Origin of the sequence: Demetria terragena DSM 11295 (genome assembly GCF_000376825.1) — a bacterium.
GTDB lineage: Bacteria > Actinomycetota > Actinomycetes > Actinomycetales > Dermatophilaceae > Demetria > Demetria terragena.
Window position 1 is genome coordinate 973853 of record NZ_AQXW01000004.1, and the last position, 57671, is coordinate 1031523.

Genomic DNA, 57671 nt, shown 5'->3' on the forward strand with positions numbered 1-57671 from the left:
CGGCCACCTCAACCTCGCTTTGACCGACGCCGACGGTCTCGACGATGACGACGTCACAGCCTGCCGCGTCTAGGACACGTAGGGCCTGTGGTGTCGACCAGGACAAGCCTCCGAGGTGCCCGCGGCTGGCCATCGATCGCATGTAGACCTCGCGGTCAAGGCTGTGCTCGACCAGCCGGATGCGGTCGCCGAGAAGTGCGCCGCCACTGAAGGGTGAGGTCGGGTCAACGGCCAGCACCCCCACACGTTTGCCCTCAGCGCGGAGGGCGCCGACCAGCATCGAGGTGGTCGTCGACTTGCCCACGCCGGGCGAACCGGTCAGTCCAATGATTCGTGCGTGTCCCGAGTGGGGGGCGAGCGCCGCCATGACCTCCCGCAACGAGGGGTCGGCGTTCTCCACCAGTGTGATGAGGCGCGCCACGGCACGCGCCGACCCTTCGCGGGCGTGAGCGACCAACGTGGGGACGTCGGCGCTGCGGCGGCTACGCACTCAGCTGGCCGAGGACAGCGAGCCGTCGCTCGAAAGCTCGGTGCGCTGCGGGACTCGAACGATCAGCGCGTCGCCCTGCCCGCCGCCACCACAGAGAGCAGCAGCGCCGACTCCGCCGCCGCGCCGCGCGAGTTCCAACGCCAGGTGCAAGTAGATTCGGGCGCCAGACATGCCAATCGGGTGGCCCACGGCGATGGCGCCGCCGTTGACGTTGACCTTGTCAGGGTCAAGACCCAACTGCTTCGTGGAAGCCAGACCGACGGCCGCGAATGCTTCGTTGATTTCCACCAGGTCGAGGTCGGTCGGTGCGATGCCTTCCTTTTCGCACGCCTTCGCAATCGCATTCGCCGGCTGCGCCTGCAGCGTCGAGTCAGGTCCCGCGACCACGCTGTGCGCGCCGATTTCGGCCAGCCACGTCACCCCGAGTTCTTGCGCCTTCGCTTTGCTCATGACGACCACCGCGGCGGCACCATCAGAAATCTGAGAGGCCGAACCAGCGGTAATGGTGCCGTCCTTGCTGAACGCGGGACGCAGCTTTGCGAGGGAGTCAGCGGTGGTGTCGGCGCGTACGCCCTCGTCGTCGCGGAACTCGACGGGGTCGCCCTTGCGCTGCGGGATCGAGACGGTGACAACCTCGTCGTCGAACAGGCCGTCCTTCCATGCCCTGGCCGCGAGCTGATGACTGCGGGCGGCAAACGCGTCCTGCTCTTCGCGGGTGAACTCCTGGCTGCCGCAGTTTGCCGACTCGGTGAGGTTGCCCATCGCCTGGTCGGTGAACGCGTCCCACAAGCCGTCGTAGGCCATGTGGTCGCGCATCTGGACGTCGCCATACTTGAAGCCCTCGCGGCTCTTCTCCAGCAGGTGCGGTGCCTGGCTCATCGACTCCTGGCCACCGGCCACAACGACGTCGTACTCTCCTGCGCGGATCGTCTGCGCGGCGAGCGCGATCGCGTCGACGCCTGACAGGCAGACCTTGTTGATCGTCAGGGCCGGAACATTCATCGGTATGCCACCCTTTTGGGCCGCTTGGCGCGCGGGGATTTGCCCGGCACCGGCGGTGAGGACCTGCCCCATGATCACGTAGTCGACCTGCTCGCCGGAGATTCCGGCCTTGTCCAGTGCGCCCTCGATGGCAAAGCCACCCAGGTCGGCTCCGGAGAATCCCTTCAGCGAGCCGAGCAGCCGACCCATGGGGGTTCGGGCTCCAGCAACAAGGACGGGGGTGCGGTCTGCGGACTCAGCCATGGCGTACGGCCTCCAACGGCAACGGTGGGTAGGACTGTCTCCATATTAGGCGGGTAACGCCGGTCGAGCTTGGCAGGTAACGCCGGTCGACCCTGGCAGGTAACGCCGGTCGAGCTTGGCACGTTGCGCCGGTCGAGCTTGTCGAGACCTCCGCCCATCACCGGTAGGACCCCCGCGGCGGACGTCGCTCCCGCGCTTTCCAACATGGCGTATGCCAGTGCCGCCGATCGGTGACATCGCCCAATCCATCATCGGGCCAGACCACCTCGTGCGGGACGGCGCTGGTGAGGTCGCCTTGGCACCCGGGGCAGACGTAGGTCCGCCCAGCGTTGTTCCCGCGGACCGAGCGCACTTGATAGGTGCGTCCGGCGTAGGACTCGGTGCGCACGCCGCCGCCCATGATCTTGGAGACGTCCCCGCGGGGCTCGTCTCGGCGACTACGGTTGCGGCGCGGCATGACTCAGCCGCGGAACGGCCGCCCGGCCGCAGCGTGCTCGACCAGCAAGGGGGACGGGTGCAGGGCGGGTTCGCCGGTCTCGGCTGCCATCGCCCGCAGCCCCTCCAGCACCCGATCGGCGCCTAGGTCATCGATGATCTGCAGTGGGCCGCGCGGATATCCGCAGCCTGCGGTCATGGCCGTGTCGATGTCTTCTGCGCTGGCGTAGCCAGAATCGAGCATCTTCACCGCGTCATTGAGGTGCGGCAACAACAACGCGTCGCGTACGCGCCCCGCACGGTCGCGCCCGACCACCGGTGTCACCTCGGCGGCGAGCAAACTGGCGCGGGCACGATCGATCGTGGCCTGATCAGCTGCGGCGGTGCGTACGACCTCCGCCAGACGTCCGTTGTCCCCGCCCTGGTGCAACTCGACGGTGACACCGTCGCCGCTCAGGGCCGTCGCGAGCGCCTCGACCGAGTCCGCAGTCACGACGTCGCCTGCGGGCGAGCCGTCGTCGGCCTGCTCGCCGTAGTCGTAGAAACCCTGCCCCGTCTTACGACCCAGACGCCCGGCGGCAACCATCTGCTCCAGCAGCGCGGGCGGAGCCGCGGACGGGTCGTGGGTCGCGTTGTAGAGCACGCCGCAGACCTCCTTGGCGACGTCGAGCCCGATGAGGTCGCAGAGCGTCAGCGGTCCCATCGGCAGCCCGATCCCCACTCGGCCTGCAGCGTCGAGGTCTTCGCGGGTGACGTGACCCGTTTCGTAGGTCCGGATGGCGCGAGCGAGGTAGGTGATGAGCAAGGCGTTGGCGACGAATCCCGCGCGGTCCCCCACGACGACCGGCTTCTTGCCCATCTGGGTCGCCAGATCGCGCACGCTGGTCACCACGTCGTCGTCGGTCAGGATCGTGGTGATGACCTCGACCAGCTTGAGCACCGGCGCCGGGTTGAAGAAGTGCATTCCGACTACCCGGTGCGGGTGCTTGGTGCCGGCCGCGATCTCGGTCAACGACAGGCTCGAGGTGTTGGACGCCAGGATCGCCTGATCCGACACGATGCCGTCGAGCGTCCCGAAGATCTCGCGTTTGATGTCAAGCCGCTCGGGCACTGCTTCGACCACCAGATCGGCTGCGGCGAGGTCACGCAGTTCGGCGGTGAACGTCACGCGCCCCAGTAGTTCAGCCTGATCGGCCTCGGTCATCCGCCCGCGCTGGACCTGCTTGCCCGTCGACTTCTCCAAGAAACCGCGCCCTCGCTCGGCCAGTTCGGTGGTCCCGTCGACTGCGACAACCGCCAAGCCCGCCTTGGCGAAAACTTCGACGATGCCAGCGCCCATGGTGCCAAGACCGATGACGCCGACCTGCTCGATGGTGCGTGTGTTCTCCGTCATGCCACGAGCGTACCTAAGCGGTCGCTTAGTCGCCCTCCCCTCCCGCCCTAACTGCGTTAGGTGCCCTTGACCGGGAAAATTTCGCGTCAGGGGCACCTAACTCGGTTACGGCGCGGGGCGGTACGTTGACGGCGTGCGTGTCGTCATTGCCCGGTGCTCGGTTGACTACGACGGTCGACTCACCGCCCACCTGCCCCTCGCGACTCGGCTGCTCATGGTCAAGGCCGATGGATCGGTTCTAGTCCACAGCGATGGTGGGTCATACAAACCACTCAACTGGATGGCACCACCCTGCGCGATGGCCGAGGTCGAGCCGACCGAGGAGGAAGCCGCCGAGGGGGTACGCACCGCCTGGCAGGTCCAGCACGCCAAGTCCGAGGACCGCCTCCGCGTCCTCATCCACGAAGTGCTCCACGACAGTAGCCACGATCTGGGGGTCGACCCCGGCCTGGTGAAGGACGGTGTCGAGGCCCAACTGCAGGCCCTCCTCGCGGAGCACATTCAGACGCTTGGCGACGGCTGGACCTTGGTGCGGCGCGAATACATGACCGCGATCGGCCCGGTCGACATCGTCTGCAAGGACGCCACCGGAAGCACGGTCGCTGTGGAAATTAAACGCCGTGGCGACATCGACGGCGTTGAGCAACTGACGCGCTATCTCGAGTTGCTGAATCGCGACTCGCACCTGGCGCCGGTCGCGGGCATCTTCGCCGCGCAGCAGATCAAGCCGCAGGCTCGAGTCCTGGCCGAAGACCGCGGCATCCGCTGCGTGACACTCGACTACGACGAGCTCAAGGGCAGGGACGACCGCGAGACCCGCCTGTTCTGAGTGTCGCCCGCGGTGCGACCACCTGGCGCATGAAGTCGGCTTCCCGCAGGCGCAGTCCCAACACCGGAATCCGCAGCACCATGTCGCCAGTCATTGTGACGGCGTTGGCACGAAGAGCATCCTCGACCACAGCCAGCCCAGCGAAGTGCTGAGCGCCGTCGATCTCCACGGTCAGACCGGGCCAGCGGATGTCGCGATAGATCCGACCGCGAGGGCCTTGAAGGACGGCTTGGTGCTCTGGCTCCGGGAGTCCGTACGTCCGACACAGGCGGGCGAAGTCGAGCTCACCGAGGGCGTGCGCACCGTCGCAGACGTCCTCCACGATCGTCGTAATAAATCGGTGATCGGGCGCCCACCGCACCTCGTTCCAGGCCATCAGCAACCGGGAGGCATCCACGAGTCGTTGTTGGACGACCATGGCCAGCAAGGTCGCTGCTTGTGGGCGCGAGCGGGCACGCAACGCCGCTCGCACCGTGGCCGGAACCACAGGGCTGCGCGGTATGCCAACCGGCTGCGGCTGCTCCAGGCCACGCACGCGGCATATCCGAATCCCCGGATGACCTTTCGCGCTCATCCCGTGCGGCACGGCGAGTTCGACGGCGTCGCACTGCCAGCCGGTCAGACCCGATGCCACCAAGGCGGTCGCCCCGTCGAGCCGTGCGTGCTTGCCCACCTCGAAGATCGCCGACCAACGCATGGCAGCCGGCAGGTCTGTGACTGAGACGGCAACCGTGTGGCGCCCCCACGTCTCCCACCGACCAGCGGCGGCTTCGGCCCGCACAGCGTGCCGGTCGATCCCTCGGCCGCGCAGTTGGGCCCGGCTGACCACACCTGCCTGCTGGTCGAGCAGGTCGGAGATGCAATCGGCTCGCTGCTGATACATCCGCACGCCCCGAGCGTGCATGCTCGTCACCCCACAGTCAGCCTCCGACCCGGTGGATGTGGACAACCGGGACCCTGTGCTCACGCATGTGGATGACGTGCAGGTGGTGGTGCAATCGCGCTCCATGGACCGCGTCTGCACCACCACCTGCGATCACGGCACAATCAGCGCATGCCTACTGCAGTCGCCGCACCCAACGCCCTTGCTGCTCAGGCTGGCGTCGACGTCGTGGCCCGTGGCGGCACTGCCGTCGACGCGGCGCTCGCGGCGATGTCGGTCACCTTCGTCAGCGAGCCGGGCATCGTCAGCGCCATGGGCGGCGCTTTCATCACTATCTGGCCGGCTGAGGGCGATCCCATCGTCATCGATGGCAACGCCGAGATGCCCGGTCGCGGTCTGGCACCGGAACGATTCGGTCAGGGCATCGAACAGGTCTGGTTGAACTATGCCGGTGGCATGAACATCCAGGCGGGCGCCGGATCCGTCGCAACGCCAGGCGCATTCGCGGCAATGGAGACGGCACATTCCCTGTACGGCCGCGCGGCTTGGGCAGACGTTCTGACGTCGGCGATCGACGTCGCCGAGCACGGCTGGCAGATCGGCTCGGCTGCGGGTTCCTACCTGCAGCTCGTGGGCGATGGTTTGTTCACCTTCGATGACGAGTCACGCCGCAACCTGACCCGCGATGGTGTCCCGCTCGGACCGGGCGACTCGTTGTCGAGCGCCGAGCTCGCGGACGCGCTGCGCCAGATTGCCGACGAAGGCAGTGCGGCGCTCTACCGAGGAGACCTCGGGCACCGCATCGCCGACCACATCCAACAGCTCGGGGGCCTGCTCACCCGAACCGACCTGGCGGCGTACGCACCGCTCGTCCGCCCGGCCACCCTCACCCGTATCGGAGACTGGCAGGTCGCCACCAACCCGCCCCCGTCCATCGGCGGCCCAGTGCTCGCCACCATGCTTGGCCTCCTCGACGGCACTGACGCCTCGCCGCAAACTCTCGCAGAGGTCCAGCGCCGAGTGTTGACCTATCGACGCGATCAACTCGATCAAGCGACTGACCTCGAGGGCGCTGGCGCCGAGTTGTTGCAGTCACTCGACGCCCTACGCCTGAACCGAATCCCGCAGAGCCCCAACACCGCTCACGTGTCGGCAGTCGATTCCGAGGGGACAGCCTGCGCGATGACGGCCTCAGCTGGCTACTCCTCGGGCGTGATGGTGCCCGGGACGGGACTCCTGCTCAACAACTCTCTGGGCGAGCCCGAACTCAACCGTCACGGCTTGCACGCTTTGCCCCCGGGGAGCCGTCTGGCTTCGAACATGGCACCCGCTGCCGCCCGCCACGACGACGGCGCCCGATTGGCGATCGGCAGCCCTGGGGCGGACCGCATCACGACCGCGCTGCAGCAAACGTTGGCTCACCTGTTCGTCCGCGGGATCGGCCTCCAGGAAGCCATTGACCATCCGCGCCTGCACCTGCGGGTTCTCGATGACGACGACGTCGTCGTTGAGTACGAACCCCACGCTGATATCGAGTCGGCCATCGAAACGCTGGGGTGGCCAAGCAACAGCCACGAGCCGGTCGCGATGTATTTCGGCGGGGTCGGAGCCGCCATGGTGGGCGCTGAAGGCGATCTCACCGCGGCCGGCGACCCACGCCGAGCCGCCGCAACGGCCGTCGGGTAAACCCGTCGACCTTGGGCAGTGCCGTTAGACCAACGCAAGTTCGTCGTGCGGCTGCGGCAACGTTTCGATGACACGATGCAGGCGCGTTCGCCGCAGGAGCCGGTGCAATCGAGGCGATGCATCGGCGATGATGACCCGCCGTCCGCTACGCCCCGCCCGCCGATGGGCCTCGATAATCAGCCCTAGGCCGGTTGAGTCGACCACTTCGGCGTCGGCGAGATGGAGGACGACGTCACCGGAACCCGCGTCAATGGTCAGGTTGAGAAGGTCGCGCATGTCGGCGGCCGCGGCCACCCCCAACGATCCCGTCACGGTGATGATGTCACCCCGCGTGGATGCCTCGACTGTCGCAGTCGCTGCCCTATTCAACACGATCAAACCCCCGAGGTTGGTGTTGTGTATGACCATTACGCCACACCCCACCCGTCACACGCAGGAGGTTGGCATCACGATCGGGTGACGTCTGAGACGATGCGCCACATGGTCAACCTCACCCGCATCTACACCCGCACCGGCGATCAGGGCACCACCGCCCTGGGCGACTTCAGCCGTACCAGCAAGAACGACCCGCGCCTCATCGCCTACGCCGACACCGATGAAGCGAACAGCGCCATCGGGATTGCCCTGGCGTGTGGCGAACTGGAGGACGACGTACGCACGCTGCTCATCAGGGTGCAGAACGACCTGTTTGATGTCGGTGCCGACCTGTGCACGCCACTGGTGGCCGATCCGGAATACCCTCCGCTGCGCGTTCAGGCGCCGTGGATCGACGCCTTGGAGGAGGCGTGTGATCGCTACAACGAGGACCTGGAGAAGATGCGTTCGTTCATCCTCCCGGGTGGTACGCCCGCCTCGGCCCATCTGCACCTCGCGCGCACCATCACCCGCCGCGCTGAGCGGTCAGCCTGGGCGGCACTGCAGGAGTATGGCCAGGCGGAAGCGCCAGCGGGAAGCGAACGCGGGACGGGCGGGGTGAACCCGCTGACGGCGACATACCTCAACCGCCTTTCCGACCTGCTGTTCATCCTTGCCCGCGTGGCCAACATCGCTCAAGGTGGCGACGTCGCCTGGGTGCCTGGCGGCGAACGCGCTTAGCGGTTCAAGCGATGGGGTTGGCGTTGAGCCCGGGCGGCGCCGACTCCGACCACGACCGCACTGCGGTGTAGGCGGAGCGACCGACGACGATGTCCGTTGATTGCGCGCCCTGCTCAAACGCCACCAGCACCGGGTCACCCATCCCTGTCGGGCGGTGGGGTGGTTCGGTCGGGGCACCGAGCACGAGTTGACCTCGTTGCCACTCGTGGGTGGGGCGTAACCGCACGCCAAATAAGGGAAACCAGGAGATGGTCGTGACGCCTACGCTGGCCATCCCGGCGTGCCAGGATCCGTCCCGGTTGACGCTCATCAACACCATTGGGCCGCTGCGAGCGATATGCCGTCGCCGCATCACCAAGATGCCGAGCGCGAGGGCCACACACAGCAAGAGGCCGCCCAGAATCTCTCCTGTGACGACCAGCTCACCCACCGTCAGAAAACCGCGTCAGGCGTTTGAGTCGGAGATGGTCTCCGACACGATGCGCACGACATCGTGGTCGACGGACAGGAACCCACCGTCGACGTGAACGGTGCGCTCCGCACCATCGACGGGCTGGACGCGCACGTCACTGTCGGCGAGCACCGACAGCATCGGCTCGTGGCCGGGGAGCACCCCGAGTTCGCCATCGAGCGTACGTGCCGACACGCTGCTGGCCGGGCCTTCCCAGACCACACGGTCTGCGGCAACGACCTCGACGGTCAACTGGCTCACGGGATCCTCCGGAAACTACGTGGATGGTTCGCTCATCGTACCGGCTGGCGCGCGTGGGTCGGGCACCGCCTTAGTCCACCGGTTGATCATGCACATGAGGTGGTAGACCCCGATTGCCGCAACCGTCCCTAGCGCGATGCCGGAGAAGGTGAGATCGCCTGCAGTCCAAGTGAAATCGGCGATGCCGATGATCAGTGCGATCGCTCCAGTCATGAGGTTGATCGGGTTGCCGAGGTCGACCTTATTTTCGATCCAGATGCGGGCGCCAAGCAGCCCGATCATGCCGTACAACACGGTCGCCGCTCCCCCGAGCACACCCGGCGGTACGGTCGCGATCGCGGCACCGAACTTCGGTGAGAAAGACAACAACAGCGCCACCAGGGCCGCCACCCAGTACGCCGCCGTCGAGTAGACCTTGGTGGCAGCCATCACGCCGATGTTCTCGGCGTAGGTCGTGGTGCCGGATCCGCCACCCGCGCCAGCGAGAGTGGTCGCCAGGCCGTCGGCGATGAGTGCCCGGCCCGACACCGGGTCCAAGTCCTCTCCCGTCATTTGGGCGACCGACTTCACGTGGCCGATGTTTTCTGCCACGAGGACGAGGATGACCGGCACGAACAGCCCGAGGGTGCTCAGGTGGAAGCTCGGCGCAGTGAACTCCGGAAAACCGATCCACCCAACCCGCTCTAGGGCAGCGAAGTCGACCTCACCGCGAACGCAGGCGAGGGCGTACCCCACGACAACGCCCACCAGAATTCCCAGGCGCCCAAGGAGACCTTTGGCCAGTACGGTCACCAGCACGATCACGGCGAGCGTCACAATCGCTGTGACGGGCGCCTTAACCACGTTGTCCTTGGCGCTCGGTGCCAGGTTGAGCCCGATGAGCGCAACAATCGCGCCGGTCACCATCGGAGGCATTAACGTCCGCAACCACCCTGCTCCGGCGACATGCACGACCGCGCCGACCAGCGTGAGGGCGACACCACTCAGGAGCACTCCGCCGAGCGCTCCCGCCATCCCGTGGTCTGCCTTAGCCGCCGCAATCGGGGCGATGAACGCAAACGAACTTCCGAGATACGAAGGAACCCGACCGGCGGTGATAACCAGGAACAGCATCGTGCCGACAGCAGAGAAGAACAGCGTCGTCGCAGGCGGGAACCCGGTCAGCAGCGGCACCAGGAAGGTGGCGCCGAACATCGCCACCACGTGCTGGGCACCGATACCGACCGTCCGGGGCCACGACAACCGCTCCCCCGGCCGGACGACATCGCTCGGCCTGAGCGTGCCGTCGGCGCCGTGCAAGGTCCACGACAATCCCCATCGGGAAAGAAGCGTTGGTTGGGATTCAGATTTCGCCACTCGAGAAGTATGGCGGTGTTCCTGACCGCGTCGAGACCAGGGATTCCGATCGCAGTTACCGCTGAGCCGCTGGACCGATCCAGCCGCCGTGGGCCTCAGCGAGCGCACGCGCCACCGGCCTGCCATTAGACGCCAGCACCTCGGAGGGAACTCGGGGCAGGTTCTCCTCCCAGTCCAGCAACGGTGACCCACGCAGTTGCAGCATGCGTGCCGGACGGCCCATGAGGAGCAGATGCAGGTGCGCGCCCCCGTCGCCATACTTCGCAAGCTGCGCCCGTCCGACACTGGGTAACCCCTCGATTGCCCCGGCCATCGTGCCGACCAGTGAACCCAGTTCGGCTGCCACGGCTGGCGGCATAGTCCCGAGGTCGCAGTGCACGAGTGGACTGAGCCAGGCCATGATCGGCAGGCCGGACCCCTCGAAACCCAAATCGACTTTCCAACGCTCGTTCCACCACATCAGACTGTCCGAGTCGGGGTCGACCGGATTTGCACACCAACACGCGGCCGCGTCCTCACCACGACGGGCGGGCTCGGTGGCGGCGGGCGGCTGAAGCGGTTTCAAGCGCAGGCTGTCGACCTCGTACGGAAAGATGTCCCAGCCTGGCATCTCCTCGACGGCGACCGGCAGCCTTCCGTCCGCGCCGACGTGTGCAGCGATGCGTTCGTAGTAGTCCTCGATGCTCTCTGGCTCCATGGCACCAAGGCTTTCATGCCTGTCATTCAGGCGTGACGTCATCCACGGGCCGACGTATGCCACCGGCACGGCCGGCGGCCCGCGCGTTGCCTATCCCCCTCGGGTGGGCTGGGGCATACTGACCCGAACCGCCGGGCCGTCGGCGGACTCTGCACTTCACTCGAGAGGCCTCATATGCTTCGCCGTTTCGCCGCCGACCACGTCAAGCCGCACCTGTCCGACGATGCCTGGCAGAAGTTGCGCCGGCTGGGTGGGGCGCCGTCATCACCGCCCGAATCATCACGGCCCGAGTCGTCACCGTCCTCGCTCACTGAGCTCGCGGTCAAGCACAAGACAGACAAGTGGAGTACTCGCCACCGCTACACCGGTCACTATGAACGGCACCTTGGTTACCTGCGCAATGAACAGTTCACGTTGCTGGAGATCGGCATCGGGGGCTACGCACGGGACGGTCAGGGCGGAGCGTCGTTGCGCATGTGGAAGGAGTTCTTCCCGAACGCCAGGATCATCGGCTTAGACATCGAGGACAAGTCGTTCGCCCGCGAAGACCGCATTGAGACAGTCGTGGGCAGTCAGGACGATCAGGAGGTCCTTCGGAGAATCGCGGCCAGCGCCCCCGATCTGCAGGTGGTCATTGACGACGGCTCACACGTGAACGACCACATCTTGGCAACCTTCAACATCTTGTTCCCGCTGCTACCCGCAGGCGGCCACTACATGATCGAAGACACGCAGACGTCGTACTGGCCCCGCTACGGCGGGACGCTCGACCCGGACGCCGGCGGCACGTCCAACGGTCTGGCCAGACGCTTGGTCCACGACATCAACTACGAAGAACACACCGAAGACGGCTACGTGCCGACCTACGTGCAGAAGAACGTCACCGGCTTGCACGTGTACCACAACCTCATCTTTATCGATAAGGGAATCAACGCCGAGGGTCGCGTCAAGATGCGCCGCGATTAAGTGCCGCCAGGTCCGGCGTGCGGGAACTGGACGCCTCGCAGGACCCGAGACACGCAAAGGGCGCTTCCCCCACTCGGGGGAAGCGCCCTTTTTCGTGCAGTAGGTCTCGACAAGCTCGACCGGCGTTAGGTCAAGCTCGACCGGCGTTGGGTCTCGACAAGCTCGACCGGCGTTAGGTCAAGCTCGACCGGCGTTGGGCTCGACCGGCGTTAGGTCAGCTGTCCTGAGCGAGTTCCTTGGCGCGCTTCTCGACATCGTCGAGGCCACCGCACATGAAGAACGCCTGCTCGGGGTAGCTGTCGTAGTCACCGTCGGCGATCTTGGTGAACGCCTCGATGGTGTCGGCCAGCGAAACCGTCGAGCCCTCGATGCCGGTGAACTGCTTGGCAACGTAGGTGTTCTGCGACAGGAAGCGCTCGATACGACGGGCCCGGTTCACGAGGATCTTGTCCTCTTCGGAGAGCTCGTCGATACCGAGGATCGCGATGATGTCCTGCAGCTCCTTGTTGCGCTGCAGGATTCCCTTGATCCGGACGGCCGTGTCGTAGTGCTCGTTGGTGATGTAGCGACGGTCCAGGATGCGCGAGGTCGAGGTCAGCGGGTCGACAGCGGGGTAAATACCCTTCGAGGCGATGTCACGGCTGAGCTCAGTGGTCGCATCCAGGTGGGCGAAGGTCGTCGCCGGAGCCGGGTCGGTGTAGTCGTCCGCGGGGACGTAGATCGCCTGCATCGAGGTGATCGAGTGACCACGCGTGGAGGTGATCCGCTCCTGCAGAACGCCCATCTCGTCGGCCAGCGTCGGCTGGTAACCCACGGCCGAGGGCATACGACCCAGCAGGGTCGACACCTCCGATCCGGCCTGGGTGAACCGGAAGATGTTGTCGACGAACAGCAGCACGTCCTGGTTCTGCACATCGCGGAAGTACTCCGCCATGGTCAGCGCCGACAGGGCGACACGAAGACGGGTACCTGGCGGCTCGTCCATCTGGCCGAAGACGAGTGCAGTCTGTCCGAGGACGCCCGCCTCTTCCATTTCGACCATGAGGTCGTTGCCCTCACGAGTGCGCTCGCCCACACCGGCGAAGACCGACACACCACCGTGGTCGCGCGCCACACGGGCGATCATTTCCTGGATCAGCACGGTCTTGCCGACACCGGCACCACCGAACAGACCGATCTTTCCACCCTGGACGTACGGGGTCAGCAGGTCGATGACCTTGATGCCGGTCTCGAACATCTGGGTCTTGGACTCCAGCGCGTCGAACGCCGGCGCCTTGCGGTGGATGCCCCAACGCTCGGTGACTTCGAGGGTCTGCCCCTCTTCCAGGTTCAGGCACTCACCGGTGGCGTTGAAGACCTTGCCCAAGGTGACATCGCCAACGGGCACCGAGATCGGGCCGCCGGTGTCCTTCACCTGAGCGCCGCGCACCAGACCATCGGTCGGCTGCAGCGAAATCGCGCGAACCATGTTGTCGCCAATGTGCTGGGCGACCTCAAGGTTGATGTGGCTGGTCTCGTCGCCAAGGGTGACTTCGGTGTTCAGCAGCGCGTAGATCTCGGGCATCGAGTCGACACCGAACTCCACGTCGACGACCGGGCCAATCACCCGCGCGACGCGACCGACGCCGCCCTCCGCACGCTCCTCCTGCTGGGGAGCCTCAGTGGTCACAGTCATAATTCTTGCTTCCTAACTTCTTCTCAGGCCTCGGAGAGCGCGCTGGCGCCGCCGACGATCTCGGAGATCTCCTGGGTGATCTCCGCCTGGCGAGCCTGGTTGGCGAGACGGGTATAAGTCTTGATGAGCTCTTCGGCGTTGTCAGTCGCCGACTTCATGGCGCGCTGACGGGCAGCGAGCTCGGAGGCCGCAGCTTGCAACAGCGCGTTGTAGATGCGGGCGGTGATGTATTTCGGCAACAACGCGTCCAAGACCTCGGACGCATTGGGCTCGAAGTCGTACAGCGGCAGCGCGCCCGAAGACATCGCCGCCTTCGACGACTCATCGGTCGCGTCGGCTGAGTCCACGACCTCAAGCGGCAACAACCGCAGATCCCGTGGCTCCTGGGTGACCATCGACTTGAACTGGGTGTAGACGATGTGGACCTCGTCCACGCCGCCCTCCTCAGAACCCTTGCCGAACTCCTCCACGAGGCGCTCGCCGATGTCCTTGGCCGAGGCGAAGTCCGGCTTGTCAGTGAAGCCCGTCCACTCCGCGGCGTAGTCCCGGCGACGGAACTTGTAGTAACTCACGCCCTTGCGACCGACGATGAACGGGACAACTTCCTTGCCCTCGTTCGTCAGCCGTTGGATCAACTCACCGCTCTGCTTGATCGCGTTGACCGAGTACGAACCCGCCAGGCCACGGTCGCTCGTACAAATGAGCACCGCTGCCTTCTTGGGGTTCTCTCGCTCGGTCAGGAGCAAGTGATCGGTCGTGGAGTTCCCGGCAACCGCCGAGCACGCACGACTGATCGCGACGGCGTACGGGGTCGAACTCGTGACCGCCGCGCGGGCCTTGACGACCCGCGACGCGGCAATGAGCTCCATCGCCCGGGTGATCTTCTTGGTCGCCTGGACCGAGCGGATCCGCTGGCGGTATACCCGCTGCTGCCCTGCCATGTAAGGCCTCTCTTCGCCTCGTCTCGACCGTTACTTGTTGCGAACGATCTGAGCCTGGTCCATCTGGTCCTGGGTGATCTCGTCGTGCTGCTCCGAGCCCTCACCGCCGTGGTCCTCGGTGGACTGGAACTGCTTCTGGAACTTCTCCATGGCAGCTTTCAGTGCGTCCTGACCGTCGTCCTCGAGCTTGTTGGTCTCGCGGATCGAGGACAGCAACCCAGACTCGTTGCGGCGCAGGAACTCGATCCATTCGCGCTCGAAGCGGTTGACGTCTGCCACCGGAACGGTGTCGAACTTGCCGGTCGTACCGGCCCAGATCGAGGCAACCTGCTCTTCCACCGGGAAGGGCGCGTTCTGCGACTGCTTGAACATCGTCATCAGACGCTCACCGCGGGCGAGCTGCTGACGCGATGCCGCATCCAGGTCAGAAGCGAACATCGCGAAGGCCTGCATCTCGCGGTACTGCGCCAGGTCAACCTTGATCGAACCGGTGACCTTCTTCATCGCCTTGGTCATGGCCGCACCACCCACACGCGACACGGATACACCGACGTCGACGGCGGGACGCTGGTCAGCGTTGAACAGGTCCGACTGCAAGAAGATCTGGCCGTCAGTGATCGAGATGACGTTGGTCGGGATGTATGCCGACACGTCACCAGCCTTGGTCTCAATGATTGGCAAACCAGTCATCGAGCCAGCGCCGAGCTCGTCGCTCAACTTGGCGCAACGCTCAAGCAGGCGGCTGTGCAGGTAGAAGACGTCACCGGGGTATGCCTCACGGCCCGGCGGACGACGCAACAACAGCGACATGGCGCGGTACGCCTCGGCCTGCTTGGACAGGTCGTCGAACACGATGAGGACGTGCTTGCCGTCGTACATCCAGTGCTGACCGATGGCCGAACCGGTGAACGGGGCGAGGTACTTGAAGCCGGCCGGGTCACCCGCGGGGGCGTTGACGATGGTGGTGTATTCCATCGCGCCCGCCTCTTCCAGGGTCGCGCGGACCTCGGAGACGGTGGAGTTCTTCTGACCGATGGCCACGTAGATGCAGCGAACCTGCTTCTCCGGGTCTCCGGTCTCCCAGTTCTGCTTCTGGTTGATGATCGTGTCGGTCGCGATCGTGGTCTTACCGGTCTTACGGTCACCAATGATCAGCTGACGCTGGCCACGGCCGATGGGGGTCATCGAGTCGATGGCCTTGATTCCGGTCATGAGCGGCTCGTGCACCGACTTACGCGATACCACGTTGGGTGCCTGCAACTCGAGCGCGCGGCGGCCTTCGGAGGCGATGTCGCCTAGTCCGTCGATGGGCTGACCCAGCGGGTCGACCACCCGGCCGAGGAAGGCGTCGCCGACCTGTACGGAGAGAACCTCACCGGTGCGCTTGACTTCCTGACCCTCTTCGATACCACCGAAGTCACCCAGGATGACGACACCAATGTCGTGCACGTCCAGGTTCAGGGCGAGGCCGAGCGTGCCGTCCTGGAACTGCAGCAACTCGTTGGTCATGGCGGACGGCAGACCCTCAACGTGGGCGATGCCGTCGCTGGCGTCAATCACGACGCCGACCTCTTCGCGCGAGGCCGCATCGGGTTCGTACGACTGGACATAGCTGTCCAGCGCGTCCCGGATCTCCTCCGGACGGATCGAGAGCTCCGTCATTGTCTTCTCCTTTATGCCGGGTTCGTCCGTGTGGTGAGAACCCGAGGGCTTCGGTATCTGCTTCGTCGGTCGAGCGTGGTGTTGCGTTAGCCGGCCATCGCGCGTCGGGCCTCTTCAAGGCGTCCCGACACGCTGCCATCGATGATGTCGTCACCGATCTGAACTCGCAGTCCGCCAACCAACTCTGGGTCGACCAGGACGTTGAGCTGGACCTGCTTGCCGTAGTTCTTCGAGAGCACCTGAGTGAGTCGCTGAGCGTCGTCGTCCGCGAGCGCGCGAGCACTGGTCACGATCGCGACCAACTGCTCACGGCGGCGAGCGGCGACGTCGGCATAGCGCTGCACTGCCTGGTCAAAACGCTGACCACGCGGGTTGTGTGCTGCCAATGCGGCGAGCCGCTGGGCTTCCGGTGTGGCCTTGCCCTCGAGGAGCTTGGACACCAGTGCTGACTTGTCCTCGCCCGAGCGACGACGGTCGGCCAGTGCGTCCCGCAGCGTGGGAGAGTCCCGCACCGCTTGACCAAGGATGAACAAGTCGTGCTCGACCTGTTCGATCCGGCCTTCGCTCTCCGCGTGGGCCAGCACGGCTTCGGCGCCCAACAGGTCAATGGCATCTGCCATGTCCCGCTCGGCACTCCACCGTTGCCCCGTCGCCTTACGGACAATTTCTCGGGCAGTGTCGGAGACCTTGCCCTCGAAGAGCCGATCGACCAGTCCCTGACGGGAAACGGCCGGACGAGATGGGTCGGACAACGACCGTCGCAGCGCAGCGCTGCCGTCGAGCGTGCGCCCGACAAAGAACAGCTCTTCGGCCAGGTCAGCAGTGCTGCCCTGGGCCAGTGCCTGCTCCAACGCGTTGCGCGAGGTGAGCAGAGCGCCGCGAGACGAGCCGTCCATTAGGACTCCTCAGCCTTGGCGCCGGCCTTGACGGTCTTGGCATCGCCAGCCTCAAGGTCAGCAAGGAAGCGCTCGACGATGCCGCGCTGACGCGTCTCGTCTTCCAGCGACTCCCCAACAATGCGACCCGCGAGGTCGGTCGACATCCGGCCGACGTCACCGCGAAGCGACACCGCTGCCGCCTGCCGCTCAGCCTCAATGGACTTGTGCGCCGACTCGGTGATCCGGCCTGCCTCGACGCCCGCCTGAGTACGCGCTTCGGCGACGATGTCCGCGCCCTGGGCGCGTGCGTCTTCGCGAATCTTGCCCGCCTCGGCATGCGCCTCGGAGAGCTGCTTTTCGTACTTGGCCTTGGCCGCTTCGGCTTCCTTCTGGGCAGCCTCAGCCTCTTCCATGCCGCCTTCGATGGCGGCCGTACGCTCGGCGTACATCTCCTCCATGCGGGGCACGACCTTCTTGGCATAGAGCCAATAAAGGATCGCGAAGGCGACGAGCCCGACGATGATCTCCGCGGGGTGCGGGAGCAGCGGCAGATCCTTGGGCCAACCGACGCTGTCGGCGGCCGCAAGCTTTGGAGTGCTCACGACGCTTCCTCTCTGCTAGTCAAGCGAGCTAATGGACCTGTGTTTCAGGTCTATTAACTCGGCGCCTCGCCCATGAAGACGAACGCAAAGACCAGACCCAAAATGGCGAGGGCCTCGGTGAGGGCCATGCCGGTGAAGGCGATGGTCTGCAGGGTGCCGCGAGCCTCAGGCTGACGAGCAACGCCGTTGATGTAGGCGGCGAAGATCAGGCCCACACCGATACCGGGTCCGATGGCGGCAAGGCCGTAGCCGAGGTAAGCAATGCTTCCGTACATCTCGATGACTCACTTTCGTGTTTCTGTGGTCCCCGCCTGGCGTGTCACCGGGCGGAAGTCTGAAGGTTTGCGGTGCGTATGAAGTTGTGAAAGTGCGGGCGCTCAGTGGTGCTCGGACACTGCGTCCGAGATGTAGAGGGCCGTGAGCAGCGTGAAGATGAAGGCCTGGAGGAACTCCACCAGGAGTTCGAAGAAGGTCATCAGGATGGCCATGCCGAAGGACATGACTCCGGAGAACTTCAGGAAGATGCCGTCGCCGTGCAGGAGCAGGTACTGACCACCCAGGATGAAGACCAACAGCATCAGGTGGCCGGCCATCATGTTGCCGAAGAGTCGCAGCGCGAGTGTCAGCGGGCGGATGAAGAAGTAGGTCAGGAACTCCAGCACGAACATGATCGGCTTGAGCCAGCCGGGCAGGCCGGGCGGAATAAGCGAGCCGAGGTATTTGCCGAAACCACCCTTAGTGCGGATCCCCACCACGTGGTAGGTGACGTAGACAATCGCGGTCAGCACGATCGGGAAGGCGATGGTGCTCATGGTCGGGAACTGCACGAACGGCAGAATCCCGAAGAGGTTATTGAGCAGGATCAGCGTGAAGACGGTGAACAGCAACGGCAAGAAGGGCCGCAGGTGCTTGTCGCCGATGACGTCGCGCCCGATCGAGTTGCGCACGAAACCGTAGATCTGCTCGGCATAGAACTGGCGCTTACCGGGCACCACGGTCAACTTGCCTGCGACGGTCACAAAGAACCAGCCGAGAACCGCGACCGAGATCAGCATCATGGCCGCCGGGCGGGTAAAGGCCCAGTCGCTGCCACCGCCGATCAGTGACCAGAAGAAGACCTCAGTGCCGGGGGCCTCAAAGCTCTCTCCGTCACCGGCCGCCGAAAGCGCCGCCAGGCTGGACGTCATGCTCAGGCTCACTGCCTCTCCTCCATCGAAACGGTGTGCTCGCTGACGTCCGCCACACCGTGGCAGTTCAGCAGATCAGTCGCCAGACGCTGGCGTAGAACGTGAATGCTCGAACGTGCGGCACGAGCCAGGTCGTACGCTACCCGACCTTGCGCTACGCACGAAAAACGGGATCCCCCAGGATGAGGAGTCGTCATGACGCACCCTCTGCTGCATCAGGCGCAGGCTCGTCATAGATCGGAACGCGCGCCTGTCGCCACGCCACGACCTGCGCGACCTGCCACACGACGATGCTCACCAGCATGGCCACCCCAGCTGACCAAGAATCGAGAGCCTCGATCTGGCGGGCGACCACCAGGACACCGAACAACACGATGATCTGTCCGAAGTACGTCGCCATGCCGACAGCCATGAACAACATGGGGTCAGCGCTGCGGACGAACTTGGACATCATCAGCATGCCGGACACGAAGAAGGCGACCGCGATTCCAGCGCCGACAAGGCCCGACCAAAACGCGGTGAGGTCACGCACGATCCAGAGGATCACGGCGGTGGCAACACCGGCGATCGCCGTCGGGACAGCGGCACGCCGAAGCACGAGCCGGAAGGGGTTATGCCCTGATCCGATCGGTGCGGCCATCGTGAAAGTCACCTGCCTGAAGGGCGGTCGGGAGATGCGAGTCGACGAGCAGCCAGGCGCCCGTCGATCTGCTTGTGAAAACTATCACAAGCAGATCGACGGTGGCGAATTCAGCCGCTCCTCGGCTTTCGGTTCTAACTTCGGTCAGACCATCCGTGAGCATGTGCTCACGGATGGTCTGACCGAACTTCGACATACCGACCTAATCGTGCCGCGGATGCGTTGATCAGGGCGTGTGCTGGGCCATCCACTTCGGCACACCCCAGGTGAGCACCAACGAGCCGCCGAGCAGTGCCGCCAGAATGGTCGCGGCCACCGGCAGCGGGAACCACGAGAACGCCAGCACGCCCACTGCGATCGAAAACGACCAGGCGTAGAGGATGAGCACCGCCCGGCGGTGGGTATGCCCGATCAGCATCATCTTGTGATGCAGGTGAAGTCGGTCGGGGCGGCTGAAGTTCAGGCCTCGTCGCCGGAAGGCCATGACGATGTCGATGACTGGCAGCATCAAGATCGCGACTGGCAGCGCGATGGGCAGCCACCACGACACCGTCGGAGAAACATCGACCTTGGCCGGGTCGTAGTCGCCCGTAAAACTGATCGTCGCTGCGGACAGCAACAGGCCGAGCAACAGCGCTCCGGAGTCGCCCATGAAGAGCCTGGCCGGATGGAAGTTGTGCGGCAGGAAACCCAAGCAACACCCCACCACCACAGCGCTCAGGAGCGCCGCCACCGAGAACACATTGGGCGGATCAAACCGGGGCTGCTGGTAGGCCCAGATGAAGAACGTCAGCCCCGCGATCGCCACCACTCCCGCGGCGAGGCCGTCCAGGCCGTCGATGAAATTCACGGCGTTTGTCGTCGCGACCACGATGAGAATCGTGAGCGCCACCAGCAGCGGTTGCGGCAGGATCGTCACGCCGCCCACGGGGAGGCTGACCAACTGAACGCCCGAGAGCGCCATGATGCCGCCTGCGAGGACCTGCCCCGCACCCTTGGTTAGCGCATCGACCTCACGAAAGTCATCGACGGCACCAAGCCCGGCCATGATGGCCGCACCCGCGAGGACGCCAGCCAACTTGAGCCCCTGTCCCTCACCTTCTTGGAAGAGCTGCGAGAGGTACGGCAGTTGGGAGGCCACCGCGAAGCCCGCGATCAGGCCCGCCAGCATCGCCAGCCCACCCAACCGCGGGATCACCGTGGAATGCACGTCCCGCCCCCGCACGGGGGTGTAGGCGCCGTAGCGACTAGCCACCCACCGGGCAAGAGGCGTCATCACGAACGTCACCACCGCGACGACGAGACCGACGAGGACGTACTCACGCACGGGCGATTAGCCAGCCGTGGGTTCGGGGTACGCCGGGAAGCGGGTCACCAAGTCGGTGACCTCGGCGCGCACGTCTTGAGCGACTGAATGCTCTGCGGTGCCGTCGCCCTGGGTGATGGCCCGGTGGATGAGGTCAGCGATGACCTTCATCTCCTCCGTGCCCATCCCCTGGGTGGTCACACACGGTGCTCCGACCCGGATGCCCGAGGCCACGTTGGGCTTCTGCGGGTCGAACGGGATGGCGTTCTTGTTCAACACGATCCCCGCGGCATCGGCACGCTTTTCGGCATCGGCTCCGGTGACCTGGACGCCCTGCAGGTCGTGCAGTGACAGGTGCGTGTCAGTGCCGCCAGTAGTGGGGCGAATGCCCTTCTCTCCCAACGAAGTCGCCAGCTGCTGTGCGTTCGCGATGACTTGCTTCGCGTAGGCCTGATAGTCGGCCGACGCGCATTCCTTGAAGTTGACGGCCTTGGCCGCGATGGTGTGCATCTGCGGGCCGCCCTGCATCATCGGGAAGACTGCTTTGTCGAGTGCTTTGGCGTGCTCCTCCTTGCACACCAGCGCGCCTGACCGTGGGCCGCGCAGCACCTTGTGGGTGGTGAACGTCACGACGTCGGCGTGCGGCACGGGCGAGGGAATGGCCTGACCGGCGACCAGGCCGATGAAGTGAGCCGCGTCGACCCACAGGATCGCACCGACCTCGTCCGCGACGCGACGGAAAAACTCGAAATCGATCAGGCGGGGAATGGCCGAGCCACCAGCGCAGATGATCTTCGGCTTGTGCTCCTTGGCCAGACGCTCAACCTCGTCGTAGTCGATGTCCTCGGTGTTCTTGTCCACGCCGTAATGCACCGCGTTGAACCACTTGCCGGAGAAGGACACCTTCGTGCCGTGCGTCAGGTGGCCACCCATCGGCAGCGCCATCGCGAGGATGGTGTCTCCCGGCTGCATGAATGCGCCGTAGACCGCCTGGTTTGCGCTCGCCCCGCTGTGCGGCTGGACGTTGGCGTGGTCGGCACCAAGCAGCGACTTACACCGCTCGATCGCCAGGTTCTCGGCAACGTCAACGACCTCGCACCCGCCGTAGTAGCGGCGACCCGGGTATCCCTCGGCGTATTTGTTGGTCAGCGTGGAGCCGAGCGCGGCGATGACGGCCGGGCTCGACATGTTCTCGCTGGCAATGAGTTGCAGGCCGCTCCGAAGGCGGTCGACCTCGCCCAACAGGACGTCAGCAACTTCTGGGTCGAAGGACTGGAGGGCGGCGTAGTCGGCGCCGAAGTAAGGCTGGCTCATGCGTGTCACCGTTCGTTCGAAGGGGTGGGGTCGGTGTCGTCTAGGTCGGGATCGTCGTCAGTGGTCTCGACACGGCTCGCGCTAGCGCGCTCGCCTGCTCGACCGGCGTTGTTGTCGTCGTCGGGGGCGATGAGCTCGACTCCTTCGCCGAGAGCGGCGCGCAGTCTCTCGACGGAGATGGCCCCGACCCGCAGGACGACCGGGTCTGGCTTGGTGCAGTCGATGATGGTGGAGGGGGTGCCGCCGGGTCGTTCACCCGCGTCGAGGTAGGCATCGACGAAACCGCCGAGCATGAACCCCGCCTCGGTCACCGTGGAGGCCGGATCCTGTCCGGTGCGATTGGCACTGCTGACCGCGAGCGGCCCAGTTTCGGCCAGCAGACTGAGCGTGACGTCGTCGTCGGGCATACGCAGCCCGACCGTGCCGTTGGTGTCACCCAGGTCCCAGGACAGAGACTGCTGTGCTCGTACCACGATGGTCAGCCCACCAGGCCAGAACTCTTTGATGAGGCGCCGAACATAGGAAGGCGTCGCCATCGCCAGGCCATCGACGGTGCGCGGATTCGGTACGAGCACCGGCGGCGGCATATCGCGACCGCGACCCTTTGCCTCGAAAATGCGTTCCACCCCGGCGACGCTGAATGCGTCAGCCGCGAGACCGTACACCGTGTCGGTCGGGATCACGACGAGTCTGCCGTCGGCGAGGGTCTCCTGCGCCGCAGCGAGACCGTCCTTCCGTTGCTGTTCGTCAGAACAGTCGAAGACCTGCGTCAATCAATGCTCCTTAGTCTGCGCGACCGCCAGGGTCGAGGGCGTGCAGCTTCGAAGTCAGAGCCTAGTCGGGCGTAGGTGACATGCTGCAGCCATGCTCCATGATTTCGCCGATCGGACGTTTGAGCCGGATGAGTTTCGCGCTGTGGTCCGAGAAGCACAGCAACCACTCACTTTCACTCGGTGCGATCTTCGCGAACTACGCCTGCGCGACCTTGACCTGTCCGAGGCGACGTTCACCGACTGCGCCATGGACCAGATCGATCTGCAAGGCGCCCGGCTCGGCGACACCGCGTTCATGGCGTGCCGCCTCATGGGCGCACAGCTCCGCAACGTCGGCGGGCTCGGGTTTCGTCTCGAACGATGCAATCTGTTTGCCGCCGACCTGACCGGCGCCCCGCTCGCTCGAGCCAACCTCACCGGTTGTCGGTTGACCGAGGCCACGCTGCGCGGGGCCGACCTGCGCTGGGCCATTTTTGATGGGTGCGACCTCACCGGAGCTGACATTGCACTCGCCAAACTCGAGGGAGCCGACTTGCGCGCTGCTGCGCTCGGCCCGTGCGACCTCGACCGGTTGGGCGCGTTGCGCGGTGCCATCATCTCCCCCGCCCAGGCGAGCTCGATCATCGAAGAACTCGCGCGCGTCACCGTCGCGCCGATCAGTTAGTCGGGCCCGCCATGGCGTGATCGCACTCAGGAGGCGTTGCACAATGGATCAATGACGGTCCATGCAGGTCCTGAAGCACTGCGTTGGCTGCGCGAGGTCAGCGGCCTCACGCAGCGCCGCCTGGCGGAACTCTCCGGGGTCAGCGAGCGGACGATCCGAGGTCTCGAGCGCGGCCAGGTCGCCACTCCGCATCAGGCATCCCTGCACGCTCTCGTCGACGCCGCCGAACTGGATTCACTCCAGACCGCGACCTTCTTGCGGGCATGGGCCCCCGACCGGGTTCGCTCGCTGACCGAGCTCAGTCGCAAGCTCTCCTCGGTCGAGGATGTCGTGGCCGAGATCATTCTTCAGAACGACGTCGAAGAGCACCTCATCACGTGTTGGACGCGATACGTCGTCAGAAACGAGATGGTGCGTAGCTATACGACTCGGGTGGTCTTGGAGGCGAATTCCGACCGGGTCGATACCTACGTCATTCCGTTTGCCTATCAGGTGCACGAGGAGCCACCGCGAATCGCCATCACCACCACCGGTGCCAGCGTTCAACAGCGCCATCACTTCGCGGACATCGGCGTCATCGTCTACGAGCTCCACCTCAACCGAACCCTGATGCGGGGCGAATCTGGCGCGTTCGAGTTCACGGTCACCCTCGAGAACTACCCGCCCCCGGAGTTCTCCGATCCCACCGAATGGTTCATGAGGCTCACCCATCGTGTGACCCCTCTGGTGGTCCTCGAGGTCCAGTTCGAGTCGCCGCCAGACGAGCTGTGGGTCGTGGATCTCGATGAGAACGGCGCTCGCCGGAAGGTCCGCACCATCGAGGTGGATCGCCACGGCCGAGCCCATTACGTGGTGCGAGACGTCCGCGCGGGAGCTAATGGCTTCGAGTGGACATTCCCCCTCCCGTCGGCGTCCTGACAGGTACCGCGGGCACACTAGGTTCCATGCTTATGCTTCTGCCCGTGCAGCACATGCCGGGCCACAGCGACTCCGGGCAGCGTGGTGCCAGATGCCGTCCGTAGGCAGCGGCGGGCCCGCGGCCATCAGGTGGCTGCGGGAGGTCAGCGGACTCACCCAGCGTGGCCTGGCGGAAGCCTCCGGTGTCAGTGAGCGCACCATTCGAGGGCTGGAGCGGGGGCACGTCCAACGACCGCACTACTCGTCTCTTCGGTCCCTCGCCAAGGCCGCCGGACTAGAGCACGACCAGCGTGAAGCGTTCTTGCGGGCGTGGTCCCCCGACCGTGGTCGATCACTGTCCGAACTCAACCCCGAACGACCGGACCTCATCGCGGCTGAGACCACCATCCGTACGGAGATTGAGGAGCGGGTGCTCGCGACGTGGAACACGTTTTACGTCGGCGCTGACCGGCAACGGAGCGGGGCCAGATCAAGCGTGACGATCGAGGCACGCCGCGACGGTATCGATACCTACTGCATCCCCCTCCTCTCCGACGAACTAGGCGTCCTTCCGCAGGTCTACGTCTCCGAGACCATTGGCTGTGAACCGCTCGACATCCATGAGTTTCCTGCCAACGGACTTGTGGTGATCGAGTTGGGGCTCGACCGGCCCAAGCAACTCGGCGAGATCTACGCGCTGGAGTTCGCCCTTGAGGCGCCTGCCGGATCCGACATCATGGGGACTTCCGCCAGCGCGAGCGACCGCTGCCAGGCAGGTCGTATTGCCCAACGTGTCATCGATGTTCTCGTCGTCGGCGTAACTTTCGAGCACCCACCAGCTCGCGTCTGGGAGATCGAGAAGATAGGCAGCGCGCCCGAACGAGTGGTAGGCGACTCCCCCCTCGACCGCGATCATCACGCCCAAGTTGTGCGGCGCCACGCCCTGCCCGGCCACTACGGGTTTAGGTGGGAGTGGGAGTAGACCATATTTTGGACGATCGACCGAAAACCGGCAGTTCTTCCGGCAACATCGGCGGAAACAGTGTTCTCGAATTGACTCACGCTGCCGGATGCGACGGAATGGATAACGCCGCCCCGCAGCGCGCTAGACCGGTCATCAAACTGCCCCCATGGATGACTGAGACGGCGCCTGCGGGCGCGGTAACTCAGGGATTGTGCGGGTTGTCCACAACCGGCTTCCTCCGGGCCCGGACAGCCCGCGGCTTGCCCGCGAGGTCGGGAACATCGACGATGTCGACCCACCCTGAGCGGCCCAGGCGCTCCGGCAGGATGTCGCCTTGCACGTCGGCGTGTTCCATCACCAGCACCCCACCTGGGCGCACCAGCGCATAGGCGCGTGCGGCCACCTCAAGGGGAAACCGCAGGCCGTCGTCGCTGCCGCCAAAGAGCGCGACCTCTGGGTCGTGGTCGCGTACCTCCGGGTCAACCGGCACCATGCCTACCGGGATGTAGGGCGGATTGCTGACCACCACATCGACTGTTCCGTCGAGTTCGGGAAAAGACTCCTGCGCGCGTCCCAGGCGCAGGTCAATGTCGACGCCCAGCGAGGCGGCGTTGCGCTCGGCCCAGGCGTGAGCGTGCTGGTCAAGCTCTACCGCGTGGACGACGGCATCGGGACGCTCCTGCTTAATGGCGAGCGCCAGCGCTCCAGAACCGGTGCACAGGTCGACAACTCGCCCGCCCTCCGACAACTCCGCGAGCACCAGATCGACCAGCAGTTCCGTTTCAGGGCGCGGGATGAAAACCCCTGGCCCCACAGCGAGTTCGAGATTCCTGAAGGGTGCAGAACCGGTGAGGTGCTGCAGCGGTATGCGCTCGCACCGCGCCTGAATGAGTCCTTCCAGACGGGCGAGCACATCGTTCGCAGGGAGCTCTCCGAGGATGTCCGCGCGACGCACCTCCGCAACGGTCCGGCCTCCAGCGAGGGCCATGAGACTGACCGCGTCCGACTCCGGCGACGGCACGCCCGCGGCCCGCAACCTGGCTGCGACCTCTCGGATCCGCCAGGACCCTGATGGGGTCACTGGTCGGCCACGTCGAACTCCGCCAGCCGTGCGTTTTCATCAGCAGCGACGGCCGAATCGATGACCTCCGCCAGGCCGCCGTCCAAGACGGTGTCGAGATGGTGGGCCTTGAATCCGGTCCGGTGGTCAGCGATCCGGTTCTCGGGGAAGTTGTAGGTACGAATGCGCTCACTGCGATCCATCGTGCGAATCTGGGACTTGCGGACGGCCGAGGCCTCCGCCTCCCGCTCGTCGAGCTGCAACTGCCGAAGTCGCGCGCGCAAGACGCGCATCGCCGATTCCTTGTTCTGCAGCTGCGACTTCTCGTTCTGGCAGGAGACCACCAGACCACTTGGCAGGTGGGTGATGCGCACGGCGGAGTCGGTGGTGTTGACCGACTGGCCCCCGGGGCCGGACGAGCGGTAAACATCGATCTTGAGGTCATTCGGGCCGATCTCTACCTCGTCGTCCTCCTCCACCTGAGGAGTGACCAAGACACCGGCGGCTGAGGTGTGGATGCGTCCCTGCGACTCGGTGACTGGAACCCGTTGAACTCGATGGACGCCGCCTTCATATTTCAGTCGCGCCCAGGGTTGGGTCCCCGGCTCCATCACGCCTTTAGCCTGAATGCTCAGGCGCACATCGGTGTATCCGCCCAGGTCAGACTCCGTCGCATCCACAATCTCCGCGCGCCACCCGGAGCGCTCGGCATAGCGCAGGTACATCCGGACCAAGTCGCTGGCGAAGAGCGCCGCCTCGGCGCCACCGGCACCCGCCTTGACCTCCAGGATCACGTCCCGGTCATCGTCTTCATCACGCGGCAGCAGGAGCGTACGCAATCGCTCGGCCGCGCTACTGGCCTCGGCCTCGAGTGCCGGGACCTCCTCGGCAAAAGCCGCGTCCTCGGTCGCCAGTTCACGTGCCGCATCCAGGTCGTCGTTGGCCGCCGTCCAGGCGTGATAGGCGCTCACCGTGGGTCCAAGCGCGGCATAGCGCTTGTTGAGTTTGCGGAACACCGCGGGATCGCTGTGGACCTCGGGGTCGGCAAGTTGGCGCTCGAGCTCGGCGTACTCGGCAACGACGCTTGCTGCGGACTCCAACATAGGGGACCTCTCGGGGACGGTGGCGGCTCTGGAAACGACGAACGCCGGCCCCGTCCCCCATGGGACGAGACCGGCGCGTTCGCGAAGCTACTTGGCGGCCTTCTTGCCGTAGCGCTCCTGGAAGCGAGCAACTCGACCACCGGTGTCGAGGATCTTCTGCTTGCCGGTGTAGAAGGGGTGGCACTGCGAGCAGACTTCGGCGTGAATCTTGCCGCTCTCGGCAGTGCTACGCGTGGTGAACGAGGCGCCACAGGTACAGCTGACCTGGGTCTCGTGGTACGTGGGGTGAAGGTCTTTCTTCACGGCAGTCTCCTTGATGTTTGATGTCTCCGGGTCGCCCTGGGCGTGAACCGGATGACCAGCGCGCCATTTTGCCAGATCAGGCACGTAGTCACCTAAACGAGAACGATTCGCCGTTCATTCCCTGACCCACGCAGCACCTGTTCGTGGGACGGATGCCATCAAATGCGCCACTTGCAACAATTGTCGCGGCGGTCGGTGGCATGGTGACTTATTAACACCGCACCTCAGGAGGAGCCCCATGCCCCGCAATCCCATGCCGACCTCACGATTGTCCCGTCGACACTTCCTGGTGGCCGCTGGCGCCGTCTCCGCCACGGCGGTCATGGCTGAGCCCGCAACGGCCCTCATCCGCGTCGATCAACACCCCACCTTTGCTGAGGCCGCAAAGGAGTACGGCGTGCCCGTGGCGCTCCTCGCCGGGGTGTCCTACGCCCAGACCCGGTGGCAGGACCACGATGGCCGCCCGAGCGCCTCGCTGGGCTATGGCCCGATGCACCTAGTCGACGGCAAGGCAGCCCGCGAAGCCGGACTGCGTGCGGACAAGCCCGGTCACGGATCTCTCGACACCTTGGGCGATGCCGCCCGTGCGACCGGCCTATCCGCCACGTCCCTCCGCGAGGACCCCGAGGCCAACATTCGTGGCGCCGCCGCTCTGCTAGCCGCCCGACAGAAGGCCGCGGGGCACCCCGTGGGCCAAGACACCGATCCCGCCGAGTGGTACGAGTCCGTGGCGGCAGTCAGTGGCTTGACCTCAACCGATTCGATGATGCGCTTCGCCGACTCGGTCCTGGCGAACGTCCGCAGCGGGACCTCCGCCACGCTCGCCGACGGGTCACGCCTCGCCACGGCCCGACGTCGTGTCGGGTCGCCTGGCCGTCAGCGTGAGCGGCTGGAGCGTCACTCCCGCCGCAAGCCCAAGGGCAAACCCAAGCGCGGTCCGATCGATGCCCCGAAGGGGTTGAACGTCGAGTGGATTCCGGCGCCCTACGACGAGTTCGCCGGCGAGGACGGAACTCTCGAATATGGCAACCACGACCTCGCCAAACGGCCGCGGTCGCCCAAGATTCGGTACATCGTCATCCACGACACAGAAGGCGAGTACCCGGGCGTCCTCAAACTAATCCAGGAGACCACGCGCCCCGCGTCCTGGCAGTATTCGTTGCGCTCCTCCGACGGCCACATCGCCCAGCACCTGCGACCCCAGGACGTCGGCTGGCACGCGGGCAACTGGTACATCAACGCCACCTCCATCGGCTTGGAACACGAAGGCTTCGCCGCGCAAGGTGCCCCGTGGTACTCGGAGCCGATGTATCGCACCTCCGCCAGGCTCGTGAAGTACCTCTGTAAGAAGTACGACATTCCCATGGACCGGGCCCACATCATCGGACACGACCAGGTCCCCGGAACCACCACTGCGACGATTGCTGGGATGCACTGGGACCCGGGCCCGTTCTGGGACTGGGAGCACTACTTCGATCTGCTCGGTGCCCCCTTGGAGCGTGGCACCTCCAACCGCCGCGCCGAGGTCGGGTCAGTCGTACGCATCCTGCCTGGGTTCGCTGGCAACAAGCAGCCGATCACCGGCTGCGACGGCCCGGGTGACACCTGCGGCAGGAAAGTCCGCGACACCAACTTCGTGACCCTGCGGGTCGAGCCGCGCCACAAGGCTGACCTGGTGAACGACATCGGCCTGCACCAGAAGGGCGAGCCCGCCTCGACCGAGGTGTCCGATATCAGTGCTCGTGCCACCGCCGGTCTGGAGTTCGTCGTCGCCGAGGTACGCGACGACTGGACCGCGATCTGGTATCTCGGCGTCAAGGCGTGGTTCTACAACCCGCGCCTGGAGCCGAGGGCTCGCGTCGTGCGCGAACGTCGCAAGGTCATCCGCCCAGCCAGCTCAACTGCCAAGACCTACGGGCGCTGCTACCCGGAGGCCAAGGCGTACGACAACCCGGACGACGTCCAGGAAGTCAGCCCACTGTTGTACGAGATTTCAGCCGGTCAGGCATACGTCGTCACCGATGACAACCCGGAGACTGCGTACTACAAGGCCAAGACCTTTGACGCCGACACCCCCGGGGACCACGTCAACATCGAGGGACGCGATCAGTATTACCAGATCAGCTTCGGACACCGAGTGAGTTTTGTCCGCGCCGCTGAGGTGCGCAACCACATCCACCGCTAAGCCCGTTCCAAGCACACGAAAGGCCCCGCCGTTGGCGGGGCCTTTCGTATCGATCAGATCGTGCGGTTAGTCGTCGTCATCGTCGAGTTTGATCGACGAGGTCTGCTGAACCTGCATGAGGAACTCAGGGTTGCTCTTGGTCTTCTTGAGTCGGTCGAGCAGCAACTCGATGCCCTGCTGGTTGTCCAGCGCGGCGAGCACCCGACGGAGCTTCCACATGATCTTCAGCTCGTCCTGGCCGAGCAAGATCTCCTCGCGGCGGGTGCTGGATGCGTTGACATCCACCGCCGGGAAGATACGGCGCTCGGCAAGCTGACGCGACAGGCGCAGCTCCCAGTTTCCGGTGCCCTTGAACTCCTCGAAGATGACCTCGTCCATCTTGGAGCCAGACTCGATGAGTGCGGTGGCCAGGATGGTGAGGGAGCCACCGTTTTCGATGTTGCGGGCCGCGCCGAAGAACTTCTTCGGCGGGTAGAGCGCTGCCGAGTCGACACCACCGGACATGATGCGACCGCTGGCGGGTGCCGCGAGGTTGTACGCGCGCCCCAGACGGGTGATGCCATCGAGCAGGACCACGACATCCAGACCCATCTCCACGAGTCGCTTGGCCCGCTCAATCGCAAGCTCGGCGACCTGCGTGTGGTCGGTTGCCGGACGGTCAAAGGTCGAGGCGATGACCTCACCCTTGACCGAGCGCTGGAAGTCGGTGACCTCTTCAGGACGCTCGTCCACAAGCACCACCATGAGGTGGCACTCCGGGTTGTTGGTCGTGATCGCGTTGGCAATCGACTGCATGATGAGCGTCTTACCGGCCTTGGCCGGCGCCACGATCAGACCACGCTGGCCCTTACCAATCGGCGCGATGAGGTCGATGACCCGGTTGGTGATGTGCTTGGGGTCGCCATCTTCGAGGCGCAAGCGCTCCTGCGGGTAGAGCGGCGTGAGCTTGCCGAACTCCGCCCGCTCGGTCGCCTCTTCTGGCGACTTGCCGTTGACGGTATCGACCTGAACCAGCGCGTTGAACTTCTGGCGAGCCGGAAGCTGCTCGCCCTCGCGCAGCGCACGCACCTTGCCGGTGACGGCGTCACCCTTGCGCATCCCGCTCTTCTTGACCAGGTTCATCGGCACGTAGACATCGGTCGCGCCGGTCAGGAAGCCCGAGGTACGCACGAAGCCGTAGTTGTCAAGAATGTCCAAGATGCCGGCCACGGGCACGAGCACGTCGTCCTCGCGGATCTGCGTGTCGACCTCGCCGAAGTCATTGCCACGACCGCGGCCACGCTTGCGATCGCGTCCGCGCTGGCGGCGGCGTCCGCGGCCCCCGCCATCCTGATCCTGGTCCTGGTTGCGGTCCTGACGATTGTTGTCCTGACCCCGGTTGTTGTTCCGGTTGTCGCCCCGGTTGTCATTCCGATTCTCGTTGCGACGGTTGTCGTTCTGCCGGTTGTTGTCCCGGTTATCGCTCTGCCGGTTGTCCCGGGTGTCGCTCTGGCGGTTGTTGTCCCGGTTGTCGTTCTGCCGGTTGTCGCGATCACTCTGGCGATTGCCGTCGCCTTGATCCTGCTGCCGCTTCTCGCCGCCACGGCGGTTCTCGCGCTGCTTTGGCTGCTCGTCACGGTCCGCGTTCTGCTGCGGCGCGTTGTCTTGGGCCTTGTCCTGGGCCTTGTCTTGCGGCTCCGTTGCCGGCTTTTCCTCCCGGGTGCGCTCAGGCACCGAGGTGGTCGCCGTGGCTCCGGGCGCAGGTGCGGCATCCGCGACGGGTGCTGTCTGCGGCGCCGAGGCCGCGCGGCGAGCACTGCCGGACTTCTTCACGGGGGCGCTGGACCCGCCTCGGCCACCGTTGATCGCGGCGATGACATCGCTCTTGCGCATCTTGGAGGTGCCGGTAATGCCCATGGATGCAGCGACGCGCTTCAACTCATCCAGCTTCATGGTGCTGAGGTTGGGGCGTCCCTGCGACTCACCTGATGTGGGCGCGGTGAGTTCAGTGGTGTCTGTCACGAAGGTTCCTTCCCCCTCGTCTGGCGCCCGGTCACCGGGCGCTAATTGGGGTGTTACTTGGCGGAGTGATTCCCCGCGTCAAGGACTCACGGGCGACGACTTCGCCCAGTCGCGAACGACGCGCACTCGTGAGGTGTGGTGCATCCCCGCTGAACGGGTGGCTGCGGCATCTGGACGTTCCCCGATACTTCTGCCGTGATGCGTTGATCAATCTACACGCTCAGGCTCAACGCCGCGAATGCGCCCTCACACCCGTGTCGGGGATGGGGCGCGAGATCGGATTCCAGACCTCGTCCGCATAACTCAGCACGGTGTCCTGATCGCCACTGGTCGTGAGCACCAGAACCGTAGGCCCCGCACCGGAGATCACGGCAGCGTGCCCCGCCGAGCGCAGCCGATCGACGAGATGCATGGATGCCGGGTACGCAGCGCGGCGCTGTTCCTGATGCAGCCACTCCCGCGTCGCGGGCAGGAGATAACTCGGGTCTTGGGTCAGGGCATGGGTCAACAGCCCCGCGCGCCCGGAGTTTCGGCCCGCGTCACCGTGCCCCACGTTCGTCGGCAGCGCGGCCCGCGCCTCATCGGTGGCCAATTGTCGATCTGGCACGAAGGCGATGGCCCGCAGGTCCGCGTGAGGCGTGAGTTGTGCTGTGCGCCAACCGTTTCCGTCGTCATTGGCCCACGAGACCGTAATCCCTCCGTAGACGCTGGCCGACGAGTTGTCCGGGTGCCCTTCCAAGTCACCTGCGACATCTCCGATGAGCTGCCGGCCCGTCGCGGAGTTCGGGTCGATGCCGACCAGTGCCGCTGCGGCGGTGACCCCGGCGACGATGGCGGCAGCCGACGAACCCAGCCCGCGCGAATGCGGAATCGCATTGCGACAGCGCAGCACTACACCCGACGGGGTGGCGTACCCCAGGCCGTGCCACATCACCGACATCGACCGGAAGACCAGGTGCGTACGGTCGCGAGGGACCGCGGCAGCGCCCTCACCCTCGCACTCGATCAGCAGTTGGTCGCCACCGATCTCGACCTCGACCGAGTCCCACAGGTCGATCGCCATGCCGATCGAGTCGAAGCCAGGGCCAAGATTGGCCGAGCTCGCTGGAACCTCAAGGCGTACCTGGCCAGATGGCACCGGACTTTCGGCGCGGGTATCCGAAGTCATGGGCCGGCCTTGAGTGCACGCTCGCCGATGAACTCGCGCAATGCCGCGGCTGACGCGGGAATCGAGGTGACCCGCTGCTCGGCGCTCATCATGGTGTGCAGCGCAGGCGACAACTCCAACTCGACACCGATCGCCTCATGGATTGTCTGCGAAAACTTCTCGGGCTTGGCCGTCTCCAGCACGAGCATCGGCACGTCCCCGGTGGCATACCGGCGCGCGACCGCCACCCCGTCGGCGGTGTGTGGATCGATCAACTGGCCCGTGGCGTCGTAGACCGATCGAATCGTCTCGAGTCGGTCGCGGTGGGTGCTCGTCCCGCTGACGAACCCGAACTCCGCCGCGAACCGATCTGTTTCGTCCGACAGGTCGATGGCTCCGGTCGATGCCAACTCCGACCAGCACGCTTGGACTCGCTGCGGATCGCGGCCTTGGAGGTCATAGACGAAGCGCTCGAAGTTCGACGCACGGGAAATGTCCATCGACGGACTGGAGGTAGACGGCGTCTGATCGGCAGCACGTGGGCGATAGATCCCAGTGCGGAAAAACTCATCCAGCACGTTGTTCTCGTTGGCCGCCAACACCAACTGCCGGATAGGTAGACCCATCTGCCTGGCGTAATGGCCGGACAGGATGTTGCCGAAGTTGCCCGAGGGCACGGCGAAGGACACCTCATGCGTCTGCTGGTCATCCGTAGCGCGCAACCAGGCCCAGACGTAGTAGACGATCTGCGCAGTGACGCGCGCGAGGTTAATGGAGTTCACGGCTCCAAGGTGGTGCGTACTGCGGAAGGCAGGATCTCCCGAAAGTTCCTTGACGAGGTCCTGACAGTCGTCGAAGACACCTTCGACCGCGAGGTTGTGGATGTTGTCATCCTGCAGCGAATACATCTGTGCCCGTTGGAAATCACTCATCCTTCCCTGCGGGGACAGCATGAAGACGGCGATACGGTCCATCCCGCGCAAGGCGTGCTCTGCGGCAGATCCGGTGTCGCCAGACGTTGCCCCGAGAACGTTCAGCACTCCACCCGTTCGCTCGAGCGCATACTCCAACGCGTGGCCGAGGAACTGCATGGCCATGTCCTTGAACGCCAGCGTCGGGCCTTCTGACAAGCCGACGAGCGTGAGCTGGTCATCGATGGCTCGCAAGGGCACTTCGGAGGCGAATACCGCTGGGGTGTAAGCCGCCTGGCACAGGCGCATCAGATCAGGTCGCGGGATGTCGGTCGCGAACAGGCCGATGACGTTGCCCGCGAGCTCGGCATAACTCAACGAGCGCCATTGCTGCAGGTGCTCGGCGCTGATAGTCGGCAGATCGGCCGGCACCGCGAGTCCGCCGTCGGAGGCCAACCCCTCCAGCAAGGTTTCAGTGAAGGTGCGTGCGGCGCCACCGCCGCGCGTAGAGATGTACTGCATTTACTCGATACCTTCCATGCGCAGCACCGAGGCCACCGTGCCCACCGAGTTGAGGTCACGCAATCTGGCCACCGCGTCGTTCACCTGTTGCTCGGTTGCCTCGTGCGTTGAGATCGTGAGCGGAGCCAGACCGTCATCACTGCGTCGGATGCCTTGCAACATCGATTCGATAGAGATTCCAGACTCGCCGAATACCGTTGCCACAAAAGCGAGTACACCTGGTTCGTCCTTCACGCCTAGGCGAATCGCGTAGCGGGTTCGGATGTCGCTCAGCGGAAGTATTGGCAGCGCCGCGTAGGCCGACTCCCCCGCACCGCGACCACCCAGTACGCGATGGCGGGCGGCCTGTACGAGGTCACCAAGCACGGCTGACGCGGTGGGATCGCCCCCGGCTCCTTGGCCATAAAACATGAGGTCACCGGCGAGTTCGGTCTCGACAAAGACCGCGTTGAACGCCTCTCGCACCGTGGCCAGCGGATGCGAGCGCGGAATGATGGTCGGGTGGACTCGCGCGCTCACCGCCGGGTTGCCGTCGGAGCCGACCACCCGCTCGCAGATCGCAAGCAACTTGAGCTCGCAACCCATCTTGCGGACGGCGCGGATGTCGTCGCTGGTGATCTGGGAAATGCCTTCGCACGTCACATCATCGGTGCCGACCCGGGAATGGAACGCGAGCGAAGCCAGGATGGCTGCCTTGGCCTGCGCGTCGTGGCCCTCGACATCGGCGGTCGGGTCAGCCTCGGCATACCCGAGTTCTTGCGCCTCGGCCAGAACGTCCTGCAGGTCGGCGCCAGTGCGGCTCATTTTGTCGAGAATGAAGTTCGTCGTGCCGTTGACGATGCCCATGACTCGTCGGACATGGTCGCCGGCAAGCGACTCTCGCATGGGCCGGATCAGCGGGATAGCCGCCGCCACGGCGGCTTCGTACTGGAGGTCGACACCTGCGGCCGAGGCTGCCTCGTAGAGGCTGGGGCCATCGGCACCGAGCAGTTGCTTGTTGGCCGTCACGACGCTCGCACCGTGGCCGATGGCCCGCAGGATCAGCGCGCGAGCTGGCTCCAGCCCGCCCATGAGTTCGACGACCAGGTCGGCGTCGGCCACCAGACCTTCGGCGTCAGTGGTGAGCAGTTCGGTGGGAATGCCGGGACGCGCCTTGTCCACGTCGCGCACCGCGATCCCGACGAGCTCAATCGGACGACCGATGCGCTGAGCAAAGTCCTCTGGCCCATCCAGCAGCCTCCGTGCCACGCTCGACCCGACGGTTCCGCATCCGAGCAGCGCAATGCGCAACGCTCCCTGACTGTCCGTGCGACTCACGAATCTCCTTCCAGCGCAAGAATGTCCGCGATCGTCTCCCGACGAATCAGAGTGCGGACCTCACCGTTGCGTACCGCGACCACCGGCGGTCGCGGGATGTAGTTGTAGGTACTTGACAGGCTCCGGCAGTACGCACCGGTCGCCGGCACGGCGAGCAGATCCCCGGCCGTCACGTCGCCGGGAAGGTCCACGTTGCGCACCACGATGTCGCCGCTCTCACAGTGTTTTCCGACCACCCGCGTCGCCACTGCCTCCGCTGCGCTCGTTCTGGAGGCGAGGGAACAGGTGTAGTCGGCGTCGTACAACACCGGGCGCGGGTTGTCGCTCATACCGCCATCGACGCTCACATAAGTGCGTACGAAGTCATCGCTGACCTGAACTGGTTTGACGGCGCCCACCGCATAGACCGTCACGCCCGCAGGCCCGACAATCGCCCGACCTGGTTCGACCGAGATGTGCGGCACCGGAGTTCCGGCCTCCTGGCACGCACGCTGCACGATCTCGGCCAGTTGCCGGGCCATGTCATCGAACGCCAGCGGGGTGTCGGAATCGACGTAGGCGATGCCAAAGCCACCGCCCAGGTCAAGCTCGGGAAGAGTGATGGCGTGCGCCTGTGCGACGTCGAGTTGGAGCCGAATGAGACGGACCGCTGCCTCTGCAAAGCCTTTGGTATCGAAGATCTGACTCCCGATGTGGGAGTGGAATCCCAATAATTGCAACGCATCTCGCTGATCGAGCACCCGAGCGGCTGCGTCCTTCACCTGGCCTCTGCCGATGCTGAAGCCAAATTTCTGGTCTTCGTGAGCCGTGGCGATGAACTCGTGCGTGTGCGCTTCGACTCCGGTCTTAACTCGCAGCATGACCGGCACCACCACACCATGCCGACGCCCGGCCTGCGCGACGCGCTCAATCTCCTCGAACGAGTCGACCACAATGCGGCCGACACCGTAGGCGACGGCCGCGTCGATCTCTGCCTCGGACTTGTTGTTGCCGTGCAGACCAAGCAGCGCACCAGGGAAACCGGCACGCTGGGCTACTGCCAGTTCGCCGCCCGAGCACACGTCCAGGCGTAGACCTTCTTCGTGAATCCACCTAGCCATCGCCGTGCAGAGGAACGCTTTCCCGGCGTAATACACATCTGCTTGCGCGCCGATCTGCGCGAAGGCGTCCGTGAAGGCCGCCCGAAATTCACGAGCTCGAGTGCGGACTTCCTCCTCGTCGATGACGTAGACGGGGGTCCCGACCTCGGCCGCGAGTGCGCGGACGTCCAGGCCGCCGATGCTGATCGCACCGTCCGGTGTGCGCTCAGCCGAGCGCGGCCATACGTGCCTCGCCAAGGTGTCAGCGCGAGTGGTGCTCACGAGTCGCTCCTTCAGATTCGGGCAGGGGCGCGGACGTCGGCTACCGCGAGTCCGGCCCTCAGAACGATACGGGCCGCGCGCGCGAGGCGTTCGCCCGTCCACGGCACGAGAGTCGCATCGAGACCACCCTGCCCACGCTCCCACCAGTCGAGCACCGCGCCCGCCAGCGCCTCGACGTGCAGCGCGAGCGGTCGGGTACGACCGGTGCGCCGGGTGTCCGCGACGACGAGCGGCCACTCGGCCGTAAGTGCGGCGACCACGCCACCGGGGTCGCTCCCACCTCCGAACGTCTCGAGCCGGGAGACTGCCAGCAGCACCGGAAAAATCGGGTTCCTCAGGGTCAGGGTCGCGAGATCGCTTGCCGCACAGTCGATCTGATGACTGTCGGACATCCGCAACACCGCCCAGCGCGCAGCGTCGACACCGACCTCCTCGGCTAGCGCGGCGTACGACACCTCTCGTCGCCCGTCACGCGTGAGCACCAGCGCCCTCCCCCGCCCTTCGATCGGACCGATAGTGCGCTCAAGCGCACCATCGGTCCGATCGAAGGGCACTTGCGCCGCACGCTCCACCGCCTCACGCACGTTCGCGTCAGTCAACGTCACCACCACCCGATCACCATCCGCTGCGGCGCCGCTGACCTCCGCCGCAGCCACAGACGCCGCCATCTGGCTTCCGGCCACCGGGACTAGCCACCGCCACGGCGCAGCATGCAGGTCAGGACGCGGGCGTACGTCCCGGCCAACGCGCGCACCGATCTGTGCAGCCATCTCCTCGGGGGTCACCCCGCGAGTGTAAGAAAGTTCGTGACGGCGGACGTCCCGGCTGGGGCCGCTGAGTCCGCGGGTCTCAGCCGATTCGGACTCGGGGTCGGGCGCTGGTAATCTCAACGCTCGCGCCCCCTTAGCTCAGGGGATAGAGCACCGCCCTCCGGAGGCGGGAGCGCAGGTTCGAATCCTGCAGGGGGCACCTTTGGGTTAACGATGCCCGTCAGCCGTGTCTTACGCGGCTGACGGGCATCGTTGCGTCGAAGGACGTGAGGTAACCCGACTCCCGGTGCGCCACCCCCGCCGGCCACAAACACCCCGTGACAGAATCATCGGACTATTGCTTCCCTGAGCCGAGAGACCCCTTTATGCCCGCCCCGCCCACCTGGAACCCGCGTCCCACGACGGGTGGAGCGAGCCTGCACGATGAAGTAGTCGAACAACTCGGCCGCGCGATCGTGACCGGCGATCTCCCAGCCGGGACCTCCCTGACGATCGATGAACTGACTCATGATCTCGGCACCTCGCGCGGGGTCATTCGCGAGTCGTTGCGGGTGCTTCAGTCGAAGGGCTTGGTGAGCGCCCGACCGCGTCTCGGGATCTCGGTCCAGGAAACCGACACGTGGCGCTTCCTCGATGCCGACGTGATCCGCTGGCGCGCCGATGGCCCCGAGCAACTCGGGACCATCAGGGACCTGGTTGAGTTCCGGCTGGGCGTTGAACCGGTTGCCGCCTACCGTGCAGCCGAGCTCCAGGACCCCGAAGCGATCCAAGGACTGCTCGACAGCGCGGCGCTCATGCGCCGAGCTGTGCAGGACCGTCGCAAGGATCACTTCGTGCAGGCCGACATCGCCTTTCACGGATGGGTGCTGCGCGGATCCGGCAACCGAATCTTCGCCGATCTGCGCACGACGCTGGCCGCGTGCTTGGACGTCCGTAGCGAGCTACTGACGTTTCCTTCCGACATCTCAGCCGACGCGATCAGCCTGCACGAGCAACTGGCCGAACTCGTCAATAGCAGCGAACCCCAACAGGCCAAGGACACGGCGAATCGCATCGTTGAGGCGTCGTACCGAGAGGTCCGAGCCGCGGCTGAGCGCCGATGAGGAAGGGCGTCGCAGCTGTGGCGCCCTTCCTCATCTGGTACGAGTCGAATCAGAAGCGCTGAATCTGCTCGGCGATGGTGATCACCGACAGCACTCCGAAGAATGCGGTGCAGAAGATGAGCACCGAGGACCGGAACCCACCGGCACGGATCGCCTTCGGAAGAGCAGTCCGGTTCATGAAGAGCAGCAGCATGCTGTAGAGGAACATGCACAAGCCGGCAACGCACGCTGAGATGACCAGGAGCAGTAGCGGCTGGCTCAGCCCGAGGCTCAGGATGGCCACTCCGGAGAGCACCAGTCCCCACACCGCCACGAAGTAGATCTTGCTCTCACTGATCCGCGAGCGCTGCAGATAGGAGTGCTTGACCGTGTCGGCGGTAATACGGCTGGCGTAGTCAACCACGCCAGCCGATGCCGCGAAGAGTGAGAAGGCGCCGACGGCCCAGAAGAGCGTGCCGAACCATCCGCCCACTGCGCCCTTCAGTGCCTCACCTTCGGTAAAGAGGAAGTCGATCGAGTTCGCCACCTGCGACTCGTCCTGGACGGTCGAATGTGCCAGCAGTGACGTGAGAGTGATCGTGACGACCGTGACGAGTGCGAAGGCGATCGCCTGTTCCCAGTTCGCAAAGCGCCACCATCGGCGCCACTTGGTGAGATTCTCCTGCGTCGGGTCGAAAACATAGGCCGACGTGTCCCCCATGACCTTCTCCTCGCCCGTGATCGGACTGACAAGACGTGGGACGTACGCCCCCATTCCGAAACCCTTGTCACGGATCCAGTTGCTCTGGCACAGGTTCTGAGCGCCGCCGGCGCCGGCGAACGCAATGGCGCCCATGAGGACGGCGAACTCCAAATCGGAGGGGAATCGGCCGACGTTGGTCACGGCATCGGGGAGCGCTTGCCACGAACTCGCCTTGATGACCAGAACGGACGCCAGCGCGAAGAACACGCCGATCACCGCAACCTTGAGGAAGATCAGACCTTCCATCATCGAGTAGACCACTGGAGCGAGGGTCAACATGAGCCCGATGGCGAGGAGCATCACGACCGCGATGACGGTGACGTTTCCGCCGAACAGGTAGGAGAACATCGTCGCCGCGGACGTCGCCCACCCGGGCCAAAGGTTCTGCAGATAGGCCAACAGAACGAAGACCAAGCCCCAGTGCTTCCAGTAGCGGTTGAACCCACTGATTGCGGTCTCACCCGTCGCGAGGGAGTAGCGCTCGATCTCGGTGTTGAGGAACCACTGGATAATCACACCCAGCGCGGCACCCCACAGGAAGATCAGGCCGACCTGGGAGGTGATGTAGGGCCACAGGATGAACTCGCCAGAAGCGAGCCCGATCCCCGAGCCCACAACGCCCGGGCCGATCAGACGCCACATCCGCCGAGGCGGCTCCGGTAGATCTCGGACCTCTGGGGGTGGCAGGTTGCGCGTACGCAGCCGGAAGCCTGTCGAGCCGGGATCGGCGGCATTCTGGGTCATGATTCTTCCTTCGATCGGTCTTGGGGTCTAGTTGCGTCGGTAGGTCTGGACATTGGTGAACTCCTTGAGTCCGAATTCGCCCAGCTCGCGACCCCAGCCAGACATCTTGACGCCGCCAAACGGGATGCGCGGATCCGACGCCGTCATGCCATTCACGAAGATTCCGCCGACATCGAGGTGTTCGCGTACGACGGACAGTTCCTCCTCGTCCTCGGTCCATACCGCGGAGCTGAGCCCATAGCGGCTCCGGTTGGCCAGGTCGACCGCGTCCTCGGTGTCTCGCGCGGTGATGATCGCCGCGGCCGGCCCGAAGGTCTCCTCGTCGAACATCACCATGCCGGGCTGAACACCCGACACCACGGTGGGCGGGTAGTACGCGGTTTCCGGGCTCTCGACCGTTCCGCCCAACTCCAGGGTTGCCCCTGCGTCGACCGTGCTCCGGACTTGTTCGTGGAGTTCGTCGCGCAGGTCGCGACGAGCCATCGGACCGATCTGAGTGTCGTCCGAGTGGGGGTCACCGACGACGAGCTGCGCGGCACCCTCAACGAGCAACCGGGTGAACTCCTCCACGTGTTCTTCCACCACGATGAACCGCTTGGCGGCGATGCAGCTCTGACCGGTGTTCTGGAAGCGTGCCCGGACGGCCGTCTGTGCCGCGGCCTCAACGTCCGCGCTGCCCAGCACCAGGAATGGGTCGCTGCCACCAAGCTCGAGCACCGACGGCTTCAACCGCGGCGCGCATGCCTGTGCCACCTGCACGCCCACCTGCTCGCTACCGGTGAGCGTTACCCCGGCCACCCGGTCGTCCTCGATTAGGGCGGAGGCCTGACGTCCCGGGACCAGAACGACCTGCAGCAGATCAGCCGGCCCCTTCGCCCGATCAATCGCCTGTGCGATCAGCAGTGCGGAGCCGCTGACGTTGGTCGCATGCTTGAGCACCATCGTGTTTCCGGCGAGCAGAATCGGCGCGGCACATCGAATGACCTGCCACAGCGGGTAGTTCCACGGCATCAGGGCCAGAACCGGACCGATCGGCCGGTAGCGCACCCTGACGTCCTCGGCCTCGGGGAAGTCGACGACGTCGTCGGCAATCTGCTCCGGGCCGTGCGTGGCGTAGTGGTAGCAGCATGCAGCCGATTTGTGCACTTCCGCCCGGGCCTCGGTGATCGGCTTGCCCATCTCGGTCGAGATGAGACCGGCAATCTCCTCGACCATCTCGGTCAGTACGTCCCCGAGACTCTCCAGGAAGGCGGCTCGCTCCTCGATCGGCGTCGAGCGCCACCCTCGGTAGGCGCTCACGGAGCGGTCGAGCACCTGCTCGAGCTCGGCGGGTGTGGTCTCGTCGTAGTCGGTGATGAGGTCACCGGTCACCGGATTGATGGTCTTCACAGGGGTCAGAGCTCCTTGGCGTCAGGGGTGAGGTTGCTGCGTTCTCCGGACCACGCTGCTTGCAGGATCCGGACCAGGTCATCGCGATCGCAGGGCCGCGGGTTGTTGTCGAGCAGTCGCTTGACGGCCAGCGCCGCCTCAGCAATCTCCGGTAGTTGGGCGCGGTCGATGCCAATCTCACGCAGGGTGGTGGGCGTGCCGCTCTCGGCGACCAGCTCGGCCACCCGATCGATGGCGAGCGCTGCGGTGTTGCGGTCATCGACGCCGTGGACGTCCATCTCTCGACCGACGCGCGCCAGCTGTGGCGTGCAGTGCGCCAGGTTGAACTCCAGGACGTACGGCAGCAGCAAGCCGACGCCGAGTCCGTGCGGCGTATGCGTCATCGCGCCGATGGGGTACTGCAACGCGTGCGCCGCTGTCGTCCCGCCTGTGCCGAGGGCCATTCCGGCGAGCAGGCTGGCCTCGGCCATTCCTTCGCGCGCGGCTGGCTGCCCTTCGTTCACGGCAGCGATCAGCCACCGCGAGACCAGCCCTGCTGCGGCCACGCCGGAATGGGCTGCGAGCACGTTGCGCCCCACGAAGAGCGGGAGCGTGGCGTCCCAGGCCGGCACGAGCGGGCGAGCCGTGGTGGACTCGACGGCGTGCGCCAAGGCGTCGAGTCCGGAGTGCGCGGTGACCGACGACGGACAGGTCCGGGTGAGGGTCGGGTCCACCACGGCAATCTCAGGTACGAGGTGCGGACTGGAGATGCCGACCTTCAACTGACGTTCGTCGTCGGCGATGACCGCGACGGGGCTGACCTCTGAGCCGGTGCCGGAGGTCGTCGGCACCGCGATCACTGGGATCCCGGGTCCGGGCACCATGTTCTCGCCATAGAAGTCGCGCGGGCTCCCGCCGTGCTGGAGGAGTACGGCGACGACTTTGGCCAGGTCGATCGAGCTGCCGCCGCCGACCGCGACGATCACGTCGGGGGCCATTGCCTGCGCTACCGTCAGCGCGTCCCGGGTCCCCGCGATGGGCAACTCCGGCTCAGCGCGGTCGTACACCTCGACCATGAGGTTCGATTCCAAATCCGCGAGCAGGGAGCGCACACCCGGCTGCTGGACGATGTGTTCGTCGGTCACGACGAAGACACGTCGACCGAGCTCGCGGGCAAATACCGCGACCTGCGCGACGGCACCGGAGCCGAAGATCGTCTGGCGAGGCATACGCAGCACACCGTGCGGTGTCGTCGCTGTGCCGTGGGCAACGTTCATGATGGATCCTTCTCATTGGCTAGTGCGGTAACGGTCGCGGCGAGCTCGGTGCTGACGGCGATGCCGCGCGCCATGACCTGCTCACGACTGCGTCGGGCTCGATCACCGGGGACTAGGACTGGGTCCGTCCCCGCTGCGCTCGAACGAACGGCGTCGAGGTAGTCGGAACTCCGATGCCGCCAGCCCTCGCCGACGAACGGGGTGGGATCGAGCGCGATGAGAAGATCACCCTTGGTGCTGGGACGATCCGTGTCGAGCGTGCCCGCGACTTCCTCTCCCAGACCGGTGCCGCTAAGCAGTCCCACTAAGAGCTCGAAAGCGAGCGCTAGCCCGAGTCCTTTCCCTCCGCCGAAGGCGCGCAACGCTGTCGCTTCGTGCGGGTCCGTGGTGGCTTCCCCGCGCCCATCCATCGCCCAGTTCGGGCCGAGTGGGCGACCGGTGAGCCGGTGGTGCAGGACCTTGCCCATCGAAACCTGAGCGGTGCTCATGTCGAGGACGAACGGGCCTGGGGTGCTAGGGACTCCGATACCGATCGGGTTGGACCCCACGATCGCGGCGCGGCCGCCGGGGGCCCCGATGAGCGGCTCGCTCGTGCTGAGCACGACACCGAGCAAACCTGCCTCGGCGAGCTGTTCGGCATAGAGGCCGACCATCCCGACGTGGCCGCTGTTCGCCACCGTGGCGACGACACACGGCTCAACCTCGGCACGCTCGACCAGCAGTTCGACAGCACGGCGCGCGGCGACCGGACCGAACCCTCCCCGGCCGTCAACCCGGGCTGCCGCAGATCCGACCCAGACGTGATCGGGGTCTTGGCCCGGTGTGAGCACCCCGTTAGCCATGCGTTCGATCAGGGTCGGCAGCCGCTGAAGGCCATGGGACGGGTGGCCCCGCAGCTCGGCCTCAATCAACACGTCGGTCTGTACGGCCGCCTCAAGCGGGCGCGCGCCCGCACGGACCAAAGCCCGCTCGGAGGTGGCACGCCATTCCTGGACCGAGCGCTGCACCTCACCCACGGCTGCTCCGTCGGGTGACGTCCGGACGGGTGAGGACGTCGTCCCGGAGCCGGGTCCCGAGTCCGGGACCGTCCAGCGGGAGCACACGGCCGTCCTCAACGGCGGGGAGGTCGGTCAGCAACTCGGCGTACCAATCCGTCGCGAAGGCACGAACCACCTCTTGAACAGCGATATTGGGGGCGTGCACCGAAAGGTGTGTGTTGACGGCCATCGAGACCGGACCGACGCAGTCGTGCAGTGCAACGGGGAGAGTGTGCAGGTCCGCGAGGGCGCAGATATGCCTTGCCTCGGAGATCCCTCCGGCATAGGTCGGGTCAAAAATCACCAGATCGGCGGCTTCGGCCTGCAGCAGGTCCTGGTAGGCCCATCGCGTGCCCATGGTCTCGCTGACCGCCACTGGCGCGGTGACCTGTTCGCGGAAGCGACGCACGGCGTCGAGGTTGTGCAACGGCATCGGGTCCTCGAACCAGTGCGGTTCGTACTCACCGACCGCCCGAGCGATCTTCACCGCCGTGGGCAGGTCCCACAGACTGTGCATCTCGACCATGATCTCGATCCGGTCGCCGACCCGATCGCGGATCTTGCGGAACGGTTCCAGTCCTTCACGGAGTTGAGCGGCAGAGATTCCGTGCCCGCCGTTTTCCTCCGCGAATCGATCGAACGGCCAGATCTTCATCCCCATATAACCCTCGGACAGCAGGTCCTCGGCGAGGTCGTCGGCGTGATGCAGGAAGCCCTGGAGGTCTTCGTAGGGCCCGTCCTTGGCTCCGATCCCCCAGTTCCCCACAGGGAGGTGCCCGTGCTCTGGCCGGCCCCGGGTGTAGGCATACCCGGCACACGTGTTGTACGCCGGTACCGAGTCACGGCTGCGACCGCCGAGCAGTGCCCAGATCGGCTTGCCGGTTTCCTGGCCGAGCAGATCCCACAGCGCGATGTCGACCGCAGAACGTCCGCGGTTCTCAATCCCGGACCCCTTGCTCCCGACGAAGCCAACCAACTGGCCCCAGATCCGGGTGATGTCACCCGCGTCGGCACCCAGCAGCACCGGGGCAGCGGACTCGTGGATCCAGGCGGCGACGGCCGAGGCCGCGAAGTAGGTCTCGCCTAGCCCGACCAGACCGCTGTCGGTGTGCAGGCGCACGTACGTGAGGTTAGGAAACTCCTCGACCTGGATGGTCTCGACCTCGGTGATTCTCATCATTAATCCTATTCATCCGATTAATCGTTGGATGAGAGTCACACGCACAGACCTGCCTGTCAAGAGTTACGCGGAGATCGGGTCCGCGGCGTCACGGGGCCAGGCCCGTCAGGTCACTTGACCGGGGCCGGCGCCATCAGGATGAGAAGAGGACCTCAGCCCTCAGCGCGCTCCCGCAACCACGTGATGTCGGCGCTCTGCCCCTCAACGCCACCTGGGGTCTCGCACACCACCGGTGCCTGTGCAGCGCGCACCACAGCCGCGAGTTCTTCCTCGTCAATCGACCCGGACCCGAAGTTGGCATGCCGGTCAGCACCAGAGTCGAAGGTGTCACGCGAGTCGTTAGCGTGCACCAAGTCGATGCGTCCGGTGATGGCCTTGATCTGATCGACCACCGTGGGCAGTTCGATTCCGCCCGCATAGGCGTGGCAGGTATCGAGGCAGAAGCCCACCGTGTCCCCGCCGGACGCCTGTCCGATGGCCTCCCAGAGTCGAGCGATCGCCTCAAGTCGGCGTGCCATGGCGTTGTCGCCGCCTGCGGTGTTCTCGATCAACAACGGCACCGGCATGTCGAGACCATCGATGCACTTGCGCCAGTTGTCGAAGCCCTTGGCCGCGTCCTCATCCGCACCGATATGCCCGCCGTGCACGACGACCCCCTTGGCACCGATCTCTGCGGCGGCGCTCACGTGCTGCTGCAGCAGTTTGCGCCCGGGGATCCGGATACGGTTGTTGAACGACGCGACATTGATCGGGTACGGCGCGTGGACATAGAGATCGACCCCGGCCTCGGCCGCGCGGGCTTTCAGCCCTTCGGCGCCGCCCTCGAAACGAATCACCGGGCCCTTATAGCTCTGCGGGTCCCCAAGGAAGATCTGCGCGACACTCGCGCCACGCGCCTGCGCCTCGGCGATGGGGTCTTCCTGATCAACATGCGCACCGATGTGTAGAGCCATTGACCCACCGTAGATCCCCCTCCCGACAGCCGCGCTCGCGTGTCACGATGGCTGCATGAGCAATCTCGAACGACCTCAGGCCCCGAACCCGTACGAACTGCTGCCCAGCGTCCCGTCCTTCACCGTCACCAGTGAGGACGTCGTTGAAGGGCAGCCACTCAAGGACGACCAGGTCAACTCGGCCGGTGACCGCTCGCCGCAGTTGTCATGGTCGGACGCACCGGAGGGCACGAAGAGTTTTGTCGTCACCTGCTTCGACCCGGACGCCCCGACACCCTCCGGCTTCTGGCACTGGATGGTCGTCGACCTCCCGGCCGACACCACTTCGTTGCCAGCCGGTGCTGGCGCCGAAGGTGGGGCTGGCCTGCCGGGCGGTGCATACATGCTGCGCAATGACGGCGGCTCAGCGGCCTTCATGGGCGCCGCTCCCCCTCCCGGTGACATGCCGCACCGCTATTTCTTCGTTGTCCACGCGGTGAGCGAAGAATCCCTCGGCATCGACGAGAACACGTCGGGCGCGGTGATGTCCTTCAACCTCGCGTTCAAGACGGCAGGCCGCGCGGTGCTGCACGGAACGTACGCCCACTGACCCTGGGAACTAACTGCGTTAGGTGCCCTTGACCGGGAAATTTCCGCGTCAGGAGGCACGTATCGCAGTTAGTTCCGTGGGCGCTGGGTCGTGTGACTTAAGTATTGGACCCGGGCGAGTTGCTTGCCCTGCCCCAGCGTGAGGGTGGTTCGATAGGGACCATGTTCACTAGGGGTACGACATGAGCGCCAGCGCGGCGCGCGGCGCACGCATCGAGATCAGCGGGTTAACGAAGGCCTTCGGCCCTTTTGTTGCCGTTCACGACCTCAGTTTCAGCGTCGAGCCAGGTGTGATCACCGGGTTTCTCGGCCCGAACGGCGCGGGCAAGACCACCACCTTGCGCATGCTGCTTGGGTTGGTCCGGCCGACATCCGGCACCGCGACGATCGACGGCCACAACTACGTCGATCTGGCCAACCCGCTTGGCACCGTCGGGGCCGCGCTGGAGGCCACCAACTTCCACCCGGGACGAAGCGGCCGCGACCACCTGCGCGTGCTCGCGGCGGCCGGTGGGTTTAGCGACGCCCGCGTCGATGAGTTGCTCGACTTGGTCGGCCTCCCAGCGGCATCCAACAAGCGCGCCGGCGGCTACTCCATGGGTATGCGCCAACGACTCGGCCTGGCCGCCGCGCTGCTTGGCGACCCGCAGGTTCTCATCCTCGATGAACCCGCGAATGGCCTTGACCCTGAAGGCATTCGGTGGCTTCGTGGCTTCCTCAAGCACCTCGCCAGCGAGGGCAAGACCATCCTGGTGTCGAGCCACTTGCTCAGCGAGGTCGAGCAGACTGTCGACAACGTCATCATCCTGGCCAACGGTCGGCTCATCACTCAGGGCACGATCAACGAGCTGCGCGGAGACGACACAGTGCTGGTGCGTACGCCCGCCTTGGCGGAGCTCGAACAGGCTCTGGCCAGCGAGGGGCTCGCGTTCGACCGCCACGAACAATCCCTGGACGTCAAGACGACCGACGTCACCCGGGTGGGTGACCTCGCCTTCCGCGCCGGCGTCCCAGTGCACGAATTGCGCCTGGACCAGACCGACCTGGAGGCATTGTTCTTCCGCCTCACCCAGGACCCGCAGAACGTCAACCGCAACCTCGGAGCGCAGACCGACCCGCAAGGCCAAGCATCGATCCAGGAGGAGGTGCGCTGATGGGACCTGCGATTAAAGCTGAGGTTCGCAAGTTGCTGACCACCCGTATGTGGTGGGGCATGGCGATTATGTTGTTCGCCATAGGCGCACTGCTGGCGTTGTTCATCGGGTTGCTCTCCGACACCGACCCAAGTAGCGAAGCCATCGAGGCCGGCGCCCCGGTGTTCACCCCGACCGAGCTTGCCACCAACGTCTATACCGCCGGATCAGCGTTCGGCTATGTCATTCTCATGGTGATCGGCATCATGACCATCGGCAGCGAGTACCGGCACAAGACACTCACCGGCTCGCTCCTGGCGGTCCCGCGTCGCGCGCGACTCATCTTCGCCAAAATCATCGCTCTCCTCGGTTTCGGGGTGATGTACGGCGTGATCTTCTTGATCGGCTCGGTCTCTATCGGTGCCACGGTCTTGTCCATGCGCGGCTTCGATGTGCTTCCGGACGCCGGCGCGATCTGTCGTTCGCTTGGTCTTCTACTACTCGTGCTTGGTCTTTGGGCACTGATCGGGCTGGGCCTGGGAATCTTGATCCCCAACCAAGTTGCGGCGATCCTGGTCGGGGTCGGGGGTGCCTTTATCGTCGAGCCGCTCCTGACGTTCCTCGCCTCCCAAACCGAGATCGGTGAAACCATCCAAAAGTTCTTCCCCGGGCCTGCCACCCAGGCAGTGCTCGGCGGATACGCCGGCGACACCGCCCAACTCTCCTGGTGGGCAGGCGCCTTGGTGCTCGCCGCGTACGCCGCGGTCTTCACCGGCCTCGGGACCTTGCTCACCCAACGTCGCGACGTGAGTTGAGCCCTCCCCCGCCGGCTCCGGTCAGACCATCCGTGCGTTTGTGCTCACGGATGGTCTGACCGAACGTCAAGCCGGGTACGCACGCCCCGCCATCCCCGCATCTTCAACATTCGCTCTACCTGACCCATGAACTGGTCACGGTTGAGGTGGAAGCCGAGAACAGGGATGCGCAGGACATCGGTGCCACCGATCACCACCTCGTTCTGGCGGAGCAGGTCCGACATGTTCTGCGCAGGCTCGAGGTGATGACTGCCGTCGACCTCGACCGCGAACCCATAGGCGTCGAATTCGACATCCAGGTATGCCCGCCGCCCCGGCAGCACGCGCACCGACTGCCGGGTCGGTCTGGGCAGACCACGCCTCCGACACTCCTGCGCGAAGTCGAGTTCGCTGAGCGCCGAAACCCCATCGGTCACTGAGGGGACCACAACATTGAGAAATGCCGTGCGTGCTCCCCGTCCTGCGCGAGCCCATTCCTGCGCGAGGGCGTCTGGTTTCACCACGCCTTGGTTGACCGCCACGCAGATCAGGAATGCTGCTTGACGATCGCTCGCGGCCCATCGAGCTCCGCGTATGACCGCAAGTTCAGGCACGATGACCGGTAGACCGCCGCGACCTACCCGCAGTTGGCCGCGAACTCGTGGCTGGTGCACGACCACGTTGGGATGCACCGGACGCGGCGACCGAGTACCCCACGGAATTGTGACGTCGATGCGTCGCGGGTCAAACCCCTGCAGGCCGACCGCGACAAGGGCCGCCGCACCATCGAGGGCGGCGTGCTCTCCGGTCTCAAGAATCGCGGTCCACGATCGCCCGATGTCCGAGACCGCACCGACTGCGACGGTGTGCCGCCCGACCTTGCGCCACCGGCCGGCGTCGACTTCACTGCGGACTGCGAATCGGTCGATTCCGACTGCGCGCAGTTGTCCACGAGACACCACTCCGCCCTGATCGGCGCTCCGCTCCGCGACCGCACGCGCTCGCGCAAAGCGGCGATCACGGCCCCGGCGGGCGTTCGTGTCCGTCACCTCGACAGCCTCACGCAGCTCATGCAGATGACGATGACGGGTGCCGAGCGCGCCGTACCAGCGCAGGATGCGCCCTGTGAAGAAGGCATCACATCACTGCCGCAAGGGCGCGGGCTGTGGATTGGGTGACCTGTGACCGACTTCAGTCAGACCATCCGTGAGCTTGTGCTCACGGATGGTCTGACCGAACTTCAGCGGGACCGCGCGCGCCAGGGAGAACTCCGTTCTCGACTCGCCTCGCCGAGTGTGGGCACACCACGTCCGCGCGACGGGTGGCAACAGTAGGCTGTGTACGTACTCAACGAAGAGACGTGAAAGAGGCGCATCAAGCGTGTCATCAGAAGCCCGCAGCGACGACCCACCACCGGCGTACGCCCCCCGCACCAAGCCCCCGACCGCGGGGCCGGCGAAGGCGCCACCTCGCACGAACGCGACCACCACGCCAACGACGGAGCGCCCGGTGGCAGACGAGCCGGTCAACGCGGCCAAGGACGTCGCCGACGAGACGTCCTCCCAGGATGTTTCCACCGTGACGCAGGAGCCAGACCCGCACGGCAATCACACAGCTCCCGGTCAACCGTCCCCTGCCGAGGCAGAGATCACCGGTAGTCGTCCGACACCTCGCGACGGGATCCGCACCTCGATCGAGTTGGTCGAGCAGTCCGATGCCGACCAGGTGCCGTTGCGGGGGGTCGCCGCACGTGTGGTCACCAACATGGAGAGCAGCCTCGCGGTTCCCACGGCGACCAGCGTCCGTGCCGTACCCGCAAAGTTGCTGATCGACAACCGGACGGTCATCAACAACCACCTGTCCCGCAACCGCGGCGGCAAGGTCAGCTTCACCCACCTCATCGGGTACGCCATCGTCAAGGCGATCTCGTTGCTGCCCGAGATGAACTACGCACTCGGCTCGCAAGACGGCAAGCCCACCCTGGTCAAACCGACACACGTCAACTTCGGCCTGGCGATCGACCTCCAGAAGCCCGACGGCACCCGAACCCTGGTGGTGCCCAACGTCAAGGGCGCCGACCGGATGTCCTTTGCGCAGTTCTGGAATGCCTACGAGGACCTCGTGCGCAAGGCACGCGGCAATAAGCTGACGATCGAGGACTACCAGGGCACCACGATCTCGCTGACCAACCCCGGCGGCATCGGCACCAACCACTCGGTTCCGCGCCTGATGCAGGGCGCTGGCGCGATCATCGGTGTCGGTTCACTGGAATACCCCGCCGAATGGCAGGGCGCCAGCAACGACCAACTCACCCGCAGCGCCGTGAGCAAGATCCTCACGCTCACCTCGACCTACGACCACCGCATCATCCAGGGCGCGACTTCTGGTGAGTTCCTGCGGACCGTCCACCAGTTGCTCCTGGGCGAAAACGAGTTCTACGACGAGATCTTCGCTGCGCTGCGCATCCCGTACGAGCCGGTGCGCTGGGTACAGGACATCTCGGTCAACCACGACGACGACATCAACAAGGTCGCACGCGTCCAGGAACTCATTCACGCCTACCGCGTGCGTGGGCACCTGATGGCCGACACCGACCCGCTGGAATACAAGCAGCGCAAGCATCCCGACCTCGACATCACCAGCCACGGGCTGACCTTGTGGGACCTGGACCGCACGTTCCCGACTGGCGGCTTCGGTGGCCAGCCGTTCCTCAAACTACGCAAAGTCCTTGGCATCCTGCGGGATTCGTACTGCCGCACGACCGGCATCGAATACATGCACATGCAGGACCCCGCCGAGCGTCGCTGGATCCAGGAGAAGGTGGAGAAGCCTTATTCCAAGGAATCTCCCGAAGACCAGATGCGCATCCTGCGCAAGCTCAACTCCGCCGAGGCCTTCGAGACCTTCCTGCAGACCAAGTACGTCGGTCAGAAGAGGTTCAGCCTCGAGGGTGGCGAATCGACCATCGCGATCCTGGACCGGGTGTTGTGCGCAGCCGCCGATGAAGGCCTCGATGAAGTCTGCATCGGTATGCCGCACCGTGGTCGCCTCAACGTCCTCGCCAACATCGCCGGCAAGTCCTACGGGCAGATTTTTGCCGAGTTCGATGGGTCTGCTCAGCCCGGTTCCGTGCAGGGCTCTGGCGATGTGAAGTACCACCTCGGTACCGAGGGTGAGTTCGTGTCAGACGAGGGCAACAAGACCAAGGTCTACCTCGCGGCCAATCCTTCGCACCTGGAGGCGGTCAACCCTGTCCTGGAAGGCATCACCCGGGCCAAGCAGGACCGCATCAACCTGGCTGGCACCGCCTTCACGGTGCTGCCGATTCTGTTGCACGGTGACGCGGCGTTCGCCGGTCAGGGTGTCGTAGCCGAGACCCTCAACCTGTCCCAACTGCGCGGCTACCGCACCGGTGGAACGATCCACGTGGTCGTCAACAACCAGGTCGGATTCACTACTGCCCCAAGCCAATCGCGGTCCTCGACCTACTCCACCGACGTAGCGCGTATGGTCCAGGCGCCGATCTTCCACGTCAACGGCGACGACCCCGAAGCCTGCGTACGGGTTGCCGAGTTGGCCTATGAGTTCCGGCAGAAGTTCAAGAAAGATGTCGTCATCGACATGGTGTGCTACCGCCGCCGTGGTCACAACGAGGGCGACGACCCGTCGATGACTCAGCCGCTGATGTACAACCTCATCGGGGCCAAACAGAGCGTCCGCAAGTTGTACTCCGAGGCGCTCATCGGACGTGGTGACATCACGCAGGAAGATGCCGCCGAGGCGCTACGCGACTACCAGCAGCAGTTGGAGCGGGTGTTCACCGAAACCAAGGAGGCCCGCAAGGCCGCCGCCGCTTCTCGTGCGCAATCGGGCACGGAGTCCGACTCCGAGGCCGGTCTCGAGCAGCCATCAGCGCAGCGTGAAGACGACGCCACCGGGTCGCTTCGCTCCCACCGACCCACCGCCATCAGCCCGCATGACCTCAAGTTGATCGGCAATACCTGGGTCAACCCGCCGGAAGGCTTCACCCTTCACCCCAAGATCAAGCAGTTGCTGGAGAAGCGCGCTGCCATGGTCTCCGAGGGCGGAATCGACTGGGCCATGGGAGAACTCACGGCCTTTGGTTCACTCATGCTCGAGGGTGTGCCGGTCCGACTCACCGGCCAGGACACTCGGCGTGGCACGTTCGTGCAACGGCACGCGGTGCTCATCGACAAACAGACATCGAAGGAATGGACGCCACTTCGCTACCTGTCCGACGGGCAGGCGTGGCTGTGGATTTATGACTCGATGCTGTCCGAGTACGCCGCCATGGGTTTCGAGTACGGCTACTCCGTGGAGCGCCCAGATGCGTTGGTGCTGTGGGAAGCCCAGTTCGGTGACTTCGTTAATGGCGCGCAGACCATCGTTGATGAGTTCATCTCATCCTCGGAGCAGAAGTGGAACCAGAACTCTTCGGTCGTGTTGCTGTTGCCACACGGCTACGAGGGCCAGGGACCAGACCACTCGTCTGCGCGCATCGAGCGATTCCTTCAGTTGTTCGCCGAGGACAATATGACGATTGCCTACCCCAGCACTCCGGCGAGTTATTTCCACCTGTTGCGTCGGCAAGCGTTCGCTCGTCCGCGGCGTCCGCTGATCGTCTTCACGCCGAAGCAGTTGCTCCGGCTCAAGGCGGCGACCTCCAGTCCTGAAGACTTCACGCAGGGCACCTTCCGCCCGGTGATCCCGGACACCACGGTGCCCGCTGGCGACCAGGTTCAGCGCGTGTTGTTGGCGTCCAGCCGGGTGGTCTACGACCTGGAGGCCGAGCGCCAAAAGCGCGAGGACAAGACGACCGCGATCGTGCGAGTCGAGCAGTTGGCGCCGGTTCCTTCGGCCGAAATCGCCGAAGTCGCCAACGCCTATCCGCAGGCCGAACTGGTGTGGGTCCAGGACGAGCCGGAGAACCAAGGTGCCTGGCCGTTCATGGCGCTTAATCTCCCGCAGCAGCTCGCCGACCGTGGTGTGCCGCGGTCGCTGCGCGTCGTGTCCCGCCCGTCCTCGGCGTCGCCAGCTGCCGGCTCGATGAAGTTGCACAAGGAGCAGCAGGAAACCTTGATCGAGAAGGCCTTTGCCCGTTAATACCCCGGACCTTCCGTCCGGGTGGGTGCTGCGTACGCCGACAGCAGCTGACGTCGACGCTCTGATTGACCTCGTCCGCGAGCGGGAGCTTGCGGTACGAGGTCGATCGAGCGTTGACCCCGAAGCGGTGGCCTCCGAGGTCGTCGGGACGGGATCCTGGACGCGCTGGCATCTTGTCGCCGTCGATGAGTCTGGCACCGTTGGCGGCTGGGCTTCAGTCCACGACCGGGCAGCAGGGCGCACCAACGTTCAGTTGGTCGTCACACCGAGCCGGACCCGCGAGGACCAGAACGCCGTGGCAACAGCCCTGCTCGACTGGGTCGTCCAACAGGCCACCGAGGTCGCGCAGGCGCGAGGCGCGAGTTCTACCCAACTCGATGCCTCCACGGTCGAAGGCGATAGCCAACTCAACGATTGGTATGCCAGCGCCGGGCTCGCCCACACCCGTACCTGGTTGCAGATGACCCGGCCCGTGACCTCCGAAGACGCAGACCTTCCCGGTCCGCGCGATGGCGTACTCGTCCGACGGGTCGCGCGCCACGAGGACGGGATGCCCGTTGCCGATGACCTACGCGGGGTCCATCAGGTGCTCGAGGAATCCTTCGCCGACCACTTCAATTCCTATCGGGAGAGTTTCGCCGAGTTTGCGCAGCGTCTGCGTGAGGACCCTGGGCACCGTTGGGATCATTGGTGGTTGGCCACCATCGAGACCGATCGTGGCGAGTTGCTCGGAGGCAGCGTGGTCAGTTCGGTCCTGCCTGCGGACGCAAGCGGAACTCCGGGCAGTTACATCGACTACATCGGTGTGCACCGACGCGCGCGCGGACGTGGCGTCGCAAAAGCGTTGTTGTTCACGGTGATTCGCGATGCACTAGAGCGCGGACGCAACCGTGTCGGTCTTGAAGTCGACGCCGACTCCCCCACCGGCGCCGATGGGCTCTACCTCGCACTCGGGTGGACCACGAGTTATCGCACGCAGTCCTGGCAGCGGGATTTGCACGTTCCCCAGCCGAGCGACTGAGCCGCCATGTCGATCTCCTGGACGGCGTACGGCCCACACGTCAGCGTCCTCGACTCTCCAGAGCGCGGCGGCTACCCCTATGCCAACTCGCTTCTGGTGCGCGGCTCAGCCGAAAGCGTGTTGATTGACCCATCACGAGGTTTACTGGACGCCCCACCCGCAACCGACCTGACGCTGGTCAGTCATGGGCACGAAGACCATATGGTCGCGCTCGATCGCTACGCCTCACCTGTTCACTGTCACCGTCAGGATCTGCCGATCGTGCACGATCCGTCCCTCTTGGCGCAGGCCACCGGTGCACCACCGGAGACGCTCGACGACATCACCGCGATGGTGGTGGACGAGTTCGAGGTCTCCGGCCGACCAGACGCGGTCGCCTTCGAGTCCGGATCGACCTTTGACCTCGGGGGCTGTCAGATCACGGTGGTCTTTCTTCCTGGTCACACCCGAGGCCACTGTGGTTTCCTCATCGAGCCCGACGGATTCTTCTTCACCGGCGACATCGACCTCACGGGTTTCGGACCGTTCTATGGGGGCCTCGACAGCAACCTGGAGGACTTCGAGGCCTCCCTGCACGCCTGCCGCGAGGTGGACGCGCGGTGGTACGGCACCGCACACCAAAAAGGTGTGATCGAGGGTGCGACGGATTTCCGTGAGCGTCTTGACGCCTACGCCGGGGCTATTAGTCGTCGTGAAGCTCAGTTGATGGATTTCCTCACCGAACCGCGCACCCTTGAGGAGATCGTGGCGCATCGCATCGTGTACCGCCCACACGTGACTGGTCCGCACGTCGATCCGGTGGAGCGGCGAACCGCCGCGCTCCATCTCGAGAGATTGCTCGCCTCCGGCGCGGTATCGGTCAACGACGAACGCTATCTCGCGCGATAACCTCGCCTCGTGTATTTCACAGACCGAGGTATCGAGGAACTCACCGGGCGACGTGGTGATGAAGAGGTCACCCTGGCGTGGGTGGCTGAGCACTTGCAGACCTTCGTCGACCTCAACCCAGAGTTCGAGACACCTGTCGAACGACTCGCCACGTGGCTTGCGCGGCTGGACGACGAGGACGAGTGAGGGGTCAGCCCCGACGGCCGCACCGGCCCTGGCCGCGTGGCACCGGCTGTCTCGCGTTCTTCCGCGATAGCCTCATCCTGAGTTCATCGACACGACAGCGAGACACCCGAGTGACAAGGCGCCGACCAGCATGAGTTACCCGCAGTACGGCAGTGATCCGGAGTTCACCCCTAGCGCAGAGTTTCAGATCGCCGAGGGCGATCGAGAGGTTGGCCTCTGCTTCGTGGGCGACTCGTTGGTCGCCGGACTCGGTGACCCTAAGGCGTTGGGCTGGGTGTCACGAGTTGTCGCCCGCACCCAGAACTCCGGTGCGGAGTTGCGCTCCTACAACCTTGGCGTGAGCGGTGAGACCTCCAGTGACGTCCTCGGCCGGTGGCATACCGAGACGGCTCCCCGGTGGGCAACCTGCAACGAGCGCCGACTCGTCATCGGCTTTGGCACCCACGACGTCATGCAAGGGATGACCACGGCCCGCTCCAGGCTCAATATGGCCAACATCCTCGACGACGCCTCGACCTCGGGCATCGCCACCTTCGTGGTGGGTCCGCCCCCCACCTCCGACCACGAGATCAACCAGCGCTTGGAAGTTCTGGTCGACGCCCAAGCCGATGTCTGCGCTCGCCGGCGAGTCACCTATGTCGACTGTTTCCGGCCGCTGCTTGGCCACGATCAATGGCAAAGCGACCTGGCCGCTGGTGACGGCTTCCATCCTGGCCAGGCTGGCTACGGCCTCATCGCCTGGCTCGTTCTGCACGCAGGCTGGCAGGACTGGCTTTCTCTGTGAGTTCAGCGGACGTACCGCCGAACGTGCCGGTACCTCTTGCGGATCGGGTGCTCTTGCACCACGCCGCTGTGCAGTACGTCGCCGACGAGATCCAGGTCCCGATCCTTCACTTCAAGGGTCCACTCGTCGCGGCGACTTTTCCCCACGATGGTCAGCCGCGCCGGTCCACGGACGTCGACGTGTTCCTGCGCAGCGAGGACCTCGACGCCCTGTCGCAGGCCATGCTCGGCCACGGCTGGGTCGAGTACGACAAGACCATCGAGGCCGAGTGGCATCACTCCCGGGTCCTAGAACACCCAGAGTTCGCGTGCACGGTAGACCTCCACACGCACTACCCCGGGATTCACCTCGGCGTCACCACGGTGTTCGACATCCTTGATCGCGATCACGAAGAGGTCCTGCTCGCAGCCCGGGTATGCCACGCCCCGGCGCGTCCCGTCCATGGGCTCTTGATCCTGCTGCACGCTGCACGAGGCGACTCTGGCCAGAAGGGTCAGACAGATATCCGCCGCGTCATCGACTCCCTCACCCCCGCAGAAATGGACCACCTGCTGGCGGTCGCGACCGAGTTGGGCTGCCGGCCCGCCCTGTCCTCGGTGTTGCCTATATCACCAGATTCAACTATCGAGGGCCAGCTCTGGGCTGATATCATGAGGAATCCGCAGCAAGGGGCACTGCGGTGGGTAGTCCGACTCATTGAGGCGGACTCATGGAGGCAACGTAGGGATGTTCTACGGGCGGCCGTGATCTACCCAGAGAAAGGTTCTGGCCCCGGGGGT

General features: G+C 65.1%; 55 protein-coding genes and 1 tRNA gene (2 of these 56 running past the window's edge). 19 read left to right on the top strand and 37 right to left on the bottom strand.

The features are described 5' to 3' along the window. From meaB to F562_RS0108775, 4 genes are all read right to left on the bottom strand, one after another. On the bottom strand, positions 1-490 hold the 5' portion of the coding sequence (meaB, locus tag F562_RS0108760) for a methylmalonyl Co-A mutase-associated GTPase MeaB (RefSeq protein WP_018156577.1). 473 nt of this gene lie to the left of the window's left edge; 490 of the gene's 963 nt are visible here — the first part of the coding sequence; the start codon lies at positions 488-490; its stop codon lies off the left edge, out of view. Further along, positions 491-1735, bottom strand: a complete 1245-nt coding sequence (locus F562_RS0108765; protein WP_018156578.1) for an acetyl-CoA C-acetyltransferase — start codon at positions 1733-1735, stop codon at positions 491-493. It abuts the gene before it with no gap. Between the two features lie 157 nt (positions 1736-1892). Continuing rightward, entirely contained in the window at positions 1893-2192 is a 300-nt protein-coding gene (locus tag F562_RS0108770; RefSeq protein ID WP_018156579.1) for a hypothetical protein, read from the bottom strand. A 3-nt stretch (positions 2193-2195) separates the two neighbouring features. Then, positions 2196-3563 (bottom strand): 3-hydroxyacyl-CoA dehydrogenase, encoded by a 1368-nt coding sequence (locus tag F562_RS0108775; protein ID WP_018156580.1) that lies wholly within the window; start codon positions 3561-3563, stop codon positions 2196-2198. Between the two features lie 133 nt (positions 3564-3696). On the opposite strand from F562_RS0108775, the gene nucS reads away from it, so the two are divergent. Further along, a complete protein-coding gene (gene nucS, locus F562_RS0108780; protein ID WP_018156581.1) occupies positions 3697-4392 on the top strand; it encodes an endonuclease NucS in 696 nt (231 codons plus the stop codon). On the opposite strand, the gene F562_RS18565 is transcribed toward nucS, so the two are convergent. After that, positions 4355-5305 (bottom strand): hypothetical protein, encoded by a 951-nt coding sequence (locus F562_RS18565; protein ID WP_156822595.1) that lies wholly within the window; start codon positions 5303-5305, stop codon positions 4355-4357. The two genes, nucS and F562_RS18565, sit on opposite strands and share 38 nt — an antisense overlap. A gap of 141 nt (positions 5306-5446) precedes the next feature. Here F562_RS18565 and F562_RS0108790 point away from each other — a divergent pair, with 141 nt between their 5' ends. After that, positions 5447-6961 carry a gamma-glutamyltransferase gene (locus tag F562_RS0108790; RefSeq protein WP_018156583.1) on the top strand — a complete coding sequence of 505 codons (1515 nt, stop codon included), beginning with the start codon at positions 5447-5449 and terminating at the stop codon, positions 6959-6961. 24 nt (positions 6962-6985) lie between these two features. On the opposite strand, the gene F562_RS0108795 is transcribed toward F562_RS0108790, so the two are convergent. Continuing rightward, complete coding sequence (locus F562_RS0108795; protein WP_211206444.1) at positions 6986-7333, bottom strand: STAS domain-containing protein; 348 nt, start codon at positions 7331-7333, stop codon at positions 6986-6988. A gap of 108 nt (positions 7334-7441) precedes the next feature. Between F562_RS0108795 and F562_RS0108800 the strand changes: the two genes are divergently transcribed. Beyond that, positions 7442-8056, top strand: coding sequence for a cob(I)yrinic acid a,c-diamide adenosyltransferase (locus F562_RS0108800; RefSeq protein ID WP_026181136.1), 615 nt, complete (start codon positions 7442-7444; stop codon positions 8054-8056). Between the two features lie 4 nt (positions 8057-8060). On the opposite strand, the gene F562_RS0108805 is transcribed toward F562_RS0108800, so the two are convergent. From F562_RS0108805 to F562_RS0108820, 4 genes are all read right to left on the bottom strand, one after another. Continuing rightward, complete coding sequence (locus F562_RS0108805; protein WP_018156586.1) at positions 8061-8486, bottom strand: DUF2550 family protein; 426 nt, start codon at positions 8484-8486, stop codon at positions 8061-8063. 15 nt (positions 8487-8501) lie between these two features. Continuing rightward, entirely contained in the window at positions 8502-8768 is a 267-nt protein-coding gene (locus F562_RS0108810) for a F0F1 ATP synthase subunit epsilon (protein WP_018156587.1), read from the bottom strand. A 15-nt stretch (positions 8769-8783) separates the two neighbouring features. Continuing rightward, on the bottom strand, positions 8784-10079 hold the full coding sequence (locus tag F562_RS18570; RefSeq protein ID WP_018156588.1) for a uracil-xanthine permease family protein: 1296 nt from the start codon (positions 10077-10079) through the stop codon (positions 8784-8786). Positions 10080-10179: 100 nt separating this feature from the next. Continuing rightward, positions 10180-10821, bottom strand: a complete 642-nt coding sequence (locus tag F562_RS0108820; protein ID WP_018156589.1) for a hypothetical protein — start codon at positions 10819-10821, stop codon at positions 10180-10182. Between the two features lie 174 nt (positions 10822-10995). Between F562_RS0108820 and F562_RS0108825 the strand changes: the two genes are divergently transcribed. Beyond that, on the top strand, positions 10996-11787 hold the full coding sequence (locus F562_RS0108825) for a CmcI family methyltransferase (RefSeq protein ID WP_018156590.1): 792 nt from the start codon (positions 10996-10998) through the stop codon (positions 11785-11787). Positions 11788-12001: 214 nt separating this feature from the next. On the opposite strand, the gene atpD is transcribed toward F562_RS0108825, so the two are convergent. The 11 genes from atpD to F562_RS0108885 all read right to left on the bottom strand — a co-directional run bounded on the left by atpD (position 12002) and on the right by F562_RS0108885 (position 22765). After that, positions 12002-13462, bottom strand: coding sequence for a F0F1 ATP synthase subunit beta (gene atpD, locus F562_RS0108830; RefSeq protein WP_018156591.1), 1461 nt, complete (start codon positions 13460-13462; stop codon positions 12002-12004). A 23-nt stretch (positions 13463-13485) separates the two neighbouring features. After that, entirely contained in the window at positions 13486-14403 is a 918-nt protein-coding gene (locus F562_RS0108835; RefSeq protein WP_018156592.1) for a F0F1 ATP synthase subunit gamma, read from the bottom strand. 30 nt (positions 14404-14433) lie between these two features. Next, a complete protein-coding gene (gene atpA, locus F562_RS0108840; protein ID WP_018156593.1) occupies positions 14434-16065 on the bottom strand; it encodes a F0F1 ATP synthase subunit alpha in 1632 nt (543 codons plus the stop codon). An 86-nt stretch (positions 16066-16151) separates the two neighbouring features. Beyond that, positions 16152-16961 (bottom strand): F0F1 ATP synthase subunit delta, encoded by an 810-nt coding sequence (locus F562_RS0108845; protein ID WP_018156594.1) that lies wholly within the window; start codon positions 16959-16961, stop codon positions 16152-16154. After that, positions 16961-17545, bottom strand: a complete 585-nt coding sequence (locus F562_RS0108850) for a F0F1 ATP synthase subunit B (protein ID WP_018156595.1) — start codon at positions 17543-17545, stop codon at positions 16961-16963. The genes F562_RS0108845 and F562_RS0108850 overlap by 1 nt, the downstream gene beginning before the upstream one ends. A 53-nt stretch (positions 17546-17598) precedes the next feature. Then, entirely contained in the window at positions 17599-17820 is a 222-nt protein-coding gene (atpE, locus tag F562_RS0108855) for an ATP synthase F0 subunit C (protein ID WP_018156596.1), read from the bottom strand. Positions 17821-17922: 102 nt separating this feature from the next. Beyond that, positions 17923-18744, bottom strand: a complete 822-nt coding sequence (atpB, locus tag F562_RS0108860; RefSeq protein ID WP_018156597.1) for a F0F1 ATP synthase subunit A — start codon at positions 18742-18744, stop codon at positions 17923-17925. A gap of 181 nt (positions 18745-18925) precedes the next feature. Beyond that, positions 18926-19372, bottom strand: a complete 447-nt coding sequence (locus F562_RS0108865) for a Cg1360 family ATP-synthase-associated protein (protein WP_018156598.1) — start codon at positions 19370-19372, stop codon at positions 18926-18928. Positions 19373-19598: 226 nt separating this feature from the next. After that, positions 19599-20699, bottom strand: a complete 1101-nt coding sequence (locus F562_RS0108875; protein WP_018156600.1) for an MraY family glycosyltransferase — start codon at positions 20697-20699, stop codon at positions 19599-19601. A 6-nt stretch (positions 20700-20705) separates the two neighbouring features. Beyond that, complete coding sequence (locus tag F562_RS0108880) at positions 20706-21992, bottom strand: serine hydroxymethyltransferase (protein ID WP_018156601.1); 1287 nt, start codon at positions 21990-21992, stop codon at positions 20706-20708. 5 nt (positions 21993-21997) lie between these two features. Then, the gene (locus F562_RS0108885; protein ID WP_018156602.1) at positions 21998-22765 is read right to left on the bottom strand and encodes an L-threonylcarbamoyladenylate synthase; all 768 of its coding nucleotides are present in this window, start codon (positions 22763-22765) and stop codon (positions 21998-22000) included. Positions 22766-22856: 91 nt separating this feature from the next. On the opposite strand from F562_RS0108885, the gene F562_RS18575 reads away from it, so the two are divergent. The 3 genes from F562_RS18575 to F562_RS0108900 all read left to right on the top strand — a co-directional run bounded on the left by F562_RS18575 (position 22857) and on the right by F562_RS0108900 (position 25308). After that, on the top strand, positions 22857-23429 hold the full coding sequence (locus tag F562_RS18575; RefSeq protein WP_018156603.1) for a pentapeptide repeat-containing protein: 573 nt from the start codon (positions 22857-22859) through the stop codon (positions 23427-23429). Positions 23430-23480: 51 nt separating this feature from the next. Next, positions 23481-24347, top strand: a complete 867-nt coding sequence (locus F562_RS0108895) for a helix-turn-helix domain-containing protein (protein WP_026181137.1) — start codon at positions 23481-23483, stop codon at positions 24345-24347. A 91-nt stretch (positions 24348-24438) separates the two neighbouring features. Next, positions 24439-25308 carry a helix-turn-helix domain-containing protein gene (locus F562_RS0108900; protein ID WP_026181138.1) on the top strand — a complete coding sequence of 290 codons (870 nt, stop codon included), beginning with the start codon at positions 24439-24441 and terminating at the stop codon, positions 25306-25308. A 184-nt stretch (positions 25309-25492) separates the two neighbouring features. On the opposite strand, the gene prmC is transcribed toward F562_RS0108900, so the two are convergent. The 3 genes from prmC to rpmE form a co-directional block, all read right to left on the bottom strand. Further along, complete coding sequence (gene prmC / locus F562_RS0108905; RefSeq protein WP_018156604.1) at positions 25493-26371, bottom strand: peptide chain release factor N(5)-glutamine methyltransferase; 879 nt, start codon at positions 26369-26371, stop codon at positions 25493-25495. Beyond that, complete coding sequence (prfA, locus tag F562_RS0108910; RefSeq protein WP_018156605.1) at positions 26368-27453, bottom strand: peptide chain release factor 1; 1086 nt, start codon at positions 27451-27453, stop codon at positions 26368-26370. The genes prmC and prfA overlap by 4 nt, the downstream gene beginning before the upstream one ends. An 87-nt stretch (positions 27454-27540) precedes the next feature. Next, the gene (gene rpmE, locus F562_RS0108915; protein ID WP_026181139.1) at positions 27541-27756 is read right to left on the bottom strand and encodes a 50S ribosomal protein L31; all 216 of its coding nucleotides are present in this window, start codon (positions 27754-27756) and stop codon (positions 27541-27543) included. A gap of 238 nt (positions 27757-27994) precedes the next feature. Here rpmE and F562_RS0108920 point away from each other — a divergent pair, with 238 nt between their 5' ends. Then, positions 27995-29941, top strand: a complete 1947-nt coding sequence (locus F562_RS0108920; protein ID WP_018156607.1) for an N-acetylmuramoyl-L-alanine amidase — start codon at positions 27995-27997, stop codon at positions 29939-29941. A gap of 66 nt (positions 29942-30007) precedes the next feature. Here F562_RS0108920 and rho read toward each other — a convergent pair whose 3' ends face one another. The 6 genes from rho to F562_RS0108950 form a co-directional block, all read right to left on the bottom strand. Continuing rightward, a complete protein-coding gene (gene rho / locus F562_RS0108925; protein WP_018156608.1) occupies positions 30008-31942 on the bottom strand; it encodes a transcription termination factor Rho in 1935 nt (644 codons plus the stop codon). 226 nt (positions 31943-32168) lie between these two features. Beyond that, on the bottom strand, positions 32169-33110 hold the full coding sequence (thrB, locus tag F562_RS0108930; RefSeq protein WP_040385279.1) for a homoserine kinase: 942 nt from the start codon (positions 33108-33110) through the stop codon (positions 32169-32171). Then, positions 33107-34522, bottom strand: coding sequence for a threonine synthase (gene thrC, locus F562_RS0108935; RefSeq protein WP_018156610.1), 1416 nt, complete (start codon positions 34520-34522; stop codon positions 33107-33109). The genes thrB and thrC overlap by 4 nt, the downstream gene beginning before the upstream one ends. Then, entirely contained in the window at positions 34523-35839 is a 1317-nt protein-coding gene (locus F562_RS0108940; RefSeq protein ID WP_018156611.1) for a homoserine dehydrogenase, read from the bottom strand. It lies immediately after the preceding gene. After that, positions 35836-37200 (bottom strand): diaminopimelate decarboxylase, encoded by a 1365-nt coding sequence (lysA, locus tag F562_RS0108945; RefSeq protein ID WP_018156612.1) that lies wholly within the window; start codon positions 37198-37200, stop codon positions 35836-35838. Before lysA ends, F562_RS0108940 begins: the two co-directional genes overlap by 4 nt. An 11-nt stretch (positions 37201-37211) precedes the next feature. Next, positions 37212-37985, bottom strand: coding sequence for a hypothetical protein (locus F562_RS0108950; protein ID WP_018156613.1), 774 nt, complete (start codon positions 37983-37985; stop codon positions 37212-37214). Positions 37986-38097: 112 nt separating this feature from the next. Between F562_RS0108950 and F562_RS0108955 the strand changes: the two genes are divergently transcribed. Beyond that, positions 38098-38169 (top strand) — tRNA-Arg (locus tag F562_RS0108955). Positions 38170-38287: 118 nt separating this feature from the next. Further along, positions 38288-39073, top strand: coding sequence for a FadR/GntR family transcriptional regulator (locus tag F562_RS18580; RefSeq protein ID WP_156822597.1), 786 nt, complete (start codon positions 38288-38290; stop codon positions 39071-39073). A 49-nt stretch (positions 39074-39122) separates the two neighbouring features. Here F562_RS18580 and F562_RS0108965 read toward each other — a convergent pair whose 3' ends face one another. The 6 genes from F562_RS0108965 to F562_RS0108990 form a co-directional block, all read right to left on the bottom strand. Next, entirely contained in the window at positions 39123-40559 is a 1437-nt protein-coding gene (locus F562_RS0108965) for an Nramp family divalent metal transporter (protein WP_018156615.1), read from the bottom strand. Positions 40560-40586: 27 nt separating this feature from the next. Beyond that, positions 40587-41948 (bottom strand): NAD-dependent succinate-semialdehyde dehydrogenase, encoded by a 1362-nt coding sequence (locus F562_RS0108970; protein WP_018156616.1) that lies wholly within the window; start codon positions 41946-41948, stop codon positions 40587-40589. A gap of 5 nt (positions 41949-41953) precedes the next feature. Continuing rightward, the gene (locus F562_RS0108975) at positions 41954-43204 is read right to left on the bottom strand and encodes an iron-containing alcohol dehydrogenase (protein WP_018156617.1); all 1251 of its coding nucleotides are present in this window, start codon (positions 43202-43204) and stop codon (positions 41954-41956) included. Further along, positions 43201-44220 (bottom strand): Ldh family oxidoreductase, encoded by a 1020-nt coding sequence (locus F562_RS0108980; protein ID WP_018156618.1) that lies wholly within the window; start codon positions 44218-44220, stop codon positions 43201-43203. The genes F562_RS0108975 and F562_RS0108980 overlap by 4 nt, the downstream gene beginning before the upstream one ends. Then, positions 44213-45418: a mandelate racemase/muconate lactonizing enzyme family protein gene (locus F562_RS0108985; protein ID WP_026181142.1), complete on the bottom strand. Its 1206-nt coding sequence runs from the start codon at positions 45416-45418 to the stop codon at positions 44213-44215. The genes F562_RS0108980 and F562_RS0108985 overlap by 8 nt, the downstream gene beginning before the upstream one ends. Before the next feature lie 155 nt (positions 45419-45573). Further along, positions 45574-46374 (bottom strand): deoxyribonuclease IV, encoded by an 801-nt coding sequence (locus F562_RS0108990; RefSeq protein ID WP_018156620.1) that lies wholly within the window; start codon positions 46372-46374, stop codon positions 45574-45576. A 55-nt stretch (positions 46375-46429) separates the two neighbouring features. Between F562_RS0108990 and F562_RS0108995 the strand changes: the two genes are divergently transcribed. From F562_RS0108995 to F562_RS0109005, 3 genes are all read left to right on the top strand, one after another. Further along, complete coding sequence (locus F562_RS0108995; RefSeq protein ID WP_018156621.1) at positions 46430-46963, top strand: YbhB/YbcL family Raf kinase inhibitor-like protein; 534 nt, start codon at positions 46430-46432, stop codon at positions 46961-46963. 181 nt (positions 46964-47144) lie between these two features. Further along, positions 47145-48116: an ABC transporter ATP-binding protein gene (locus tag F562_RS0109000; RefSeq protein WP_018156622.1), complete on the top strand. Its 972-nt coding sequence runs from the start codon at positions 47145-47147 to the stop codon at positions 48114-48116. Further along, the gene (locus F562_RS0109005; RefSeq protein WP_018156623.1) at positions 48116-48910 is read left to right on the top strand and encodes an ABC transporter permease; all 795 of its coding nucleotides are present in this window, start codon (positions 48116-48118) and stop codon (positions 48908-48910) included. The genes F562_RS0109000 and F562_RS0109005 overlap by 1 nt, the downstream gene beginning before the upstream one ends. A 44-nt stretch (positions 48911-48954) precedes the next feature. Here F562_RS0109005 and F562_RS18585 read toward each other — a convergent pair whose 3' ends face one another. Next, the gene (locus F562_RS18585) at positions 48955-49938 is read right to left on the bottom strand and encodes a hypothetical protein (protein ID WP_018156624.1); all 984 of its coding nucleotides are present in this window, start codon (positions 49936-49938) and stop codon (positions 48955-48957) included. Positions 49939-50398: 460 nt separating this feature from the next. Between F562_RS18585 and F562_RS0109020 the strand changes: the two genes are divergently transcribed. From F562_RS0109020 to F562_RS0109045, 6 genes are all read left to right on the top strand, one after another. Then, complete coding sequence (locus F562_RS0109020; protein WP_018156626.1) at positions 50399-54013, top strand: multifunctional oxoglutarate decarboxylase/oxoglutarate dehydrogenase thiamine pyrophosphate-binding subunit/dihydrolipoyllysine-residue succinyltransferase subunit; 3615 nt, start codon at positions 50399-50401, stop codon at positions 54011-54013. Continuing rightward, positions 54003-55034, top strand: coding sequence for a GNAT family N-acetyltransferase (locus F562_RS0109025; RefSeq protein WP_026181143.1), 1032 nt, complete (start codon positions 54003-54005; stop codon positions 55032-55034). Before F562_RS0109020 ends, F562_RS0109025 begins: the two co-directional genes overlap by 11 nt. Positions 55035-55040: 6 nt before the next feature. Next, positions 55041-55922 carry an MBL fold metallo-hydrolase gene (locus F562_RS0109030; protein ID WP_018156628.1) on the top strand — a complete coding sequence of 294 codons (882 nt, stop codon included), beginning with the start codon at positions 55041-55043 and terminating at the stop codon, positions 55920-55922. 9 nt (positions 55923-55931) lie between these two features. Next, positions 55932-56108 (top strand): DUF6104 family protein, encoded by a 177-nt coding sequence (locus F562_RS20915; protein ID WP_018156629.1) that lies wholly within the window; start codon positions 55932-55934, stop codon positions 56106-56108. A gap of 130 nt (positions 56109-56238) precedes the next feature. After that, positions 56239-56892, top strand: a complete 654-nt coding sequence (locus F562_RS0109040; RefSeq protein WP_018156630.1) for a GDSL-type esterase/lipase family protein — start codon at positions 56239-56241, stop codon at positions 56890-56892. Beyond that, positions 56889-57671, top strand: partial view of a nucleotidyltransferase family protein gene (locus tag F562_RS0109045; RefSeq protein ID WP_018156631.1) — the 5' portion only. The gene runs 87 nt beyond the window's last position; 783 of the gene's 870 nt are visible here — the first part of the coding sequence; the start codon lies at positions 56889-56891; the stop codon falls past the right edge of the window. Before F562_RS0109040 ends, F562_RS0109045 begins: the two co-directional genes overlap by 4 nt.

Coding starts and splice junctions, on each gene's coding strand:
- F562_RS0108985 (WP_026181142.1), bottom strand. CDS start 45,418: ATGAGAATCACCGAGGTCGAGACCATCCAGGTCGAGGAGTTTCCTAAC.
- F562_RS0108800 (WP_026181136.1), top strand. CDS start 7,442: ATGGTCAACCTCACCCGCATCTACACCCGCACCGGCGATCAGGGCACC.
- F562_RS0108790 (WP_018156583.1), top strand. CDS start 5,447: ATGCCTACTGCAGTCGCCGCACCCAACGCCCTTGCTGCTCAGGCTGGC.
- prfA (WP_018156605.1), bottom strand. CDS start 27,453: ATGTTGGAGTCCGCAGCAAGCGTCGTTGCCGAGTACGCCGAGCTCGAG.
- atpA (WP_018156593.1), bottom strand. CDS start 16,065: ATGACGGAGCTCTCGATCCGTCCGGAGGAGATCCGGGACGCGCTGGAC.
- F562_RS0108900 (WP_026181138.1), top strand. CDS start 24,439: ATGCCGTCCGTAGGCAGCGGCGGGCCCGCGGCCATCAGGTGGCTGCGG.
- F562_RS0108820 (WP_018156589.1), bottom strand. CDS start 10,821: ATGGAGCCAGAGAGCATCGAGGACTACTACGAACGCATCGCTGCACAC.
- F562_RS0108895 (WP_026181137.1), top strand. CDS start 23,481: ATGACGGTCCATGCAGGTCCTGAAGCACTGCGTTGGCTGCGCGAGGTC.
- F562_RS0108835 (WP_018156592.1), bottom strand. CDS start 14,403: ATGGCAGGGCAGCAGCGGGTATACCGCCAGCGGATCCGCTCGGTCCAG.
- F562_RS0108845 (WP_018156594.1), bottom strand. CDS start 16,961: ATGGACGGCTCGTCTCGCGGCGCTCTGCTCACCTCGCGCAACGCGTTG.
- F562_RS0108975 (WP_018156617.1), bottom strand. CDS start 43,204: ATGAACGTTGCCCACGGCACAGCGACGACACCGCACGGTGTGCTGCGT.
- thrC (WP_018156610.1), bottom strand. CDS start 34,522: ATGCAGTACATCTCTACGCGCGGCGGTGGCGCCGCACGCACCTTCACT.
- atpE (WP_018156596.1), bottom strand. CDS start 17,820: ATGTACGGAAGCATTGCTTACCTCGGCTACGGCCTTGCCGCCATCGGA.
- F562_RS0108995 (WP_018156621.1), top strand. CDS start 46,430: ATGAGCAATCTCGAACGACCTCAGGCCCCGAACCCGTACGAACTGCTG.
- F562_RS0108765 (WP_018156578.1), bottom strand. CDS start 1,735: ATGGCTGAGTCCGCAGACCGCACCCCCGTCCTTGTTGCTGGAGCCCGA.
- F562_RS0108880 (WP_018156601.1), bottom strand. CDS start 21,992: ATGAGCCAGCCTTACTTCGGCGCCGACTACGCCGCCCTCCAGTCCTTC.
- F562_RS0108865 (WP_018156598.1), bottom strand. CDS start 19,372: ATGGCCGCACCGATCGGATCAGGGCATAACCCCTTCCGGCTCGTGCTT.
- F562_RS0108825 (WP_018156590.1), top strand. CDS start 10,996: ATGCTTCGCCGTTTCGCCGCCGACCACGTCAAGCCGCACCTGTCCGAC.
- F562_RS0109005 (WP_018156623.1), top strand. CDS start 48,116: ATGGGACCTGCGATTAAAGCTGAGGTTCGCAAGTTGCTGACCACCCGT.
- F562_RS0109000 (WP_018156622.1), top strand. CDS start 47,145: ATGAGCGCCAGCGCGGCGCGCGGCGCACGCATCGAGATCAGCGGGTTA.
- F562_RS0108920 (WP_018156607.1), top strand. CDS start 27,995: ATGCCCCGCAATCCCATGCCGACCTCACGATTGTCCCGTCGACACTTC.
- F562_RS0108990 (WP_018156620.1), bottom strand. CDS start 46,374: ATGGCTCTACACATCGGTGCGCATGTTGATCAGGAAGACCCCATCGCC.
- thrB (WP_040385279.1), bottom strand. CDS start 33,110: ATGACTTCGGATACCCGCGCCGAAAGTCCGGTGCCATCTGGCCAGGTA.
- F562_RS0109030 (WP_018156628.1), top strand. CDS start 55,041: ATGTCGATCTCCTGGACGGCGTACGGCCCACACGTCAGCGTCCTCGAC.
- F562_RS0109040 (WP_018156630.1), top strand. CDS start 56,239: ATGAGTTACCCGCAGTACGGCAGTGATCCGGAGTTCACCCCTAGCGCA.
- F562_RS18575 (WP_018156603.1), top strand. CDS start 22,857: ATGCTCCATGATTTCGCCGATCGGACGTTTGAGCCGGATGAGTTTCGC.
- F562_RS0108775 (WP_018156580.1), bottom strand. CDS start 3,563: ATGACGGAGAACACACGCACCATCGAGCAGGTCGGCGTCATCGGTCTT.
- F562_RS0108965 (WP_018156615.1), bottom strand. CDS start 40,559: ATGACCCAGAATGCCGCCGATCCCGGCTCGACAGGCTTCCGGCTGCGT.
- atpD (WP_018156591.1), bottom strand. CDS start 13,462: ATGACTGTGACCACTGAGGCTCCCCAGCAGGAGGAGCGTGCGGAGGGC.
- F562_RS0108770 (WP_018156579.1), bottom strand. CDS start 2,192: ATGCCGCGCCGCAACCGTAGTCGCCGAGACGAGCCCCGCGGGGACGTC.